General features: G+C 60.0%; 56 protein-coding genes (2 of these 56 only partly in view). 28 read left to right on the forward strand and 28 right to left on the reverse strand.

Annotation, left to right across the window (positions count from 1 at the left end):
- The 7 genes from K5Y35_RS21145 to K5Y35_RS21175 form a co-directional block, all read left to right on the forward strand.
- A protein-coding gene (locus K5Y35_RS21145) for a polyamine ABC transporter substrate-binding protein (RefSeq protein WP_222832837.1) crosses the window boundary here: on the forward strand, positions 1-181 show its final stretch. 911 nt of this gene lie to the left of the window's left edge; 181 of the gene's 1092 nt are visible here — the last part of the coding sequence; its start codon lies off the left edge, out of view; the stop codon is at positions 179-181.
- A gap of 18 nt (positions 182-199) precedes the next feature.
- Complete coding sequence (speB, locus tag K5Y35_RS21150; protein WP_222832838.1) at positions 200-1159, forward strand: agmatinase; 960 nt, start codon at positions 200-202, stop codon at positions 1157-1159.
- A 176-nt stretch (positions 1160-1335) separates the two neighbouring features.
- The gene (locus K5Y35_RS21155; RefSeq protein ID WP_123469197.1) at positions 1336-2052 is read left to right on the forward strand and encodes a helix-turn-helix transcriptional regulator; all 717 of its coding nucleotides are present in this window, start codon (positions 1336-1338) and stop codon (positions 2050-2052) included.
- A gap of 53 nt (positions 2053-2105) precedes the next feature.
- Positions 2106-2447 (forward strand): nuclear transport factor 2 family protein, encoded by a 342-nt coding sequence (locus tag K5Y35_RS21160; RefSeq protein ID WP_222832839.1) that lies wholly within the window; start codon positions 2106-2108, stop codon positions 2445-2447.
- A 22-nt stretch (positions 2448-2469) separates the two neighbouring features.
- Positions 2470-3588: a cell division protein ZapE gene (gene zapE, locus K5Y35_RS21165; RefSeq protein WP_222832840.1), complete on the forward strand. Its 1119-nt coding sequence runs from the start codon at positions 2470-2472 to the stop codon at positions 3586-3588.
- A gap of 18 nt (positions 3589-3606) precedes the next feature.
- Positions 3607-4188, forward strand: coding sequence for a DinB family protein (locus K5Y35_RS21170; RefSeq protein WP_222832841.1), 582 nt, complete (start codon positions 3607-3609; stop codon positions 4186-4188).
- Positions 4189-4369: 181 nt separating this feature from the next.
- A complete protein-coding gene (locus K5Y35_RS21175) occupies positions 4370-4867 on the forward strand; it encodes a GNAT family N-acetyltransferase (RefSeq protein WP_222832842.1) in 498 nt (165 codons plus the stop codon).
- Between the two features lie 85 nt (positions 4868-4952).
- Here K5Y35_RS21175 and K5Y35_RS21180 read toward each other — a convergent pair whose 3' ends face one another.
- From K5Y35_RS21180 to K5Y35_RS21190, 3 genes are all read right to left on the reverse strand, one after another.
- Positions 4953-5162 carry a hypothetical protein gene (locus tag K5Y35_RS21180; RefSeq protein WP_123468981.1) on the reverse strand — a complete coding sequence of 70 codons (210 nt, stop codon included), beginning with the start codon at positions 5160-5162 and terminating at the stop codon, positions 4953-4955.
- A gap of 174 nt (positions 5163-5336) precedes the next feature.
- Positions 5337-7085, reverse strand: a complete 1749-nt coding sequence (locus K5Y35_RS21185; RefSeq protein ID WP_222832843.1) for a phosphoethanolamine transferase CptA — start codon at positions 7083-7085, stop codon at positions 5337-5339.
- 195 nt (positions 7086-7280) lie between these two features.
- A complete protein-coding gene (locus tag K5Y35_RS21190; protein ID WP_123468977.1) occupies positions 7281-7460 on the reverse strand; it encodes a DUF6026 family protein in 180 nt (59 codons plus the stop codon).
- Positions 7461-7734: 274 nt separating this feature from the next.
- Between K5Y35_RS21190 and gnd the strand changes: the two genes are divergently transcribed.
- The 3 genes from gnd to K5Y35_RS21205 are packed head-to-tail and all read left to right on the forward strand — an operon-like array spanning position 7735 to position 11041.
- The gene (gnd, locus tag K5Y35_RS21195) at positions 7735-8715 is read left to right on the forward strand and encodes a phosphogluconate dehydrogenase (NAD(+)-dependent, decarboxylating) (RefSeq protein WP_222832844.1); all 981 of its coding nucleotides are present in this window, start codon (positions 7735-7737) and stop codon (positions 8713-8715) included.
- The gene (gene zwf, locus K5Y35_RS21200) at positions 8712-10235 is read left to right on the forward strand and encodes a glucose-6-phosphate dehydrogenase (protein ID WP_222832845.1); all 1524 of its coding nucleotides are present in this window, start codon (positions 8712-8714) and stop codon (positions 10233-10235) included. Before gnd ends, zwf begins: the two co-directional genes overlap by 4 nt.
- The gene (locus K5Y35_RS21205) at positions 10232-11041 is read left to right on the forward strand and encodes an HAD family hydrolase (RefSeq protein ID WP_222832846.1); all 810 of its coding nucleotides are present in this window, start codon (positions 10232-10234) and stop codon (positions 11039-11041) included. The genes zwf and K5Y35_RS21205 overlap by 4 nt, the downstream gene beginning before the upstream one ends.
- Positions 11042-11101: 60 nt before the next feature.
- Here K5Y35_RS21205 and nhaB read toward each other — a convergent pair whose 3' ends face one another.
- From nhaB to K5Y35_RS21220, 3 genes are all read right to left on the reverse strand, one after another.
- A complete protein-coding gene (nhaB, locus tag K5Y35_RS21210) occupies positions 11102-12604 on the reverse strand; it encodes a sodium/proton antiporter NhaB (protein ID WP_123468969.1) in 1503 nt (500 codons plus the stop codon).
- A 111-nt stretch (positions 12605-12715) separates the two neighbouring features.
- Positions 12716-14005, reverse strand: coding sequence for a hypothetical protein (locus K5Y35_RS21215; RefSeq protein WP_186746908.1), 1290 nt, complete (start codon positions 14003-14005; stop codon positions 12716-12718).
- Positions 14006-14286: 281 nt separating this feature from the next.
- On the reverse strand, positions 14287-14553 hold the full coding sequence (locus tag K5Y35_RS21220; protein ID WP_123468967.1) for a hypothetical protein: 267 nt from the start codon (positions 14551-14553) through the stop codon (positions 14287-14289).
- A gap of 355 nt (positions 14554-14908) precedes the next feature.
- Here K5Y35_RS21220 and K5Y35_RS21225 point away from each other — a divergent pair, with 355 nt between their 5' ends.
- Positions 14909-16234 carry a sigma-54 dependent transcriptional regulator gene (locus K5Y35_RS21225; protein WP_016983762.1) on the forward strand — a complete coding sequence of 442 codons (1326 nt, stop codon included), beginning with the start codon at positions 14909-14911 and terminating at the stop codon, positions 16232-16234.
- Between the two features lie 99 nt (positions 16235-16333).
- Here K5Y35_RS21225 and K5Y35_RS21230 read toward each other — a convergent pair whose 3' ends face one another.
- The 9 genes from K5Y35_RS21230 to K5Y35_RS21270 form a co-directional block, all read right to left on the reverse strand.
- Complete coding sequence (locus K5Y35_RS21230; RefSeq protein WP_123468965.1) at positions 16334-17641, reverse strand: transporter; 1308 nt, start codon at positions 17639-17641, stop codon at positions 16334-16336.
- Positions 17642-17686: 45 nt separating this feature from the next.
- Positions 17687-18433, reverse strand: a complete 747-nt coding sequence (locus K5Y35_RS21235; RefSeq protein ID WP_222832847.1) for a hypothetical protein — start codon at positions 18431-18433, stop codon at positions 17687-17689.
- A gap of 44 nt (positions 18434-18477) precedes the next feature.
- Complete coding sequence (locus tag K5Y35_RS21240; protein WP_222832848.1) at positions 18478-19158, reverse strand: C39 family peptidase; 681 nt, start codon at positions 19156-19158, stop codon at positions 18478-18480.
- Positions 19159-19221: 63 nt separating this feature from the next.
- Positions 19222-20214 carry a heme utilization protein gene (locus tag K5Y35_RS21245; protein WP_123468959.1) on the reverse strand — a complete coding sequence of 331 codons (993 nt, stop codon included), beginning with the start codon at positions 20212-20214 and terminating at the stop codon, positions 19222-19224.
- A gap of 73 nt (positions 20215-20287) precedes the next feature.
- Entirely contained in the window at positions 20288-20863 is a 576-nt protein-coding gene (locus K5Y35_RS21250) for an adhesin (RefSeq protein ID WP_123468957.1), read from the reverse strand.
- Position 20864: 1 nt separating this feature from the next.
- The gene (locus K5Y35_RS21255; protein ID WP_123468955.1) at positions 20865-21314 is read right to left on the reverse strand and encodes a hypothetical protein; all 450 of its coding nucleotides are present in this window, start codon (positions 21312-21314) and stop codon (positions 20865-20867) included.
- A 359-nt stretch (positions 21315-21673) separates the two neighbouring features.
- A complete protein-coding gene (locus K5Y35_RS21260) occupies positions 21674-22198 on the reverse strand; it encodes an AAA family ATPase (protein ID WP_222834485.1) in 525 nt (174 codons plus the stop codon).
- A complete protein-coding gene (pnuC, locus tag K5Y35_RS21265) occupies positions 22195-22758 on the reverse strand; it encodes a nicotinamide riboside transporter PnuC (protein ID WP_123468951.1) in 564 nt (187 codons plus the stop codon). The genes K5Y35_RS21260 and pnuC overlap by 4 nt, the downstream gene beginning before the upstream one ends.
- A gap of 189 nt (positions 22759-22947) precedes the next feature.
- On the reverse strand, positions 22948-24582 hold the full coding sequence (locus tag K5Y35_RS21270; RefSeq protein WP_222832849.1) for a methyl-accepting chemotaxis protein: 1635 nt from the start codon (positions 24580-24582) through the stop codon (positions 22948-22950).
- A gap of 305 nt (positions 24583-24887) precedes the next feature.
- On the opposite strand from K5Y35_RS21270, the gene K5Y35_RS21275 reads away from it, so the two are divergent.
- On the forward strand, positions 24888-25718 hold the full coding sequence (locus K5Y35_RS21275; protein ID WP_123468947.1) for an undecaprenyl-diphosphate phosphatase: 831 nt from the start codon (positions 24888-24890) through the stop codon (positions 25716-25718).
- A complete protein-coding gene (locus tag K5Y35_RS21280; protein WP_123468945.1) occupies positions 25715-26143 on the forward strand; it encodes a DUF1294 domain-containing protein in 429 nt (142 codons plus the stop codon). The genes K5Y35_RS21275 and K5Y35_RS21280 overlap by 4 nt, the downstream gene beginning before the upstream one ends.
- Before the next feature lie 30 nt (positions 26144-26173).
- On the opposite strand, the gene K5Y35_RS21285 is transcribed toward K5Y35_RS21280, so the two are convergent.
- Together K5Y35_RS21285 and K5Y35_RS21290 are read right to left on the reverse strand one after the other, a co-directional pair.
- Entirely contained in the window at positions 26174-26533 is a 360-nt protein-coding gene (locus K5Y35_RS21285) for an MmcQ/YjbR family DNA-binding protein (RefSeq protein WP_123468943.1), read from the reverse strand.
- Positions 26530-27438, reverse strand: coding sequence for a LysR substrate-binding domain-containing protein (locus K5Y35_RS21290; RefSeq protein WP_123468941.1), 909 nt, complete (start codon positions 27436-27438; stop codon positions 26530-26532). The genes K5Y35_RS21285 and K5Y35_RS21290 overlap by 4 nt, the downstream gene beginning before the upstream one ends.
- 127 nt (positions 27439-27565) lie before the next feature.
- Between K5Y35_RS21290 and K5Y35_RS21295 the strand changes: the two genes are divergently transcribed.
- Together K5Y35_RS21295 and K5Y35_RS21300 are read left to right on the forward strand one after the other, a co-directional pair.
- Entirely contained in the window at positions 27566-28177 is a 612-nt protein-coding gene (locus K5Y35_RS21295; RefSeq protein WP_123468939.1) for an FMN-dependent NADH-azoreductase, read from the forward strand.
- 237 nt (positions 28178-28414) lie between these two features.
- The gene (locus K5Y35_RS21300; RefSeq protein WP_222832850.1) at positions 28415-29452 is read left to right on the forward strand and encodes an alpha/beta hydrolase family protein; all 1038 of its coding nucleotides are present in this window, start codon (positions 28415-28417) and stop codon (positions 29450-29452) included.
- A gap of 41 nt (positions 29453-29493) precedes the next feature.
- Here the strand turns inward: K5Y35_RS21300 and K5Y35_RS21305 are convergent, their stop codons facing one another.
- Both K5Y35_RS21305 and K5Y35_RS21310 read right to left on the reverse strand, forming a co-directional pair.
- On the reverse strand, positions 29494-30681 hold the full coding sequence (locus K5Y35_RS21305) for an MFS transporter (RefSeq protein ID WP_222832851.1): 1188 nt from the start codon (positions 30679-30681) through the stop codon (positions 29494-29496).
- Between the two features lie 223 nt (positions 30682-30904).
- Positions 30905-32491 carry an ABC-F family ATPase gene (locus K5Y35_RS21310; RefSeq protein ID WP_123468932.1) on the reverse strand — a complete coding sequence of 529 codons (1587 nt, stop codon included), beginning with the start codon at positions 32489-32491 and terminating at the stop codon, positions 30905-30907.
- A gap of 379 nt (positions 32492-32870) precedes the next feature.
- On the opposite strand from K5Y35_RS21310, the gene lpxO reads away from it, so the two are divergent.
- On the forward strand, positions 32871-33770 hold the full coding sequence (gene lpxO, locus K5Y35_RS21315; protein ID WP_123469190.1) for a lipid A hydroxylase LpxO: 900 nt from the start codon (positions 32871-32873) through the stop codon (positions 33768-33770).
- 142 nt (positions 33771-33912) lie between these two features.
- Here the strand turns inward: lpxO and K5Y35_RS21320 are convergent, their stop codons facing one another.
- The gene (locus tag K5Y35_RS21320) at positions 33913-34779 is read right to left on the reverse strand and encodes a Ku protein (RefSeq protein ID WP_222832852.1); all 867 of its coding nucleotides are present in this window, start codon (positions 34777-34779) and stop codon (positions 33913-33915) included.
- 199 nt (positions 34780-34978) lie between these two features.
- On the opposite strand from K5Y35_RS21320, the gene K5Y35_RS21325 reads away from it, so the two are divergent.
- Entirely contained in the window at positions 34979-35320 is a 342-nt protein-coding gene (locus K5Y35_RS21325; protein WP_186746932.1) for a hypothetical protein, read from the forward strand.
- 50 nt (positions 35321-35370) lie between these two features.
- Complete coding sequence (locus tag K5Y35_RS21330) at positions 35371-36516, forward strand: PQQ-dependent sugar dehydrogenase (protein ID WP_123468926.1); 1146 nt, start codon at positions 35371-35373, stop codon at positions 36514-36516.
- A gap of 140 nt (positions 36517-36656) precedes the next feature.
- Here the strand turns inward: K5Y35_RS21330 and K5Y35_RS21335 are convergent, their stop codons facing one another.
- Positions 36657-37757, reverse strand: coding sequence for a GNAT family N-acetyltransferase/peptidase C39 family protein (locus K5Y35_RS21335; protein ID WP_222832853.1), 1101 nt, complete (start codon positions 37755-37757; stop codon positions 36657-36659).
- 92 nt (positions 37758-37849) lie between these two features.
- On the opposite strand from K5Y35_RS21335, the gene K5Y35_RS21340 reads away from it, so the two are divergent.
- From K5Y35_RS21340 to nudC, 4 genes are all read left to right on the forward strand, one after another.
- Positions 37850-39424, forward strand: coding sequence for a RimK family protein (locus K5Y35_RS21340; protein WP_123468922.1), 1575 nt, complete (start codon positions 37850-37852; stop codon positions 39422-39424).
- 7 nt (positions 39425-39431) lie between these two features.
- Positions 39432-40355 (forward strand): magnesium transporter CorA family protein, encoded by a 924-nt coding sequence (locus K5Y35_RS21345; RefSeq protein WP_123468920.1) that lies wholly within the window; start codon positions 39432-39434, stop codon positions 40353-40355.
- 620 nt (positions 40356-40975) lie between these two features.
- Positions 40976-41788 carry a crotonase/enoyl-CoA hydratase family protein gene (locus K5Y35_RS21350; RefSeq protein ID WP_222832854.1) on the forward strand — a complete coding sequence of 271 codons (813 nt, stop codon included), beginning with the start codon at positions 40976-40978 and terminating at the stop codon, positions 41786-41788.
- A gap of 6 nt (positions 41789-41794) precedes the next feature.
- Positions 41795-42625 (forward strand): NAD(+) diphosphatase, encoded by an 831-nt coding sequence (gene nudC / locus K5Y35_RS21355; protein ID WP_123468914.1) that lies wholly within the window; start codon positions 41795-41797, stop codon positions 42623-42625.
- Here nudC and K5Y35_RS21360 read toward each other — a convergent pair.
- Complete coding sequence (locus K5Y35_RS21360; RefSeq protein ID WP_123468912.1) at positions 42593-43372, reverse strand: TSUP family transporter; 780 nt, start codon at positions 43370-43372, stop codon at positions 42593-42595. The genes nudC and K5Y35_RS21360 overlap by 33 nt on opposite strands.
- 355 nt (positions 43373-43727) lie before the next feature.
- Between K5Y35_RS21360 and sfnG the strand changes: the two genes are divergently transcribed.
- Positions 43728-44810 carry a dimethylsulfone monooxygenase SfnG gene (sfnG, locus tag K5Y35_RS21365; protein ID WP_222832855.1) on the forward strand — a complete coding sequence of 361 codons (1083 nt, stop codon included), beginning with the start codon at positions 43728-43730 and terminating at the stop codon, positions 44808-44810.
- A 122-nt stretch (positions 44811-44932) separates the two neighbouring features.
- On the opposite strand, the gene K5Y35_RS21370 is transcribed toward sfnG, so the two are convergent.
- A complete protein-coding gene (locus K5Y35_RS21370; protein WP_123468908.1) occupies positions 44933-45412 on the reverse strand; it encodes a DUF1348 family protein in 480 nt (159 codons plus the stop codon).
- 56 nt (positions 45413-45468) lie between these two features.
- Positions 45469-46032: a TetR/AcrR family transcriptional regulator gene (locus tag K5Y35_RS21375; protein WP_128614592.1), complete on the reverse strand. Its 564-nt coding sequence runs from the start codon at positions 46030-46032 to the stop codon at positions 45469-45471.
- Between the two features lie 205 nt (positions 46033-46237).
- On the opposite strand from K5Y35_RS21375, the gene pssA reads away from it, so the two are divergent.
- The gene (gene pssA, locus K5Y35_RS21380) at positions 46238-47581 is read left to right on the forward strand and encodes a CDP-diacylglycerol--serine O-phosphatidyltransferase (RefSeq protein ID WP_123468905.1); all 1344 of its coding nucleotides are present in this window, start codon (positions 46238-46240) and stop codon (positions 47579-47581) included.
- 121 nt (positions 47582-47702) lie between these two features.
- Here pssA and efeO (K5Y35_RS21385) read toward each other — a convergent pair whose 3' ends face one another.
- The 4 genes from efeO (K5Y35_RS21385) to efeU are packed head-to-tail and all read right to left on the reverse strand — an operon-like array spanning position 47703 to position 51928.
- Positions 47703-48527 carry an iron uptake system protein EfeO gene (efeO, locus tag K5Y35_RS21385; protein ID WP_222832856.1) on the reverse strand — a complete coding sequence of 275 codons (825 nt, stop codon included), beginning with the start codon at positions 48525-48527 and terminating at the stop codon, positions 47703-47705.
- Positions 48528-48552: 25 nt separating this feature from the next.
- Complete coding sequence (efeB, locus tag K5Y35_RS21390; protein ID WP_123468902.1) at positions 48553-49851, reverse strand: iron uptake transporter deferrochelatase/peroxidase subunit; 1299 nt, start codon at positions 49849-49851, stop codon at positions 48553-48555.
- Between the two features lie 17 nt (positions 49852-49868).
- Positions 49869-51068: an iron uptake system protein EfeO gene (gene efeO, locus K5Y35_RS21395; protein WP_222832857.1), complete on the reverse strand. Its 1200-nt coding sequence runs from the start codon at positions 51066-51068 to the stop codon at positions 49869-49871.
- 8 nt (positions 51069-51076) lie between these two features.
- Positions 51077-51928: an iron uptake transporter permease EfeU gene (gene efeU, locus K5Y35_RS21400; protein ID WP_222832858.1), complete on the reverse strand. Its 852-nt coding sequence runs from the start codon at positions 51926-51928 to the stop codon at positions 51077-51079.
- Positions 51929-52211: 283 nt separating this feature from the next.
- Here efeU and K5Y35_RS21405 point away from each other — a divergent pair, with 283 nt between their 5' ends.
- The 4 genes from K5Y35_RS21405 to K5Y35_RS21420 form a co-directional block, all read left to right on the forward strand.
- Positions 52212-53228, forward strand: coding sequence for an AraC family transcriptional regulator (locus K5Y35_RS21405; RefSeq protein ID WP_222832859.1), 1017 nt, complete (start codon positions 52212-52214; stop codon positions 53226-53228).
- Between the two features lie 181 nt (positions 53229-53409).
- Positions 53410-55074, forward strand: a complete 1665-nt coding sequence (locus tag K5Y35_RS21410) for an AMP-binding protein (protein ID WP_222832860.1) — start codon at positions 53410-53412, stop codon at positions 55072-55074.
- Between the two features lie 15 nt (positions 55075-55089).
- Positions 55090-55851 (forward strand): SDR family NAD(P)-dependent oxidoreductase, encoded by a 762-nt coding sequence (locus K5Y35_RS21415; protein ID WP_108562077.1) that lies wholly within the window; start codon positions 55090-55092, stop codon positions 55849-55851.
- A gap of 12 nt (positions 55852-55863) precedes the next feature.
- Positions 55864-56280: the start of an acetyl-CoA C-acyltransferase gene (locus tag K5Y35_RS21420; protein ID WP_123468894.1), read on the forward strand. It continues 777 nt past the right edge of the window; the window shows 417 of its 1194 coding nt (coding positions 1-417); its start codon is at positions 55864-55866; the stop codon falls past the right edge of the window.

Genomic DNA, 56280 nt, shown 5'->3' on the forward strand with positions numbered 1-56280 from the left:
GCTGTTCTTCGCCACCGCCAACCAGGCTGCGACGCCGCTGGTGGATGAAGCCGTGCGCAGCGACCCCGACATCTACCCGCCGGCCGCCGTGCGCGAACGGCTGTACGCCGACCGCAGCATGAGCCTCAAGGACATGCGTCAGCGCACCCGTTTGTGGACCACTTTCCGCAGCCATCAATAACAACAGGAGTAAACCGAGATGGACGTGCCCATGCAAAACGATCAGGCCATCACGCGCGACAGCCTCTACGGCACTGCCGCCGAAAGCACCTACGCCGGGATCACCAGTTTCATGCGCCGACGCTACAGCCGCGACCTGCGCGGTGTTGACGTGGCGGTCAGCGGTGTGCCGTTCGACACCGCCACCAGCAACCGCCCCGGCGCGCGTTTCGGCCCGCGCGGGATTCGCGCGGCGTCCACCGGGATTGCCTGGGAGCGCCACTGGCCGTGGACGTTCGATCCGTTCGATCATCTGGCGGTGATCGACTATGGCGACTGCGACTTCGATTACGGTTCGCCGCACAGCATTCCAGAAAGCATCGAAGCCCATGCCGAACACATCCTCAATGCCGGCAGCGCGATGCTGACCTTCGGAGGCGATCATTTCATCAGCTATCCATTGCTCAAGGCGCATGCACGCAAGCATGGCACGCTGTCGTTGATCCACTTCGATGCACACAGCGACACCTGGCCGGACGAGGCGGGCAAACGGGTCGATCACGGCACCATGTTCTGGCACGCGGCGCGGGAAGGGCTGGTCGATCCGGCGCGCTCGGTGCAGATCGGGTTGCGCACGACCAACGACGATCATATGGGATTTCAGGTGCTCGATGCGCGGCAGGTGCATCGGCGTGGCTGCGAGGCGATTGTCGAGGCCATCCGCGCCCGGGTGGGCGATAACCCGGTGTACCTGACGTTCGACATCGACTGCCTCGATCCGGCCTTTGCGCCAGGCACCGGTACGCCGGTGTGCGGCGGCTTGAGTACGGTGCAGGTGCTGGAGATTCTGGGCGGTTTGCGCGGGATCAATCTGGTCGGCATGGACGTGGTGGAAGTGGCCCCGGCCTACGATCATGCCGACCTGACCTCCCTCGCCGCAGCGACCCTGGCGATGGAAATGCTCTGCCTCTATGCGGCCCGACACAAAGTCGACGTCTGACACCCTGTAGAGACGGCTACATCCTTTACACCTGTTAAACGTAAAGGATGTAGCCGGTCTTTATCCCCACTGCCTGCTCCCACCACTGAATGCCGTTGTTCATCCAGGCTCCTGCCATTTCCTGACACCAGCCTCTGCTAAGCTGCGCGCACCTTTCCGTGCAGAGCCTGAACATCGTGTCGCGTACCACTCGTCTTTTGACTTTGCTGCAGGTTTTGCGCGGCAAGAAACGTGCGGTGACCGCCGCGAGTCTGGCGGCCGAGCTGGAAGTCTCCGAGCGCACGCTCTATCGCGACATCGCCGAGCTCACCGCGCTCGGTGCGCCGATTCATGGCGAGGCGGGCATTGGTTATGTGTTGCGCAGTGGTCTGTTTCTGCCACCGCTGATGCTCAATGCCGACGAGACCGAGGCCATCGTGCTGGGGCTGCGTTATGTCGATCAGCGTGGCGACGAGGTCTTGGGCAAAGCCGCCGCAGACGCCTTGGCCAAGATTGCCGCAGTGCTCGATCCGCAGGCCCAAGAGGCGCTGCGCAATCCGACGGTGATGCCAGGACCGCCGGGTTACGGGTTTCCGCAGAATGCCGTGGCGTTGAATGTGTTTCGTCACGCGATCCGCGATCAGGCCAAGTTGCATATCGACTATGCCGACGCCCGCCAGATGCCTAGCCAGCGACTGATCTGGCCATTAGCGCTGGGGTTTCTCAATGAGGTGCGGATCATCGTCGCCTGGTGTGAGTTGCGCAGCGCCTACCGTACGTTCCGAACCGACCGCATCAGCGCTGCCAGTGCGCAGGGCGAGCGCTATCCGGGCCGACGCAGCGACTTGCTGCGCACTTGGCGCGAGCAAATGAAACTGGATGAAAGCGGACGCTTCACTGCTGACAAAAACTGACGCAGGGCTGCTTTAGGATGGCGCCAGAACCCGACAAAAAAGGAGCTGCAATCATGTCCCATCCCGTCTCTACCCTGGCCCCGGCCATCGCGGCGTATCTCGACGCGGCCAACGCGCGTGACTCCAGCCGCGTCGCGAGTTTCTTTGCCGAGGATGCCAACGTGTTCGATGAGGGTCAGCATCAGGTCGGTCCACGCGCCATCGCGCAATGGATGCAGGACACTGCGCAACGCTATCAGCCACGGGTCGAGGTGCTGGACGTCCAGCAGCGCACCGGCAAGGTGCTGGTACACGGCCTGATCAGCGGAACGTTTCCTGGCAGTCCGGCGCAATTGCGCTACACGTTCCGTCTCAACGAACAGGGCAAAATCGCGCGGCTGGATATTTCCCTGTAGCCATCGTGGCATACTGCCGCGCATGACTTTTGACTCTCCGCTCAGCGCCTGGCAGCACGCCATCGAACACAAGGGCTTCATCCAGGATGAGGCGCAGGAACATGCCGTGTTCGCCCTGCAAAAATGCCATGAAGCCCTGCACGCCGGTGCCCGTTCGGTCACCGGCGTTTATCTGTGGGGGCCGGTCGGGCGCGGCAAGACCTGGCTGATGGACCAGTTCTATCAGAGCCTGCGGGTGCCAGCGCGGCGTCAGCATTTTCATCACTTCATGGGCTGGGTGCATCAGCGCTCGTTCCAGTTGACCGGGATCGCCGATCCGCTGCGGGCACTGGCCAGGGAACTGGCAGCGGAAGTTCGTGTGCTGTGCTTCGATGAGCTGTTCGTCAATGACATTGGCGATGCGATCATTCTCGGCCGCCTGTTTCAAGTGATGTTCGATGAAGGCGTGGTGGTGGTTTGCACCTCCAATCTACCGCCGGACGAGCTGTACGCCGATGGCTTCAATCGCGACCGGTTTGTCCCGGCGATTGCGGCGATCAAGGCGCATATGCAAGTGGTTGCGGTCAACGGTGCCGAGGATCATCGCCTGCACCCGGGGGCGATCGAGCAACGCTACTTTGTCGCCACGCCTGGCTCGGCCAGCGCCTTGGGCGACGTCTTTCAAGCCCTGACGGCCGGGCAAACGGCCCATCCGGAACCGGTGGCGGTTGGGCATCGTGTTCTGAACGTGGTGCAGGCCAGCGAGAACGTGCTCTGGTGCCGCTACGCCGACCTCTGCGAGCAGCCTTTTGCCGCGATGGATTTCATCGCGCTGTGCGACAACTATCGGGCTATTCTGTTGGGCGACGTGCCGAACCTCAGCGCTCGCAAACGCGAGGGGCGCATCGCCCGCGGTACCGAGGACGGAGCCGAGCGGGTCGTGGCGGGCGACCGTGAGCTGCCGCAATTGTCGGTTCATGACGACGGCGTGCGGCGCTTCATCGCGCTGGTCGACGAGTGCTACGACCGCAAGGTGCCGCTGTTTGTCGAGGCACAGGTGCCCATGGACGCGTTGTATACCGAGGGTTATCTGGAGTTTCCGTTCCGCCGCACCCTCAGTCGTTTGCAGGAGATGCAGTTGCAACGCTTCGCCGAAGCCTGAAGTGAGGAGGGCGCAATCATGGCGCAACCGCTGTCCCACCATCTGCTGACCCAGGCCTATCAGAATGCCTGGGCCAATCACCGCCTGGCCAAGGCCTGGTCGCAACTGCCCGACACCGAGCTGGCAGCGCCGCGAGTGAGCTTCTTCCCGAGCATTCGCCTGACCCTCAATCACATCCTCACCTGCGACTGGTTTTACGTCGATGCGCTGGAACGTGAGCTACGAGGCGCCGAGCCGCATCCCGATTGCTACGTGTTTTTCAATCAGGACGAGCCCTTCACCGATGCCGCAGCACTGCGTGAGGAGCAGACCCACGTTGACCGGCGCCTGATCGCCTATTGCGAGCAACTGCGCGATGCCGATCTCGGCCGGATCGTCACCATCGCCCGCGACACGCCGCAGCACGACAGCCGCTTGCGCCTGCTGTCGCATCTGTACGAACACCAGATTCATCATCGCGGCCAGGTGCATGCGATGCTCAGTGGTACATCGGTCAAGCCGCCGCAGCTGGACGAGTTTTTCTGCGCCGGTGAGGCCCGATTGCGGGCGCAGGACTTTGCCGAACTGGGGTGGACGGAAGAGCTGATCTGGGGCCATTGAATGGCACGGCACAAAGCCCAAGATCGGCGCATGCGGCCGCGCCTGCAGGTCACTCGGTGCAAGCGCTGCCGAATCTTTGGTTTTTTATAATTGCCGCCCTGCACACGTCCGCGTTAAGGTCGAGACAGCCTTTCAGCCCGCCCTTTGCGTGCCGGGGCTCATCATGTGTTTGGGGATGGAAATGGATTCCGCAGAAATTCTTGTACTTCAGGCCAGTTACAGCAATCCACTGCACGCCGAAGCCATCGGCATTGTGCTCAATCATTACGCCGAAGACCCAATGGGTGGCGGTCAGCCACTTGATCCCGACTTGCTGCGTCGATTGCCCGAAGAACTTGCCCGCCGTCCGCACGCCTTCAGCGTACTGGCGTTCGTGGGCGGTGAGCCGGCCGGGTTGGTGAACTGCTTCGAAGGGTTTTCCACGTTCGCCTGCAAGCCACTGGTCAACGTGCATGACGTGGCAGTGGTGAGTCAGTTTCGCGGTCTGGGGCTGAGCCAGAAAATGCTGCGCAAGGTCGAGGAAATCGCCCGCCAGCGTGGCTGCTGCAAGATCACCCTGGAAGTGCTGGAAGGCAACGCCGTGGCCCAGAATGCCTACAGCAAGTTCGGTTTTACGCCGGGCAGGTTCAACCCCGATCACGGGCGCATGCTGTTCTGGATCAAGACTCTGCAGGCATAAAAAAAGGCGCCCGCCATGGGCGCCCAACTGTCTTCTCCCGGGCCAGAGCGGAGCCACGGGAGGTCCATCGGTTGCTCGGTAAACCTCAGTTGCGATAAGACTCGGTGACTTGCGCCGTCTGATCGGCGGGAACGCGAATCTCTCTGGCGTCGGCGTCGTTCGCCTGCGCGCTTTGCGTGGTGTGGACCGGGAAGTGATCGAAGTAGTGACGCATGCGCTCGGCGCCGCCTTCGGCAAAGGCGCTGGCTGATCCGAGGGCAAGCAGCCCGGCAAGTAATACGGTGGTGGTTTTCATGGTGCCTCCTACTGAACAAGTCGGAGCCGTTCATCCATGAAGCAGAACTCGGGACTGAGTCTGTGGGCGGTTGATTAACTCGGGGTTAACACCGTTGACGGGAGGGGTAAGGCGCAGGAGAGGGTGGTTTCTGCGAGCATGAAAAAGGGGCCGGTTTCGGCCCCTTTTGTCAGGTTACTTCTGGACGATATTCGCCGGGGCGGGATCGGTTTTTTTCGGCTTCATCAGGCTGAAGTCGATCAGCGAGCGCTGTTCCGTCTGATACGGATCGCCGATCAGCAAAGGGCGAGCCTTGAAACTGTCACTGACCAGGCTCTTGCTGCGGTCCAGCTCATCGAAGCTCAGCCCGGCCATGTCGGCCCAGGTGTGGATCAGATGCGAGCTACTGTAAGGACGATCCAGGTCCGCCGCGAAGTTCCAGTCATGGTTCTCGCGCCATTTCGGCGAAGCCCAGGCCATGAACGGAATGGTATACATCGGTGCGGTCGGCTTGTTTTCGTTACGCCCCAGGGTGTTGTGGCCGGCCGAGTCGAACACGTCTTCACCGTGGTCCGACAGGTACAGCAGGAAGCCGTTTGGATCGGATTTTGCGTAATCCTTGATCAGACTCGACACGACAAAGTCGTTGTACAACACGGCGTTATCGTAGCTGTTGTAGGTCGGGACCTGGTCGTCACGCACACCGGCCGGTACACCGTTGCGATCCTGGAACTTGTCGAAGCTCGGCGGATAGCGGTACTGGTAGCTCATGTGAGTGCCGAGCAGGTGCACGACGATCAATTTGCGCTGCGCCGGATCGTTCAGGGCCTTGTTGAAAGGCTCGATCACGTCGCCGTCGTACTGGGCGGCGTTCTGGTTGCGGTTGTTGTTCAGGTACACCTGCTCGTCGGCCTGTTCGGAGAAGGTCGTGAGCATGGTGTTGCGCTTGGTCATGGTCTGCTGGTTGGTGATCCAGAAGGTCTTGTAACCGGCCTGTTTCATCATGCTGACCAGCGACGGCGTCGTCAGGTACAGATCCGGGTGTTCTTCGTCAGCGAAGGTCAGCACCTGCTGCAACGCCTCGATGGTATAGGGGCGCGGGGTGACGACGTTATCGAATACCGCCAGCTGATCCTTGAGCTTGTCCAGTTCCGGCGTGGTATTACGCGGATAGCCGTAAAGGCTCATGCGCTGACGGTTGGTCGATTCGCCGATGACCAGCACCAGGGTCTTCGGCTGATCGGCCGAGGCATCCTTGAGGTTTTTCAGCGGCGGGATCTTGCTCACGTTGTGCAGCATGCCCTGCATGTCGGCGAGGGTATCCAGATAACGGTGATAGGCCACGGCCATCTGCCATGGCACGGCTGGCTCGATGCGGGTTTCGAATTTCTCGAAGCCTTGTGCGAAGGAGCCCATGCGTATCGTCTGTTTGACCAGCGGGTAGCCGACCACGGCGACGACGATGGCGACGGCCGCCACCAGAGCGCGACCACGGGGCATGTACACCGGACGCAAGCGAGTCCACAGGAAATAGGCGAACGCGGTATGGGCGAGGAACGCGACCACCATCCACCAGGCAAAATACTGAGTCATGTATTCGCCGGCTTCGGACACGTTCGACTCGAACATGATGAAGATGACGCTCTGGGAGAATTCCTGCTGATAGATGAAGAAGTAACCCAGACTGGCCATCGAACAGGCCCACAGCACCAGGCCGATCAAGGCGGCCAGCAGTTTTGTGCGCTTGGGGAACAGCAGCATCGGTGCCAGCCAAAGCGCGCTGGTGAAGAACGCTTGGCGGAATCCGCTGAAGCCGGAGGTGCCGGTCAGCTGGATCAGCAGTTGGGTGATGCCGGAAAAATACCAGAAGAATACAAACAGCCAGATAAAACCGGCCCAGTCGAAACCTGTCGCAGTCGTTTTGCTGCGTTTGAACAATGCCATTCGGCGCTCCAGCTGACTCGTTTACAACCACCGCCGGGACATTCATGAAGCCGACGAACGAAGGCCATACGCGAAGGTACGGCCAGAATGGAGGCGGAGTATTACGAAGAGAATGTGAAAGTTTTGTGAGTTGCCGAAAGCGGCCGGGGGGTAGAGCGTAGGGAACCGCGGTGGCGGTTCCCGAGAAAAGAGGGATCAGGCGTGTGGGTGACGCTGAACGACTGGCACCGGTTTCGACTGCAGGCCGTGGGCCATCTGCAGTTGGGCCAGTTCCTGCTTCAACTGGTCGCGCTCGTCTTTCAACTGGCGCAATTCATCGCGACGGATTGTCACGTACAGGGTTTGTGGCGGCATTGCTGTGTGTACTGTGCCCATTGCTCACCTCGCAAATGGCGTGTCTCAACTGTAAGTAGCCCCCGGTTTCGAGGTGCTCACTTACTATCGGCGCCGATTTTGATTTCTTTTGCCTGTGAATGGAACTTTTTTATTTTTCATGGTCGGTGTGTCTTCGGCAGGATTCGGGGCGTTATCAGTCTGGATCGGGCACAATGCCCGGAAACTTCATCGCAACGCTCTGGACTAACCTCCATCAGTCGCGTTGGGCTATAACCAATGACACACATTTATTTGTAGTAAGGAGCATCAGCACATGCAACTCGGGATTATTGGACTGGGCCGCATGGGCGGCAATATTGCGCGGCGTCTGATGCTCAACGGTCACACCACCGTTGTTTACGACCGCAATACCGCTTTCATCGACAACCTGGTCGCCGAGGGCTCCACCGGCGTCGCCGACTTGCCGGCACTGGTTGCTGGCCTGGCCAAACCGCGCGCGGTCTGGGTCATGCTGCCGGCCGGCGCGCCGACCGAAGACACCATCAACACCCTGAGCACTTTGCTCGAAGCCGGCGACACCATCATCGACGGCGGCAACACCAACTATAAAGATGACATTCGCCGCGCCAAGGCCTTGGCCGAGAAGGGCCTGCACTACATTGACGTCGGCACCTCCGGCGGCGTCTGGGGCCTGGAACGCGGTTACTGCATGATGATCGGCGGCGACGCCGAAACCGTGCAGCGTCTCGATCCGCTGTTCGCCGCACTGGCGCCGGGCATGGGCGACATTCCGCGCACCAAGGACCGCAAGTCCGAGGATAACCGCGCCGAGCACGGCTATATCCACGCCGGTCCTGCCGGTGCCGGGCATTTCGTGAAGATGATCCACAACGGTATCGAGTACGGCATGATGGCGGCCTTCGCCGAAGGCTTCGACATCCTCAAGACCAAGTCCAGCGAACGTCTGCCGGAAGATCAGCGTTTCGATCTGAACGTGGCCGACATCGCCGAAGTCTGGCGCCGTGGCAGCGTGGTTTCATCGTGGTTGCTCGACCTGACCGCTGATGCGCTGGCGAGCGATCCTAAGCTTGACGGCTTCTCCGGCTCGGTAGCGGACAGCGGCGAAGGCCAATGGACCATCGAGGCTGCCATGGAACAAGCGGTGCCGGTCCCGGTGCTGTCCAACTCGCTGTTCTCGCGCTACCGCTCACGCGGCCAGGGCACTTTTGGCGACAAAATTCTTTCGGCCCAGCGCTTCGGCTTCGGCGGCCACGTGGAGATACCGAAGAAATGACCCATACGATCCGCAGAAAATCCAAGGCAGAACCCGCACCACCGACCACGCTGTTTCTGTTCGGTGCCCACGGCGACCTGGTCAAGCGCTTGCTGATGCCGGCGCTGTACAACCTCAGTCGCGACGGCTTGCTTGACGAAAACCTGCGGATCGTCGGCGTTGATCACAACGCCATTACCGATGAAGCCTTCGCGCAAAAGCTCGAAGACTTCATCCGTACCGAAGTGGCGGCGAAGGTCGGCAAGGGCGATCAGATGCTGGATCCGGCCTTGTGGGCCGAGCTCGCCAAAGGTATCAGCTACGTCCAGGGTGATTTCCTGGACGACAGCACTTATTCCGCGCTGGCGGCGAAAATTGCCGACAGCGGCACCGGCAATGCGGTGTTCTACCTGGCCACCGCGCCGCGTTTCTTCAGTGAAGTGGTGCGCCGACTGGGCAGCGCCGGTTTGCTTGAAGAAACTCCCGAAGCGTTCAGAAGGGTGGTGATCGAGAAGCCGTTCGGCTCCGACCTGCAAACCGCCGAAGCGCTGAACGCCTGTTTGCTCAAGGTAATGTCCGAGAAGCAGATCTACCGGATCGACCATTATCTGGGCAAGGAAACCGTGCAGAACATTCTGGTCAGCCGGTTCTCCAACAGCTTGTTCGAAGCGTTCTGGAACAACCATTACATTGACCACGTTCAGATCACCGCCGCCGAAACCGTCGGCGTTGAAACCCGTGGCAGTTTTTACGAGCACACCGGCGCACTGCGCGACATGGTGCCCAATCACCTGTTCCAGTTGCTGGCGATGGTTGCCATGGAGCCGCCGGCCGCGTTCGGTGCCGATGCGGTGCGTGGCGAGAAGGCCAAAGTGGTCGGGGCGATTCGCCCGTGGACCGTCGACGAGGCGCGAGCCAATTCGGTGCGAGGCCAGTACAGCGCCGGCGAAATCGACGGCAAGGCGTTGAACGGTTATCGCCAGGAAGCCAATGTTGCTCCGGACAGCACCACGGAAACCTATGTCGCGCTCAAAGTCATGATCGACAACTGGCGCTGGGTCGGCGTGCCGTTTTACCTGCGCACCGGCAAGCGCATGAGCGTGCGCGACACTGAGATCGTCATTTGCTTCAAACCGGCGCCGTACGCGCAGTTCCGTGACACCGAGGTCGACGAACTGCAGCCGACCTACCTGCGTATCCAGATCCAGCCCAACGAAGGGATGTGGTTCGACCTGTTGGCCAAACGCCCGGGACCCGCGCTGAACATGGCTAATATCGAACTGGGCTTCGCCTACAAGGATTTCTTCGAGATGCAGCCGTCGACCGGTTACGAGACGCTGATCTACGACTGCCTGACCGGCGACCAGACCCTGTTCCAGCGTGCCGACAACATCGAGAATGGCTGGCGCGCCGTGCAACCGTTCCTCGACGCCTGGCAGCAGGACGCGAGCGTGCAGACCTACGCCGCCGGTGAAGATGGCCCGCAAGCCGCCAATGATCTGCTGACTCGCGATGGTCGCGTCTGGCATGGTCTGGGATGAGTCAGTCGATCCGCTTTTTGCTCAGCGACATGGATGGCACGCTGTTGCTGCCTGATCACAGCCTGAGCCAGCGCACCATTGACGCCGTGCGCTCGTTGCGCGAGGCCGGCGTGTTGTTCAGCCTGGCGACCGGGCGCCCGCCGAAGGCCATGTTGCAGCAGATCGAGGCCTTGGGCGTCGATCTGCCGACCGCGGCGTTTAATGGCGGCACCCTCGTCAATCCGGATGGCAGCTTGCTGGTGGCGCATTACCTGCCAGCGCCGACGGCGTTGATTGCCCTGGCAACGTTCGCCGATCAGCCGGAGGTCGAAATCTGGGTGTTCAGCGGTGGCGACTGGCTGCTCAAGGACCCTCACGGCCCAATGGTGCCGCGCGAACAACACGGCCTCGGCTATCCGCCGGTGGTGGTCGAGAGTTTCGAGCCGTACCTGGAGCGCATCGACAAGATTGTCGCCACCAGCCACAACACGGATCTTCTGATCGAGCTTGAGGCGCGCCTGCAGGAGCAGGTTAACGGCATGGCGCAGGTCTCCCGTTCGCAACCGGTGTATCTGGACGTGACCGCGCTGGAAGCCAACAAGGGCAGCGCGCTGGCGACCATTGCCGCGCATCTTGGTATTGCGCTGGAACACACTGCTGCGATTGGTGATGGCGGTAACGACCCGGCGATGTTCCAGTGTGCCGGGCTGTCGATTGCCATGGGGCAGGCGGAAGAAGCGGTGAAGCGGCAGGCCGATGTGATTACCGGGCCAAACACTGAAGATGGCGTGGCGCAGGCCATCGAGAGATACATCCTCCCGCGCTGAACAAACGCAAAAACAACTGTAGGAGCGAGCAGGCTCGCTCCTACAGATTATTCGCTGTGATTACAGCCAGTAGCTCACGGCATACCAGCCCAGCAACCCCATCACAAAGGTGTACGGCAACGCCATCCACACCATCCGCCCGTAGGACAGGCGCACCAGCGGTGCAATCGCCGACGTCAGCAGGAACAGGAACGCGGCTTGGCCATTGGGCGTCGCCACGCTCGGCAAGTTGGTGCCGGTGTTGATCGCAATCGCCAGCGTCTCGAAATGCTCGCGGCTCATGTGGCCGGCGAGGAATGCCTGCTTCACTTCGGTGATGTAGATGGTGGCGACAAACACGTTGTCACTGATCGCCGACAACAGGCCGTTGGCAATGAACAGCATGCCGGGTTGCTGATCGGCCGGCAGCGCCAGCACCCACTCAATCAGCGGTGCGAACAGTTGTTGGTCGTGAATCACCGCCACCACCGCAAAAAACACCACCAGCAACGCGGTAAACGGCATCGCGTCCTTGAATGCACTGCCTAGACGATGCTCGTCGGTGATCCCGGTAAACGCGGTGATCAGCACGATCACCATCAAGCCGATCAGACCGACTTCCGCCACGTGAAACGCCAGACAACCGATCAGAATCAGCGCCGCGGCACCTTGCACCAACAGTGCAGCGCGTTGGCGCGCCGTGCGCTCGGCGTTGTCTTCGGCGGCGTAGTTGGCCAGGACGGCGCGCACGTTGTCAGGCAGCAGCGTGCCGTAACCGAACCAGCGCAGCTTCTCCAGCAACACACAGGTCACCAGACCCGCCGCCAGCACCGGCAGCGACACCGGCGCGACTTTCTGGAAGAACTCGCCGAAGTGCCAGCCCATCTCATGGCCGATCAACAGGTTCTGCGGCTCACCGACCAGCGTGCACACGCCGCCCAGCGCGGTGCCGACCGCGCCGTGCATCAACAGGCTGCGCAGAAACGCACGAAACTGTTCCAGATCTTCGTGATGCAGCTTCGGCAGGTTCTGGTCGTCGCCAAACTCACTGTCCTGACGCGGGTCATTGCCTGAGGCGACGCGGTGATACACCGAATAAAAGCCCACTGCGGCGCTGATGATCACCGCCGTCACGGTCAAGGCATCGAGAAACGCCGACAGAAACGCCGACAAAAAGCAGAACATCAGCGCGAGGATCGCTTTCGAACGCACGCCGAGCAACAGTCGCGAGAACAGGAACAGCAACAGATCCTTCATGAAGTAGATGCCCGCCACCATGAACATCAGCAGCAGGATTACCGGAAAGTTGTGCACCAGTTCATCGTAAAGCGCCTGCGCGGTGGTCATCTTCAGCAACAGCGCTTCGATCAGCAACAGGCCGCCGGGCATCAGCGGATAGCACTTGAGCGCCATGGCGAGGGTGAAGATGAACTCGATCACCAGCAACCAGCCTGCGGCGACCGGACCCACCGTGAACAGCACGAGGGCGTTGAGAATCAGGAATCCGACGATGGTCGCCTTATACCAGCGTGGCGAGTGCCCGAGAAAATTATGCGCGAACGCCTGGGCCATTGAACCGGACATCGGTTGCTCCTTGTATTTAGAAGCGAGCAAGTTGCCGGATGTGTCTGACAAGTTCAAGTCGTGAATGGCGAAACACGTTCCTCAATACCGTAGGCGCTGCCGAAGGGGGCATTACTGATTGAGGTATCGCGCAACCATTGCCCGGTAGTTGCCATCCAGCGAATAACCGCCGACGAGGAGAGCGCCATCCGCCTGCACGGCCAGTGAATTGGCGGTGTCCAGGCTGCGGCCCAGGCGCGTGCGCAACCAGCCGCGACCTTCACCGAAACTCGGATCGAGATGACCGTCAGGGCAGTAGCGGGCGACGATAAAATCAGCCTCGAACCCGCCGATGGTCGCGCCGACCGCAATCAGACGGCCGTCGGCCATGCGCTGCGCCGCGCTCCACTGACAACCGCTGGAGCCGATTTCCAGTAGCTGTGGCAGGCCGGCGTTGTGGTGCTGGTCGGGGCGTCCGTTGGTGTGCAGGCTGAGCGCCAGGCAACGGATCGGATCGCGGCTGCTGCCGAAACAATGCAGCGCTTCGGCGGATTCCAGCACCTGACTGACCAGTGCACTTTTGCCGTGGGCCTTGAATGCAAGGAAGCCGTCCACTGCGAAACGCTCGTCCAGACGACCATCGGGCAGGTAACGCGCCAGCAGGCCTTCCTGAGGAAAGTCGATGGAGCCGGCGACCACGATACGTCCGTCGTCCTGCAGCAGCAGGCTACTGAGCCAGGTATTGAGCAAGAGATGCCGGATCATGACAAAGCCTCGACCGTTGAACGACTGGTCCAGGCGCCCGTCGGGCTTGAGGCGGATCAATATGCCGGCATGGTCGGCGAGTTCGAAGTGATGATTGGCGATCAGCAGGATATGCCCGTCTGGCTGGACCGCGAAGTCGCAGGCCTCGGCGCCCGGTACGCCCGGTGGCAGCCAGCTGTCGCGGGTGCCCATGGACAACTCGCCTGGCAGACGGACGATTTGCCGGCCGTTATCGCCGAAGGACTGCTGCAGATGACCGTGGGTATCGAACAAGGCGAGGGCGGGCAAGGTGCGATGGCTGTTTTCATAATGCAGGCCGGCCAACAGGATGCGCCCGTCAGGCAGCGTCTGCACTTTGCTGGCGGAGGCTTCGAAGCCTGAGGCAAACGCGTCGATCACGCTGCCCTGATGACCGAAGGTCAGATCGGCGGAGCCATCGGCGAGCAATCGTGCCAGGCCGAAGCGGCTGCCTTCGGCGATGCCGACTTTCGCCGCCACAAGGATTCGGCCTTGGGCATCCAGTGCGACACCCTGTGTCAGGCTGGACAGGCTGCCGGCAAAGTACACCTGAGCGACACCGCTGCCAGCGAATGTCTTGTCGAGTTGACCGGCATTATTCGATAACGTCGGGAGGGCATAGGCGTTCAGGCTGGACATGCACGCTTCTCCTTGCGAGTTGACCAACGCCGCGAGCCGGCCGGCAAACTGCATGAGCGGAACATTCAATCCCTGAACAGCAGGAAGTACAACTGTAAGAACTAACAGGTGGAGGGTCACACTGTGCCAGAACAGTGTCTTTTTGAACCAATAGCAAGCCTGCCAAGCAGTTACGCTTGAAGCCGTTGCAAAAGTTGTACAGGTGTACGCGAAATTAAATCGCTATGGCAACTAACAGGAAGCGGGCGGATAACTGAAAAGTTATCCGCATCATCCCGCTATCAATGTGGCATAGACCAGGATTGCAGCATGTAACCTTCTTCGCTCAGTTCGGCGCGAGCCTGTTGCAGCAGTTGCTCGAGTTGGGCCGGGTCGGAGTAGGCGCTGCTCGGAATCTGTTTGCGGCCGATGTGCGAGTTGGTGCGGTCGATAACGGTCAGGCTCAGTTCGCCATTGCCGTCTTGTGGAGCCCAGGCCACGCATTGAAAAGGTTTAAAGGCGTGGTTGGCAATCAAAAGAGCTTCGTTGATACGGAGCGGGGCGGTCATGGGGTCTTCTCTCTGTAGTGCCCAATCAAGTGATATGCCGTCGGTTGGGCTTACCGTTCGGCTGGTTACTTGTACTGATGCACGCAACCCTCTGACAGGTCACACATGTCACAAAGAAATTTCAACTTTCTTTCATATCGCTGGTTTTATGAGTGCTTTTGTAAGCTGGATGAAAGCTTCATGGCCCAAATCAGTCGATAGCTAACTAACAAAGCCGCTGCTTATAACTAGTTCGCCTGTACGCCTATAAGCAAACGATACAAGGTCCTGTCAAATTCTTGCTAATGTTACAGCCAGGTCTGCCAAATGACTGTTTTTAAAACCTTTTCCTAAAATTTGGCGCCAAGGAACAGTCATGAGCGAAGCGCCTGCGTTACGACGTTTACTGGTGGTCGATCCTTGCGACGACTGTCACCGATTATTGCCCGGTTTACGCGCGGTAGGGTGGGATGTCGATAGCTGTACCCTGGAAAATGCTGCCGACCGCAGTTGTGATGTCGGCTTGCTGCGCTTGCAGCCTTTTCACCTCGAGCGACCCGAAGCCGTCAAGGAACTGATCAGTCGCAGTGGCACCGAATGGATTGCCGTGCTGAATCAGGAAGTTTTGCGGCTGCAGAACGTCGGCGACTTCGTTTGTGAATGGTTCTTCGATTTCCACACCTTGCCGTTCGATGTGTCGCGGGTCCAGGTCACTCTTGGCCGCGCCTTCGGCATGGCGCGCTTGCGCGGGCAGGGGACGATTCATGTCGACCAGCCCGAACACGAATTGCTGGGTGACAGCAAACCGATCCGCGAGCTGCGCAAGTTGCTCAGCAAACTGGCACCGACCGAATCGCCGGTCTTGATTCGCGGCGAAAGCGGTACCGGTAAAGAACTGGTCGCGCGCACCTTGCACCGTCAGTCTCAGCGTCACAGCAAACCGTTTGTGGCCATCAACTGCGGGGCGATACCCGAGCACTTGATTCAGTCCGAGCTGTTCGGTCACGAGAAAGGCGCCTTCACCGGCGCGCATCAGCGCAAGGTCGGGCGCATCGAAGCGGCCAACGGTGGCACGCTGTTTCTCGATGAAATCGGTGACCTGCCGCTGGAGTTGCAAGCCAATCTGCTGCGCTTTCTACAGGAAAAACACATCGAACGGGTGGGCGGCAGTCAGCCGATCCCGGTCGACGTCCGGGTGTTGGCGGCGACCCACGTTGATCTCGAAGCCGCTATCGAGAAGAAACGCTTTCGCGAGGACCTGTATTACCGCCTCAACGTGCTGCAAGTGGTCACGGCGCCGTTGCGCGAACGCCACGGCGACCTGTCGATGCTGGCCAACCACTTTTCCCACTTCTACAGCCACGAAACCGGCCGACGCCCGCGCAGTTTCAGCGAAGACGCATTGATTGCGATGGGCAAGCATGACTGGCCAGGCAATGTGCGGGAACTGGCCAACCGCGTGCGTCGCGGTCTGGTGCTCGCTGAAGGCCGGCAGATTGAAGCCCGCGATCTGGGACTGATCAGCCAGCACTCGATCGCCACGCCGATGGGCACCCTGGAAGATTACAAGACTCGCGCCGAACGCCAGGCGCTGTGCGATGTGTTGAACCGGCATAGCGATAATCTGAGCGTTGCGGCCAAGGTACTGGGGGTTTCACGGCCGACGTTTTATCGCCTGCTGCATAAACACCAGATTCGCTAGACGCCGAAGATCAAAAGATCGTGGCCTGCGGCAACTCTTGCCGGGATTACAAAATCCCGATGCAGGAGCTGCCGCAGACCGCGATCTTTTGCTGTGGCTTTAGAAGTAGTACGGGAATTTCAGGCTAAAGGAAAAGTCCGGGGCATCGTCGGTCAGACCGATCGACAGGTTTGGAACAATGGTCAGGTTGTCGGTGGCCGCAATGGTCATGCCGACGTTGAAGTAACCGGCGTTGGCGTCGCTGGACACCACCGATTGCCAATCCCCGCCATCCTGTTTCAGCTTGCTCTTGCGCTGCACCAGGTCAGACACCGAGAACGACATACTCATCTTCTCGTTCAGCGCAAACGCAATACCGGCGCCGATCTGGAAGCTGTCGCCGATCTTCACTTTGCCCGGGTTTTTCTGGTTGACGGTGGAGCTGATGTCGTCAAACGATTCCTCCAGGTTGTGGGTGTAGGACAAGCTGCCGAACAGCACGGCCGGATCGAACGTCTTGACCAGCGAGATCCCCGGGGTGATCGACCAGACGCCGTTGCCCGTCGGCAAGGTATCCGGCACGAACAGGTTGGAGTTGGCGTCGGTCTGGCGCAGTTTGATCCCGAACGGATCCTTGCCGGTAGGCGCCTTGACGCGCAAGGTGACTACGGCATCCGGCGTGTTGACCGACTCGTCGAGGAACTTGTAGGCGATGCCGAAGTTGACGTCGCCGATGGTTGGATCGCGATCAACGTCCTGTTCGGTGGTGACGTTGGATGCGCCGCCATTGCCGCCGCCGGACTGATAAGTCGAACTGCGGTAGACCACCGGCACGTTCAGGTCGAACTGCCAGCGGTTGTCGAAGTTGTAGCGACCCGTAAGGTCGAGGGTCCAGGTGTCGGCCTTGATCCGGTCCAGGTTGATGTTGCCGAGAAAGATCGAGTCCAGTGCCAGGAAGCCGTTGAGGATCAACTGACGGGTGTCGTAGCGCGAATAGGTGATGCCGGTTTCAACGCTGAATTTGCCCCCGCCGAAGAAGCCGCTGGCCTCGTCGTACAGGTTGGACACACTCTGTGCCGGTTGCGAATCGTCGGCCAGCGATTGCCCGTAAGAAGCACCACTGCCCCCAGCCGCGCCCCCCGACGCTGCGGCGGCACCGGTACCGGTAGCCACTTTGGGATTGCCTTTCATGTCAGACGGCGACTTGGCCAGACGTTTCGGTTGCGGTGCCGCCGGCTGGTCTTCGACCTGGCGGACCCGCTGTTCGAGCACCGCCAGGGCCTTTTGTTGTACTTCGTAGCGTTGCTTCAGCTCCAGAAGCTCTTGTTTCAGGGCCTCTACGTCGGCGTCCGGTGCCGCTTGCAGCATTGCTGCAGGTAGAAGAGTGCTCAAACATACAGCGGCACGCAGTGATACTGATCGATACATGAATAAGCCGTCCCTTTAAGCCCAATGATCGAGACTCAGCGTAGTTCAATATCCGATAGTGCGTAGTGCCCTGAGTTGAGTCAGGTTGCAGTCCAGCGCACCGGCGCTCATACCGTTATTGTTCAGGACGACGTTGAGTTGAGTCATGTTGTTGACCACGTTGGCACTGCCCAGCAAGCGCGTGTTCTGCAGCAGGCCACCCTGAGCGACTTGTTGCAGCGCCGTGCCCTGGTTTCCCGAGGCCTGGATCGCCATCTGCACGCCACTGCCGGAGGCCGAAACGGCGACGCTGCCGGCGGCGTTGCTGGCACCGATGGTCTGCCCGGCCATCAGGGCCTGGCCTTGTGCGGGCGCCAGTGGTGGAGGGGTGCTGGCTTCTTTTACATTGATGGCGACATTGTTGTTGGCAGTGTTGCCGTCGCCGGCGGCGCGTACGCTCTGGGTCACGCCCTGGCTGCTGTTGAGGCCGGCGCCACCGGAGATCGTGCCGGTACCCGTCGCGAGGGTGCTGCCGTTGCCGTGCTCCTTGATCGTTTGCACATAGAATTCAGGTTTTACCGTTGCAGCTTGAAGTTGCATCGAGGTCGAAGCCCCGATCAGATCGCCACTGGCGTTGCGCCAGGTACTGCTCATGACAATGCCGAAGCTGATAATCCGCCCCGGCATGACGTAACGACCACGTAATTCGGACAGCTCTTTGTCCTGTATCTCGATAGGTTTGAATCCTGCATTGGCATAGCCTGACGCGCTCGCTGCCAGGCAGGCGGCGGCCAGCCAGTATGAGGTTTTCATTTGCTGCTCCCGGGACATCCAGCCCCATTCTTTATAATCGGCGATTAAAAGAAGTCGCTCTGTATGAACCCGAAGTCCATCAATTCAGCATCTTTGACCGGGTTGAAGCCATCCAGCTTGTTCTTGGCCGTCAGCGGTACAGGAGGGCTACGCAAGGCGTTGGCCTTGTCATATCCGGGACCGACGATGGCGAAAACGATGCCGTTCCACCCTTTGACAAAGTCATCATGTTTGTAGCGTTTATGGCCGAGAACCGGGTCTCCGATGTAAACCCAATCCTTGTCCGAGCGCTGCAGTACGACGAAATGCTTGTAGCCGCGAATTTCCAACAGTACCACCACCGGGATGGTTACCGCTTCAAGCTTCTCCGGTGGGATCTTGTAGCCCCTGGCGCGCATGCCGATGCTTTCTATGTAGCGCTTCATGTCGAGCATGGAAAACCCTTGAGTACGAACAAGGTCCTGGTCTGCGTTGACCAGCATGCCTTTGATGATGTGCTCCTCATCGACGTCGAGCCAATAGGCCTGGCGTAACACCGTTGCCAGTGCGGCAGCGCCGCAGCTGAAATCGGTTTTCTGTTCGACAATGTCGGCAAACTTGCGCTCACGAATGCTTTGCACGTCCTTGTAGATCAGCGTGCCACCCGGCAGGGCAGCCACGGGAATCTGACCGGCCTGAGTCAGGCCACAGACACAAAGCAGAGCGAAAAGGGCAGTTTTACGCATGATCGATACGCCTTTGCGGACTGAGGAAAAGCCCCGTTTCCGGGGCTTTCGTTTCGATCGCGATTACATGCAGGCTTTGCAACCTGCAGCGATGGACAGCGAGTTGCTTTGTTGGTTGCCCACACCTGCCGAGACGTTGGCTCCGCCGTTGCCGGAGAAGTTGTTCATCGAACCGGTCATGGTTGCGGTGTTGGTCACAGGGTTTTTCCAGCCATCTTTGGTCAGCACTTGCTGAGTAGTGACGCCAGCGAGGCCAAAGGTGCCCACAGCTTCGAACTTGGCTTTCTGGTCATCGTTGCCGCCGTGGCCGCCGCCACGGTTTCCATAACCACCGTGGTTGTCATCGTCTTCGATGGTCGCAGTGCCTTTGGCCTTGAACACGCCAGCGGCTGCGAAAGTACCGGTAAGGGTGTCTTTTTTGTAGGTCTGCACGCCTTTGTTGTCTACGACCAGGCCAGTGGAGGACTGGTTGGCAGCAGCAGCGGCAGTAGCTACACGACCACCCGATACGGCGATTGCCAGGTTGTTTTTCTGTTGGTTGAAGTTGCCGGAAGTCACGTTGATGCCGATGTTCCCGGAACCGTTGTTGCCAGCGTTGTTAAGTGTAGCGGTGTTGATGGTCGACGAGTTTTTCACATAGTTGTTGTTGTTGACTTGAGTGGCACTCGAGGCAGCAACAGCAGTACCGAAGATGAAGCTTTCGTCGGCGGTGGCCAGGGCAGCGGCGTTGTCTTGTTGGTTGCCATCGCCGGCTGCAACGTTGGCGCCCATGTTGCCGTTGGAGTTGTTCAGCGAGTTGTCAGCACTCGCGTCGTTTTCAGTGCCCTGGTTTTTCACCACGTTGCCATCGCTGTTTTGTGCATCGAGCACTGCAGCGCCGGCACCGGCGGTGATTTGCAGAAGTTGTTCCAGGGTAGGGCCTTTTGGTTCATGGTTGCCATGACCATTGCCGTGCCCGTTACCATGATCGTCATTACGACCGCCTGCCTGTGCTGCGATTGCCATCACTGCTGCAAGTGCGAAAACCAGTGGTTTGAGAGCCATTGTAGGTTTCATGGTGTTTCTCCATCGTGCTTATTAGTTGGTTAAGTGTTGGTACTTTCTAATTGCACTGCTTTTGTTGTTTGGGTCAGTCTGCGACCCGGATGCTCAGGGTGTTAGCCATTCGGTTCCCCACCCCGGCACTCTGGTTCACCTGGATTACCCCTCGGCTGCCGGTGAAGGCCTGATCACTTGTCGTGACCTGGCGACTGCCGGATGAGGTGCCAGTTGCTCCTGAGCTCGGTAAAAGCGCCACGTTCTGTTGTGAAAGGGCACTGTCGTCAACGCTCTGCGGGGCAGCACTGATGCTGACGCGTGTCACGTTGGCCATCTGGTTGTTGGCACCGGCACCCTGGTTCACACCCAGGATCCCGTTACCATTGCTGAAAGAGTTGCCGCCAATGGTGGTGCTGGCGTTCATCGACGGGTTGGCAGGTGTATCGAGTGTTTGTCTGATGATGGTCGTAGCGCTGGCATTAGTGCCGATGGCGATCGCCTTGGTGTTGGTCTGTTGCATCTGGTCGCCGGCGGCCTGGTTAACGTTGAAGTTGCCGCGGTACTGGATACCGGTGTCCTGAATGTCGGCGTTGTTCACTGAAGCGGGATCAGCGGCCATTGCACCGGCACAGCTGAAAAGGGCAAGCAGCAGAAGGGAACGATTCATCTCATTGGCCTCCAGCCATGCGGGTCAGTGGTGCCAGACCGCTGCTCAACGAGCGATTGATCGTGTTGGAAATCGCGCCGCCGCCACCGCCGCCGTGTCCGGCACTCATGCCTGGCAGGCCGTTGGGGTTGGTCAGTACGTTCATGCCGGGCATGTTCGAGTTCGGCGTGATCACGTTGCTGCGAATCGAACTGCCGCTGGCGACACCGGCAAAGTCACCGTCATTGAGTTCGGTGCTGGTCATCGCCTGATTGATTCGACTGGAAGGGTTGGCATTGACCGTGGTTGGATAGGGGTCTTTGCCGCCGCTGCGCCCGATGGGAATGGGCTGGACGTCGCGGTTGAGAACGATCACGCCATTGCCTTCGGCCTGAACGTTGAAACTGATGAATGTGCTGGCTGCCGATCCAATCAGCAGAAGGCAGGTCAGGCCTTTATTGAAGTTCCCCACGGCGGCAATTCCTTCTTCAGTGGGCTGGCTCTTGTCAGCGTTGGGAAGGAGAGAGCGAAAGCTGTGCCGCTTTTGAATTATTGTTTAAATTCAACGGTTTGTGAGAAAGGTGTGCGCTAATGACACATAACCTGTTTCAACGCTGATACAGCCACCCGGCTGTGAGGTCGTCTGTTGGCGCCATAAAGCTCTGGAACAAGGGTTTGCGCGGAGGTGTTTCACTGGTGTAACAACTCGTGTGACAAAGCGAAGAATGCCGCTGAAACGGCCACTTTGCACTCGGGCGAGTGTTTCAGGAACGGACACTTTGCCCTCAAAACAGGGAGAACCAGCAGGGGAAAGACCAGCGTTAAGCCGGGTCAGGCAGCCAGTAGATCCGCCACCGCAGCAAAGGCCTGGGCCTGACGCCCGGCCCAATCGCCTTGAATCACCTGATAGCGCTGATGATGGGTTTTCAGCCAGTTGTGCGTGGCCTGGTAAAACGCCAGGCGCTGCCGCAGATCCGGCTGACAGCGCTGGCCGTCATCGGTCCAGTCGATGTGTTCCGGGGACAACAACAGGTGCAGATCGTAATGCCGGGCCAGCAGCTCCGGTTCCAGCCAGTCCGGGCAATCGCCGAACAACGTCTGGCTCCAGAGGATATTGCTCAGCAGGTGGGTGTCGAGAATCAGCAGCGAGGGGCGTTGCGCCCGCGCCTGATCTTCCCATTGCAACTGGCCCCGAGCGATCTGGGGAATATCGCTCAAGCGGGTGTCACGCGGATTCTGCTCGATGAACCAGCGTACATATTCGTCCACCCGCACGCCGCCGAACTGTTGTTGAAGGCCCGCTGCCAGCCAGCTCTTGCCGGTGGATTCGGGGCCGGTCAGCACCACCACTTTCATGGGCGCAACGCCGGGTCGGCGCGCCATTCGCGAAAGCCCTGAACCGCAATCAGCGTGAACAACCCGTAGAGGGCCGCCGTGAGGTACAGGCCTTTATAAAGAAAGAGGCCGACGAAAATCACGTCGAGCACAAACCACAACACCCAGCATTGCAGACGTTTCTGCGCCATCCACAGTTGCGCCACCAGGCTGAAACCGGTGAGCGCTGCGTCGAGCCACGGCTGTGCAGCGTCGGTCCAGTGGGCCATGGCGGCGCCAAGCAGCCCGCTGCCGACGGCGCCGATGCTCAGGCCGATCAGCAGCGAACGTCGATCAAGACGTGTCACTTCGCGGCCATCGTGCATCGTTCCGGCCCGGGTCCATTGCCACCAGCCGTAGACTTGCAGCGCGGCGTAGATCACTTGCAGCAACATGTCCGAGTACAGCTTCACGTCATAGAAGATCCAGCTGTACAGCAGCACCATGACCAACCCGATCGGCCAGCACCATGGATTCTGTTTGACCGTCAGCCAGACGGCGATCACGCCGAGGGCGGCGGCAAACAGTTCAAGCCCGGACATGTGGGTTCCTTGGAGGAATTGAGGAGGGGGCGGATTGTACCCAAAAACGCTGTTGGCGGATTAAACGTCGCCCCACGAAGATCTGTGTGAACCAAGCTGCTGGCGATGGCGATGGTGGTCTGTCAGACACTGAATGGGTGTCTGACAGAGCTGATGGCTAACAGGCTGACGCCCTCATTGTGATTGAGGTCAGACGCGGAACTGGCGCAGCAACTGGTTCAGTTGTTCACTCAACTGCCCCAGCCTCACACTGGCCACGCTCGACTGTTCCGCCGCCAGCGCCGTGCTGTGGGATAACCCGGCCGCCTGAGTCACGTTCTGATTGATGTCCTCGACCACGTGCGCCTGTTGCAGGGTGGCGCTGGCGATCGAGGCATTCAGGCCATTGAGATTGCGCAAGGCCTGGCCGATGGCATTCAGACTTGCCCCGGCCAGTCCGGCCTGCTCAATGGTCAGCTGCGACGCCTTGCTGCTGTCGCCGATGACCTTGACCGCTGCCTCGGAATGATTCTGCAAGCGCTCGATCATCGACTGGATCTCTGCGGTCGACTTCTGCGTGCGCTGAGCCAGCAGGCGCACTTCATCGGCCACCACGGCAAAGCCGCGACCTTGCTCGCCGGCCCGCGCCGCTTCGATGGCGGCGTTGAGGGCGAGGAGGTTGGTCTGTTCGGCAATCGAGCGAATCACCTCCAGCACGCTACCGATTTGCGTACTCTCGGCGGCGAGGGTGCGAATCACCTCCACGGCCTGGTCGATGGTGCCGGATAGCCGGTCGATCTGCTGCAAACTGCCGTCGATGTTGATCTGGCCCTGTTGCGCCTGTGCTTCGGCGTCACGCATTTCGGCAGCGGCATGCTCGGCGTTTTTCGCCACATCCTGCACGCCGTAGGTCACTTCGTTGATCGCGGTGGCTACCAGTTCCATCTGCTGCGACTGCTGCTGGCTACGTTGCTGCGCCTGCGTGGCATCGTTGCCCAGCTCGCTGGACGACTGGCCAAGGGCACTGGCCGACACCTGCAAGTCGCCGATCACTCGGCGCAGTTTGGCGGTGAACGCGTTGAAGTGATGCGCCAGCTCAGTGACTTCATCCTTGCCGTGAGTATCGAGGCTACGGGTCAGATCGCTTTCGCCACTGGCGATGTTGGCCATGGCGTTCACGGTTTCCTGCAGCGGACGAACGATGCTGCGCGCGATAAGGATCACCAGCAGCGCCATGATCACGGCGATCACCAGGCCGATGACCGTAGCTTTGATCACCTGACCCTGGAATTCCGCCTGAACGTCGTCAACGTAAACCCCGGAGCCGAGCACCCAACCCCACGGTTCGAACAGTTTGACGTAGGAGGTCTTGGCCACCGGCTCGCTCGCACCGGGTTTCGGCCAGCGGTAATTGACCATGCCGGCGCCTTTGGATCGGGCGATGGCGACCATCTCGTTGAACACCGCAAAGCCGTCCGGATCGCGGATCGCCGAGAGGTTCTGGCCTTCGAGTTTCGGGTTGGTCGGGTGCATGACCATCACGGGCGTGAGGTCGTTAATCCAGAAGTAATCGCTCTGGTCGTAGCGCAAGCCACGGATGGCGGTGAGCGCCTGCTTCTGCGCGGCCTCTTTGCTCAGGGTGCCGGCCGTTTCAAGGTCATGGTAATAGCTCAGCAGGCCACTGGCGGTCTGCACCACGTGTTGGGTTTTCAGGGCTTTGGCGTGATACAGGTCGTCGTGGATCTGCTTGAGCATCAACACGCCCAAGGTCAGCAACATGACCACCGCCACAATCAAGATGAGCCACAAGCGTCGGCTGATCGACACACTGCGCAAGCTGTTCATAACGCTGTCACTCCGGGTTCTTTTTCTTGTAATAAACGACCGCCAGCATCCAACCACGATTTTGTGAGCGGGCATACGCGACCCAAGTCGTATAACGCGGCAGCGCTATTAAGGCTTGTCTGTTAGGATTTCGGCCCCGCGCGTGAAAACCTGAATCCAAATTGATATTTCACGGAATTTTGACCGTTTCGTGTGGATCCTGTGCGTGCGGAATCGGTACAGCCATTTGCAGCTACGCTGATCGCAGTGAACGCTAGAAAAATACTATCGGAGCATGCCCACGTGCATCGCTCTTTGGGGGATTGATGGATCTTTGGACGGCCTTGCAGGCACTGATACTAGGCGTTGTAGAAGGGCTTACGGAGTTTTTGCCCATTTCCAGTACCGGACACCAGATCATTGTTGCCGACTTGCTCGAGTTCGGCGGCGAACGGGCCATGGCGTTCAACATCATTATCCAGCTCGGTGCGATTCTCGCGGTGGTCTGGGAGTTCCGGCGCAAGATTGCCGACGTGGTCATCGGTTTGCCGACCCAACCGAGTGCACGGCGCTTTACCGCCAATCTGCTGATCGCCTTCCTGCCGGCCGTCGTGCTCGGGGTGGTGTTTGCCGACCTGATCCACGAATACCTGTTTAACCCGATCACCGTTGCGACGGCGCTGGTGATCGGTGGCCTCATCATGTTGTGGGCGGAAAAGCGTCAACATGAAGTGCATGCCGAAACGGTCGACGAAATTACCTGGAAAGACGCGTTGAAAGTCGGCTTCGCCCAGTGCCTGGCAATGATTCCCGGTACGTCGCGTTCTGGCTCGACCATCATTGGCGGGCTGTTGTTCGGCCTGTCGCGCAAGACCGCGACCGAGTTTTCGTTCTTTCTGGCCATGCCGACCATGGTCGGTGCCGCCGTTTACTCGGGCTACAAGTACCGTCATCTGTTTGTGCCGGCGGACGTTCCGGTGTTCGCCATCGGCTTCGTCACGGCGTTTGTTTTCGCCATGATCGCCGTGCGCGGCTTGCTCAAATTCATCGCCAGCCACAGCTATGCGGCGTTTGCCTGGTACCGGATTGTCTTCGGTCTGGTGATTCTGGCGACCTGGCAGTTCGGCTGGGTGGACTGGTCGGCCGCCAAACCATGAGTGACTCTCGCGCACGTCGCCCGGAGGGTCGTCCGTCAGGCGGCAGTATTCAGAACCTGAAGCTGAAACTGCTGGTTTTGGCGATCGTCTGCGCGTTGCCGCTGTTCGGTTCGCTGTCGATGTGGCTGCGCGGGATCTCGCTGGTGCCACTGACCGCCTATGGTGTGGTCAGTGTGCTGGCGTTCTTCATGTATTGGGCGGACAAGCGCAAGGCACGCGCCGATGCATGGCGCACGCCGGAAAACATTCTCCACGCCGTGGAACTGGCCGGCGGCTGGCCGGGCGCGTTGATTGCCCAGCAAGTGTTCCGGCACAAGACGCGCAAAGTGTCGTTTCAGATTCTGTTCTGGGTGATTGTGGCATTGCACCAGGTGTTCTGGATCGACCAGTTGTTCCTCGGCGCGAACCTGCTTTCATTGTTCTGAGAATTCAGCCAATCCTCTACAGGACTGGCGTCAAAGCAATAATCCGATTCGGGTTTTCTTGGGCAACTTACTCACCACCAGTTGATGTGAACGCATCAGCAATCCCTGCAGTTCCTCCGCACCCAGCGGGTAGGGCGGGTGCATGATGATCCACTGCGCCCGCGCCAGATACGGCGCCGGGTGAATGCCCGGGCGGTCGCAATGGCCGAGGAACAGATCCTTGTCGACCTTGAATGCCAGCGAATCGCCGCGCAAACCCTGCAAGGCGAACATCTTGTTACCGGCAATCGAGAACACCCGCACGCCGCCCCATTTGTAATCCTCTCGAGCGCCCGGCAACGCCAGGCAGAACGCTGCCACGTCGGCTTCGCTCATCTTTCCCTTGCTCATAACAACCGCTCCCCACAGGCATTGAACGATTCGACCAGGTGGTCGATCCACGCGCGCACCGCCGGCATCACCCCGCGCCGATGCGGGTACACCGCTTGCAGCCAGCCGCCGGGCAACGACCATTCGGGCAGCAGTTGCACCAGCGAGCCGTTCTGCAGTTCCTCTTCGCAGTACATCATCGGCAGTAGGGTGAAACCCTGGCCGGCCAGCACGCAGGCCTTGCGCACTATAAAGTCGTCGATACCCAGCCGTGCCTCCATATTCAACTCGAAACTTTTGCCGTGCTGGTCGAGCAGGCGCACATGGACCAGGCGATCGGCTTCCAGTGCGCCGAGCACCGGCAGGTTCTTCAAATCCTGCGGATGGCTGATCGACTGCCGCTCGGCGAACGCCGGGCTCGCCACCACGACTGTCTGCGCCTGGCGCAGGCGCCGGGTGACCAGCAGCGGGTCTTCGTCACCCGATTCGCGTACTCGTAGCGCGACATCGAAGCCCTCGGCCACGAGGTCCACCCGCCGGTTCAGCAGGACCACTTCCAGCTGCACCTGGGGAAATTTGCCAAGAAAATCGCTGATCACCCACGGCAACATTTCCCGCGCCAGACCGGTCGGGCAGGACACCCGCAGGCGCCCACGCGGTTCGCTGGACATGCTGGCGACGGCTTCATCGGCCATTTCCGCTTCCAGTAACATGGCCTGGCAGTGGCGCAGATAGCGTTCGCCAACCGCGGTGAGGTTCAACTGGCGCGTGGTGCGTTGCAGCAAACGTGCGCCGAGGCGTTCTTCCAGTTCGGCAATGCGTCGCGACAGGCGCGACTTGGGAATGCCCAACAAACGGCCGGCCGCCGCAAAGCCACCGGCTTCGACCACCTTGGCGAAATAGTAGAGATCGTTGAGATCTTGCATGGTGATATCCAACTGTTCTATCAGTGGGACGAACTATCGCATTACCGGCGGCTAATCATCTATTGGTTTCTTCCGTAGGATTGTCTCCATTCCGTCGCCACCGGCGATTCATTCCAGGAGATTCCACATGAAACTGCTGCATATCGATTCGAGCATTCTGGGCGACAACTCGGCTTCCCGTCAGTTGAGCAGCCAAGTCGTCAAAGCCTGGCAAGCCGCCGAGCCAACTGCTGTGGTGACTTACCGTGACCTCGCCGCTGACGCCATCAGCCACTTCTCGTCGACCACCCTGGTTGCCGCCGGGACGACAGCAGAACTGCGCAACGCCGCACAACAGCACGAAGCCGAACTGAGCGCCTCGACCCTGGCCGAGTTCATCGCCGCTGACGCCGTAGTGATCGCGGCACCGATGTACAACTTCACCGTGCCGACCCAGCTCAAGGCCTGGATCGACCGCGTTGCCGTCGCCGGCCAGACCTTCCGTTACACCGAAGCCGGCCCTGAAGGCCTGTGCGGTGGCAAGAAAGTGGTGATCGTTTCCACCTCCGGCGGCATTCATGCTGGCCAGGCCAGTGGCATCGCCCACGAAGAGTATCTGAAGCTGGTGCTGGGCTTCCTCGGCATCACCGATATCGAAATCGTCCGCGCCGAAGGCCTGGCGTATGGTGAGGAAGTGCGCAACAACGCCATGACCGCCGCTCAAGCGAAGATCAGCGAGCAACTGTTTGCCGCCGCGTAAGGCTTGCGTAAAGAACAGCTGATGTTCAGGCAAGGCCCAAAAAACTCTGTATTCTGGTTCCGCAAGGGCTAGGTACAGAGTTTTTTGTTTCTGACTGTTGCATAATCTGGCCCGGGTTATGCAATCAAACGATCAACGTCTGCGTGCAACGCCGCGCCGGATCACCGAGCCTCAGGGTTTCGGGCGTGTCGGAACATAAAGGATCTTTCGCTTGAGTAACACAGGGTGGGCCATCCCATGATGCGTCTTTGTGCAACGTTACTGATTTGCCTGCTTGGCAGCCTCGGTTCAGTGCATGCCGCGCCCGGGCGACACCCCGTGTGGAGTGTCGGTTACCACGCGATGACATTCCTCGATCCGCTGGACCTGCAACCGATGCGCGCCATCGCTTTCTATCCTTCCAGCGATCGTGAGCACACCAGCCTGCTTGAAGGCTACAAGGTCGAGGCTGGCGAAGACACCAAGGTCGCCATTGGCCGCTTCCCGATGTTGATGCTGTCCCACGGCAACACCGGCACCCCCATCGCGCTGCATGACCTGGCCACCTCGCTGGCTCGCAAGGGTTTTGTCGTGGTCGCGGTGATTCATCCCGGCGACAACTCCAAAGACCACAGCCGACTCGGCACGTTGAGCAATCTCTACGGGCGGCCGATCCAGATTTCCGAAGCGATCACCGCCACCCTCGGCGACCCGATGCTTTCGCCATTTGTGAATGCCGATCAGGTCGGCGTGATTGGTTATTCGGCCGGCGGCGAGACCGCGTTGATCCTCTCTGGCGCGCAACCGGATCTCGATCGTCTGCGCCGTTACTGCCTGGAACGCCCCGACGACCGCGATGCCTGCAACACTCAGGGCGAGCTGATCGTCGATCGCGATGACTTGCAGCCAGTGGCCGATTCGCGCGTGCATGCGCTGCTGCTGATGGCGCCACTGAGTCTGAAGTTCGGTCGCCACACCCTGGCGGACGTACATGTGCCGGTGCTGCTGTATAGCGGTGATGGCGACAAACTGGTGGCTTTCGACAAAAACGCCGCCGCCCTGGCACGCAAACTGCCGACCGCCCCGGACTTCAAACTGCTCGCGGGGGCAGGGCACTTCGTGTTCATGGCGCCGTGCAACGAAGAGCAGATCCGCGCCATGCCGGCGCTGTGCACCGACGCCGACGGCGTGGATCGCGAAGACATTCACCGCAATCTGATCTCCGAAGCCGGGCAATTCTTCTCGCGCACGCTGGGCAAGCCGAGCCGGGCGGGGATGCAAACGGCGGATCAATGATCCTGGTCCTTTGCAGGCTCATTCCTGCAGGGGCTGTCCAGTCAAGACATCGCCCGGCGCTTGAGCAGCAAGGTCAACCCCAGCCCGGTCACCGACAGTAGCGCTGCACTGAAGAAAATCCACGAATACCCCAAATTCAGCGCCACCGCGCCCATCAGCGGCCCGGCAATCGCCAGCGCCAGATCGAAGAACACCGCGTACGCGCCCAACCCCGAACCCCGGCTGGAGTTGGGCACTTGCTTGATCGCCTCAACACCCAGTGCCGGGTACACCAGCGACAAGCCAAAACCCGCCAGGCCCGCCCCGATCAGCGCGAACGCGGTGGACGGGGCCAGCCACAACAGCACCAGGCCAACGGTTTCGATGGTCATGCAGGCAATCGCCGAATTGAATCCGCCAAAACGGCTGATTGCCGAAATAAACAGCAGCCGCGACACGATGAAACATACGCCAAACACCGTCAGGCAATACGCCGCGCCGCTCCAGCCCCGATTGAGGTAATACAGAGTGATGAAGGTAGTCAGCGTGCCGTAACCGATAGACGCCAGACTCAAACTGGCGCCAAACGGTGCAATGCGCCCGAACACCGCCCAAAAAGGCAGCCGTTCGCCGCGCACCACCGGCACTGAGGGTTTATTGCGGATCAGCACCAGAGCGCCCGCGGCCAGTACTGACAGCGCGATGCCGAGGCTGGAAAAACCGTAATCGGCGACCATGACCACGCCCAGCGGCGCGCCAATCGCAATCGCGCCGTAGGAGGCAATGCCGTTCCAGCCGATAGACCTTGCGGTGTGCTCGGCACCGAGCTGGCCCATGCACCAACTGATGGTGCCGACCCCGATCAAGCCCTGCGCGACCCCGAGCAATAGGCGTCCGACAATCAAAATCAGCAGGCTCGGCAGCGGATAGTCTTGCAGCAACGACGAGATCAGCGTCAACAAGCCACTGAGCGCAATCCCCGACAAGCCATAAACAATCGCGCGTTTGGTGCCGATGGTGTCAGACATGCGTCCGGCCATTGGCCGGCTGAGCAGGGTGGCCAGGTACTGTGAGCCGATCACCAGTCCCGCAACAATGGCGCTGAACCCCAACTGTTCATGGACGTAACCGGGCAACACCGCGATCGGCAGGCCGATGCAGAGGAAAGCGATAAAGGTATAGAACACGATGGAGACGATCTGCAGGGTGATCGCCATGGTGCTCTGCGGGGGCAGTTGCTGCGCAGACATGAGGACTCGTTCGCGGGCGGCGGTGGGATAGTCGGCATGATGGCTTGGCGCTGGAACAAAAGGAAGCAGGCTAACTATTTTTCCTGGCTATCCCGATTGTTGCTGATAGCCTGCTCGCGATTGTGTCGGTACTCGCATAACTACTGGCTCTGGAATGCAAAAAGCCCCGTCACATGGACAGGGCTTTTGCTTGAGGCTCGCGGCTTAACGCTGGCAGCTGCTCTTAGAGCACCACACCCTGACTACGCAGGTAGTCATCGTAAGTGCCGCTGAAGTCAGTCACGCCATTCGGGCTCAGCTCGATGATGCGCGTGGCCAGGGACGATACGAACTCACGGTCGTGGCTGACGAAGATCAGCGTGCCCGGGTAGTTTTCCAGCGCCAGGTTCAGCGCCTCGATCGATTCCATGTCCAGGTGGTTGGTCGGTTCGTCCATGATCAGCACGTTCGGCTTTTGCAGGATCAGCTTGCCGAAGAGCATGCGACCTTGCTCACCACCGGAAATCACCTTGACCGATTTGAGGATCTCGTCGTTGGAGAACAGCATGCGGCCCAAAGTACCGCGAATCATCTGCTCGCCCTGAGTCCACTGACCCATCCAGTCGAACAGGGTCACGTCGTCTTCGAAGTCGTGCGCGTGGTCCTGAGCGTAGTAGCCCAGTTCCGCGGCGTCGGTCCACTTGACGCTACCGGCATCCGGGGTCAGTTCATTGACCAGGGTGCGCAGCAGGGTGGTCTTGCCGATACCGTTCGGACCGATGATCGCTACGCGCTCGCCGGCTTCAACCTGGAAGCTGAAGTCCTTGAACAGTGGCTTGCCGTCGAAACCTTTGGCCATCTTTTCGACCATGACCGCTTGGCGGTGCAGCTTTTTGTTCTGCTCGAAACGGATGAACGGGCTCACGCGGCTGGAAGGCTTGACCTCGGCCAGTTGGATCTTGTCGATCGCCTTGGCGCGGGAAGTGGCCTGTTTGGCTTTCGAGGCGTTGGCCGAGAAGCGGCTGACGAACGATTGCAGCTCGGAAATCTGTGCTTTCTTCTTGGCGTTGTCCGACAGCAGTTGCTCGCGGGACTGGGTCGCCACGGTCATGTACTCGTCGTAGTTGCCCGGGAACAGGCGCAGCTCGCCGTAATCCAGGTCAGCCATGTGCGTGCACACGCTGTTCAGGAAGTGACGGTCGTGAGAGATGATGATCATCAGGCTGTTACGCTGGGTCAGGATGTTTTCCAGCCAGCGAATGGTGTTGATGTCCAGGTGGTTGGTCGGTTCGTCGAGCAACAGCACTTCGGGATCGGAGAACAGGGCCTGAGCCAGCAATACACGCAGTTTCCAGCCTGGCGAGACTTCGCTCATCGGGCCGAAATGCTGTTCCAGTGGAATGCCCAGACCCAGCAGCAGCTCGCCAGCACGGGATTCGGCGGTGTAGCCGTCCATTTCGGCGAACTCGGTTTCCAGCTCGGCCACGGCCATACCGTCTTCTTCAGACATTTCCGCCAGCGAGTAGATACGGTCGCGTTCTGCCTTGACCTTCCACAGCTCTTCGTGACCCATGATCACGGTGTCGATCACGGTGAATTCTTCGTACGCGAACTGGTCCTGGCGCAACTTACCCAGACGCACGTTCGGCTCGAGCATGACCTGGCCGCCGGACGGATCAAGGTCGCCGCCGAGGATTTTCATGAAGGTCGACTTGCCGCAACCGTTGGCGCCGATCAGGCCGTAGCGGTTGCCCGCGCCAAATTTGACCGAAACGTTTTCGAAGAGCGGCTTGGCGCCGAACTGCATCGTGATGTTAGCTGTAGAAATCAAGAGTTTTTCCTGCGAAGCATTCTTAAATTGCGAGGGTGCGGCCGGAGCGCTGGGCCCGAGTCGAAGTGCGCTGAAGCGGGACAGTCCCGTCATCAACCAAGGGGGGCGCGTAAAGTTTGGCGGCGATTGTACTGGTCTGGCTCTTTAAACGATAGGGCGATGATGCCGCGGCTGCTGTTTGGCTGATTCAGCGGACAGTTTTTCACAGATGAGGTTCACCATCGGTTACAAAGTATGGCTAAAATGCCGTCCATTCGCCCGGCGCCCACTCCGGCGTCGGCTCAAGGACGTGCCATCTGTTTCCAGACCACTGCATAAGACGCCCGGCCCCGAGCCGCCAGGTGCGCAGTTTGTTCACTTCTGACGTGTGACGATTTCCGTGAAACTCATCATTGCTGCTATTTATGTCATTTCCATTGCATACGTTCACCTGCGGGGGCGTGTGCGTCACAAACTGGGTCGGCAACTGAGCGATCACTCGACCTTCCTCGCACCGATCAACTGCTTCCTTTATTTGTTCTCGAAGATCCCCAGCAAGCCTTACCTGAATCCGGCGGAGTTTCCTGATCTCAGCCCGTTGCAGGCGCATTGGCAGGAGATCCGCGAAGAAGGCCAGAATCTGTTGCGTGCCGGCGAGATCAAGCGCTCCAACCAGTACGATGACGTCGGTTTCAACTCGTTCTTCAAAAGCGGCTGGAAGCGTTTCTACCTGAAGTGGTACGGCGAAAGTCATCCATCGGCGATGAAGCTGTGCCCGCGCACCACGGAACTGGTGCAAAGCATCGGCTCGATCAAGGCGGCGATGTTCGCCGAACTGCCGCCGGGGTCGAAACTGGTACGGCACCGCGACCCCTATGCCGGTTCTTACCGCTATCACCTGGGCCTTGATACGCCCAATGACGCCGGTTGCTACATCAACGTTGACGGTGAGAACTACCACTGGCGCGACGGTGAGGCGGTGGTGTTCGATGAGACGTTCATCCATTACGCCGAAAACGCCACGGACAAGAACCGCATCATCCTGTTCTGCGACATCGAGCGCCCGATGAAGTACCGCTGGGCGGCGGCGTTCAACCGGTGGTTCAGCCGCACGGTAATGTCGGCGGCGGGCGCCCCGAATGATGCCGGCGACAAAACCGGCGGCATCAACCGCCTGTTTACCAGAATCTACAAGATTCGCCTGCGCGGCAAAGAGCTGAAAAAACGCAACCGCATGCGGTATTACCTGGAGAAATGGGCGATTTTCGCTGGCTTGCTGGCGATCTTCATCCTGATCTGAAGACCGCGGCGCCTGTGGAGCCGCCTTCGCGGGCAAGCCCGCTTCGACAGTGGCTGGTGTGATGCACAGAACTCATTCACACCGCCAGAACCTGTGGGAGCGGGCCTGCCCGCGAAGGAGCCCTGACCGTTGGCGCAAGTGATCAAGAAGCCTTCTTGGTCTTTTTCGCCTGGGCCGCCTTGGCCGGCTTCGCTGATTTTTCCTTGGGTTTTGCCGTTGTTTTCCCACCCAGACTGCGTTTGAGCAGCTCGGTCAAGTCGATAACATCCGCCGTTTTGCGCTCCTCTTCGCCACCCACAGTCTCGACATCCTCGATCTTGCCTTCATGGGCTTTCTTCTCGACCAGCGCCATGATCTTGGCTTCGAATTCGTCCTTGTAGTCTTCGGGTTTCCAGTCTGCGCTCATGTCTTCAACCAGGCGCCTGGCCATGTCCAGTTCGCCCTTGGCCAGTTGCGGCTTGGTCACTTCGCTGCCCAGATCCAGCTCGTCGAGCCCGCGGACTTCCTGCGGCCAGCGTAACTTCACCAACACCAGTGCCGACTCCAGCGGCATCAGCGCGGCCAGATACTGGCGCGTATGCAGCACCACCCGAGCGAGGGCGACTTTGTTGGTCTTGCTCAGGGTTTCACGCAGCAGCGCGTAGACCTTGCCGCCCCGTTTGTCCGGTGCCAGGTAGTAGGGCGTATCGATGTTTTGCAGGGGAATCTGATCAGCCTCGACAAACGAGAAAATATCAATGGTCTGGGTGGACACCGGGTGCGCCGAGCGAATTTCCTCCTCGCTGAGCACCACATACCGACCTTTTTCGTAAGCCACGCCCTTGACGATATGGTCTTTGGTGACCTCTTTGCCGGTCACCTTGTTCACCCGTTTATAGCCCACCGGGTCCATGCTGCGGCTGTCGAGCCAGTCAAAGTCGACGCCTTGCGAGGCGGTCGCCGACACCAGCGCGACCGGGATGTGAACCAGACCGAAACTGATCGCGCCTTTCCAGATTGCCCGAGCCATGGTGTGTTCTCCAAGTGATGATCAGGTGACCTTAAGCGCGCCACGAAAGTTTCCGCTGACTGCGCTTCAGCAGGCGCAGCAGTCAAGTCGTGTTACATGTTGTTTAAAGCGGACGGGTTAACAAATCCGAACCCTGAGCGTAGCGTGGACTCGAACGCTGCAACCCCAGCCCATTCCCTGCGCATCGAGAGGCTGCTTCATGAACCGCTTTCTGCTTGGCATCGTTGCCTTGGCTCTCAGTGCCGGCCTGGCCCACGCTGAAGCCCCGAGGCCATCCGCGCCGTTGCTGCTTGCGCAAAGTCCTGCCGGCAACAGCAACAATCCCTATAACAGCCCGATTCGCCGGGCCAACCCCAACAGCATGCAGGGCACCCAGCCCAGCACGCCGCCCGTGCGCGGGCCGAACACCGTACCGACACCGCGTCAGCCCACCGTAGAGAACCGCGGTATCGGCAACGGCCAACCGATTCGCTCAGTGCCGGCCACGCCACCCACGTTCATTCCCAACCCGCCCTCGCGGGATACCGGCAGCAACCGTTGAACGGCAGGACCGCGTTCTGTCAGCCTTTCAAATGACAAAAGGAATCGTGCATGTTGCGTAAAACCCTTTTAGCCAGCCTGTGCGCCGGCGCGCTGATCAGCGTCCCGGTACATGCCGCCGCCCCCAAGGCGCTGCAAAGCGAACAGGGCAGTCTTGAAGTCACCACTCTGGCCCAAGGGCTGGAGCATCCCTGGGCGCTGGCCTTTTTGCCTGATCGGCAAGGCGTGCTGGTGACTGAGCGGCCGGGCAACCTGCGGGTCGTCGCGGCCGACGGCAAGCTGTCCGCGCCGATCGACGGGGTCCCGGAAGTCTGGGCCAAGGGGCAGGGCGGTTTGCTCGATGTCGTGTTGTCGCCGGACTTCAAGGCCGACCGGCTTGTGTATCTGTCCTACGCCGAGGGCGGTGCTGAAGGGGGCAAGGCCGGGACGGCGGTCGGGCGCGGGCGCTTGTCGGAGGACCTGAAGAGCCTCAAGGACTTCAAGGTGATCTTTCGTCAGGAGCCGAAGTTGTCGGTGGGCAATCATTTCGGCTCGCGTCTGGTGTTCGATCGCGACGGTTATCTGTTTATCACCCTGGGCGAGAACAACGATCGGCCGACCGCACAGGACCTCGACAAATTGCAGGGCAAGATCGTACGTCTCTATCCCGACGGCAGAGTGCCGGACGACAATCCATTCGTGGGGCAGTCCGGCGTGCGCCCGGAGATCTGGGCCTATGGCATTCGTAACCCGCAGGGCGCGGCACTCAACCCATGGACGGGTACCCTGTGGGAAAACGAGCACGGGCCTCGGGGTGGCGATGAGGTGAATATCATCGAACGCGGGAAAAACTACGGTTGGCCGTTGGCGACCCACGGCATCAACTACTCGATGCAACCGATTCCCGAAGCGCAGGGTGAAACCGCTGAAGGCACGGTCGCGCCGCATCATGTCTGGGAAAAGTCGCCGGGCGTCAGCGGCATGACGTTCTATGACGGTGACCGCTTCAAACCGTGGCAACACAACGCGTTTATCGGCGCGCTGGCGACTCAGGAGCTGATTCGCCTGCAGTTCGATGGCGACAAGGTGGTGCATGAGGAGCGGTTGCTGGGCGAGCTGAAACAGCGGATTCGCGATGTGCGCCAAGGGCCGGATGGTTACTTGTATGTGCTGACGGATGAAGAGAATGGATCGCTCTACAAACTCGGCCTGAAGTAACACCTCCCAAGAAGGCAATCCACCTAACTGTGGCCAGGGGATTTATCCCCGTTGGACTGCGCAGCAGTCACCTGCTTCTCACAGGGGGCCGCTACGCGACCCAACGAGGATAAATCCCCTCGCCACAAAAGCAATCCTGCTCATTGCTCGCGGGTATACAACACCACCGCCGCCCGCAACTTGCCCCGGCCAAACCGGCACATCTTCTCGAACTCGCCATGACTGACCGGTACATGCTGGCAGTCCATGGGCTGCCGATGCTGGCTGTGATCGACATCGGGGTCATGCAGGTAAACGAAATCCTCGTCGCAGTCGGTCACCACCACCCAGTGCGGCGACTTGGAGCGGGTCAGCCGGTAACTGCTGATCAACACCAGAGGCTGCCCGCCCGTATCCAGCAAGCGGGGTAGATCCAGCGGTGTACCGATCAGACACTCGACATCGGTCTCGGCCAGCTGCGCGGTGAATTCCTCATGGACCAGGCGCATGACGTCTTTTTTATGCGCATCGCGCACGCCGTCGAGAAACAGGGGACCTGCCAGGCTGACTTGCAAGCGCACGCGAAAGCCGCGGCTCCACGCGGCCAGCGCCAGACCTTGCGGGCTGCAGCCACCGTGCCCGGAGGTCATGAACACTGTGGTTGCTTCACGCCAGAGCTGCAATTCTTCGCGTCGCTCCAGCAAGCGCTGCGATTGCAACGCGCCCATGGCCATCAACAGGCAGGCCGGGCCGCAGGTGAATTCAGTGGTTTGCGGGTAGTAGGGCACCTTTATGTTGCGTGAGTCGCGATGCTGAAGAATGCGTTTTTCCAGGCGCAAGGCGTCGGCATGGTCTTCGTAGTAATCGTGTATCAGGGCAAAGCGCCGGTAGCCGTTACGTTCGTACAGGGCAATGGCGGCGGGGTTGTCGATCCGCACCTCAAGACGCAGGTAGGCGCAATCGTGTTCCAGGGCGATGGCTTCGATGCGTTGCAGCAGTTGCTTGCCCCATCCGCCGCCGCGCGCCTCGCTGGCGATCGCGATGGAGTACAACCGCGCCAGCGACGTGCCGCGATGAAACAGGACCAAGGCGTAACCGAGCAATTGGCCTTCGCGCTCCGCCACGAGCAACTGGCCATGGGCGCGAGTAATCATCCACTGAAAACTGCGCGCCGTGAGCCGGTCCGTGGTGAAACATTGCATTTCCAATGCCAGCAGCGCCGGCAAATCTTCAACTACCGCCAGACGAAAAACAGCACTCATATGACCACCGTAAAAGTTGCGTAACGAAACGGGACTTTCGAAAAACTTCGTGCTTAATAGAAATGGTCTTGTTCTCCAACGGATCAATCTCTATGTCAGCGGTACAGGGTCATTGGCGCGAAGTATCCGAGCAAAGTTTGCCGGCGGCAACTTATTTAAATTCAACGGCGAGAACTTCCAGTCAAGTGCTGATCATTGTCGAACGCAAGGAAGACTGGGCCTCGTATTTTCCCAGCGAAGGCATCGTCACCGCCCAGGAATATCTGGAACAGACCCGCGAAGCCGAACCGGGCAAGCGGGTGCAGGTGATCAATCTGTGCCGCAGTTACAAGTACCTGGGCCACGGCTATTACTGCTCGCTGTTGGCCGAAGCCCGTGGGCACAAGGTGATTCCGTCAGTACGCACGATCAGTGAACTGACCCGAAAATCGCTGTACGGGCTGGCACTGGACGACCTGGATAAAACCCTCGAAAAAGCCCTCAGTCATCATCTCTACAGCGATACCGAAGGCTTTACCCTGACCCTGTATTTCGGCCGGACGCATATCGAGCCGCTGCAGGATTTGGCCCGGCAGTTGTTTGAAGTGTTTCCGTGTCCGATCCTGTTAGTGGAGTTCGGTCGAACTAACGGCTGGCACATCGAAGGTATAAAGTCCGGCGCGCTGCATAAGTTGCGTGATGATCAGGAAGATCAGTTCGCCAATGCGCTGGATGGCTTCAGCCGTAAAATCTGGCGTGTTCCGCGTTCTCCGCAAGTGGCGCGGTATGACCTGGCGATCTTGCACGATCCGCAAGAAGCCTTGCCGCCTTCCAACGCCAAAGCGCTGGAGAATTTCGTCCGGGTCGGCAAGACCATGGGCATTGATGTCGAACTGATCGAGCGCAAGGACTATGCGCGCCTAGCCGAGTACGACGGTTTGCTGATCCGCGAAACCACCAGCGTCGACAACCACACTTACCGCTTCGCGAAAAAGGCTGAAAGCGAAGGGCTGGTGGTGATGGATGACCCGACGTCGATTCTGCGCTGCACCAACAAGGTCTACCTGACCGACTTGCTCAACAGCCATCAACTGGGCATGCCCGCCACCGAAATTCTCTACAAGGAGCGACCCGAAGACTTCGAGCGGGTGGGCGAGCGCCTCGGGTTTCCCTTGGTGCTGAAGATTCCCGATGGTTGTTTTTCCCGCGGTGTAATCAAGGTCGAGAGCCAGCAGGCCTTGCTCGAAGCCACCGCCGAACTGTTCGAGCACTCGGTGCTGTTGCTGGCCCAGGAGTTTTTTTACACCGAGTACGACTGGCGTATCGGCGTGCTCAACCGCAAACCGATCTTCGCCTGCCAGTACTTTATGTCCAAGGGCCACTGGCAGATCTATAACCACAAGGCCAAGGGCCAGGACGTCAACGGCGAGTGCCGGACGCTGGCGGTGCACGAGGCGCCCCGGGCAGTGGTCGAGCTGGCGGTGAAGACGGCCAACCTGATTGGCGACGGTCTCTACGGCGTCGATCTGAAACAGGCCGGCGACAAGGTGGTGGTGATCGAAGTCAACGACAACCCCAACCTCGACGCCGGCATCGAAGACGCGTATTTGCAGGACGATCTGTATTCACTGGTACTGGAAGAGTTCGTGCGACGGCTGGAACTGAAGCGTCGCGGCCAGGCCTGGTGACCTGCCGATGATCAACAGTTTTGCGTTGAGCCACGGCGCTTTGCAGCGGGTTGAACGATTGGACGCCGAGGTGATGCTGTTCAGCAACCCGGACGCCGCCGAACGTGACTTGCTGCACAGCCATTTCAAGGTCGACGAGCACGCGCTGGCCTCGGCGCTGGATCCGGACGAGGTATCGCGGATCGAGTTTCACCCCGATCATCTGTTCCTGATCTGGAAGCGGCCGGAGAACTATTCTGGCGGTGGCAGCCTGGCGTTTGAGGTGTCTTCATGCGGTCTGCTGTTTGCGCCCGGGCAATTGCTGGTGATTGCCACTGACGACACACCCTTGCATGGCCTCGGTTCCCGGCAGCCGTTGAACACCCCGCTGGATGTGTTGCTTGATCTGCTGTTCAACAATATTCATCACTACTTGGGGCACTTGAAGGTGATCAAACTGGTCGCTCGCGAGTTGCAGCAGAAATTCAATGCTTCGATGCAGAACCAGCATCTGATTCAGATGTTCAATCTCAGTGAGAGCCTGATTTATTACATCAACGCCTTGCACAGTAATGGCGCGGTGCTGACGCGGTTGCGCAATCATGCCGAGAAGCAGCATTTCGGCAGTGAGGCGATCGGGTTGATCGATGATCTGATCATCGAGAACAACCAGTGCTACAAGCAGGCGGAAATCTACTCGACGGTGTTTTCCGGGCTGATTGATGCGCGGGGCAATTTGATGAACAACAGCATGAATAATCTGTTGCGCAAGCTGACGTTGATCAATGTGGTGTTTTTGCCGTTGAATCTGGTTGCGAGCATTGGCGGGATGTCGGAGTTCAGCATGATGACGGCGGGGACGCCCTGGTGGGTTTCTTATCCTTTGTTTCTTGGGGTGATGGTGTTGGGGGCGGGGGGGATGTTGCTTGGGCTTCGGCGGTTGGCCCGGTGATCTTGGCGGCCTTTGGGCCGACCATGCTCTGGTCGGAGGTGTGTGAATATCCGTTGCTTCGGGTGTGGCGGTTGGCGGTTTCGCCCTTACGGCGAATCACTTTTTTGACAAACGCCTCAAAAAAGTAAGCAAAAAAGGGCTTGCCCCGGCGTTCGGCCCGCTCGCTTGGGCTCGGGGTTCCTTCGCTCCGGGATCCATCCGGGCGCATCGCCTCCGGTTTGCTTCGCTGCACCTCCTCTCGATGTGTTTGGCTTCGCCAAACGGCGCTGCGCGCCTGCCCCCGGATGAATCCCTCCACTCAGCCTGCCGAAGGGGCCTGAAGATCAAGATCAAGATCAAGAGCAGGCGAGCTGACACTCGGCCTAGTGGCTGGTTCGGTCATTGTGGGAGACCGGCTGCTGGCAGCCGACCAGGCTCGGTGGGTGTGCTTGTTTCCTTTAGGTGTGCCGTGGGTTGCGATCTTTTGATTTTGTTTTTCAGAGGCAAGGCTAAAAGGATGCAGTCTTGCGCAGTGCCTGCTTCGCCCCGTGGTTTCCACAGTCCCGCATTTGGCCGAACCGCCACGGTGATGCCTTGTTATAGTTCGGACCTCTCTTTCTGTCCGGTAAAGGATCACTGCCATGTCTCAATACTCCGCCTTCAGCGTCGAACTGGCCGACAATATCGCTCATGTGCAGATCAATCGTCCGGAGAAGATCAATTCGATGAACGCGGCGTTCTGGAGTGAGATCGTCGAGATTTTTCAGTGGGTCGATGACACCGATGAAGTGCGCGTGGTGGTGCTCAGTGGCAACGGTAAACATTTTTCCTCCGGTATCGACCTGATGATGCTCGCCGGCGTCGCCAATGAACTGGGCAAGGACGTCGGCCGTAATGCGCGCCTGCTACGCCGCAAGATTCTCGCCTTGCAAGCTTCGTTCAACGCGGTCGACAACTGCCGTAAACCGGTGCTGGCGGCGATTCAGGGCTATTGCCTTGGCGGGGCGATCGACCTGATCGCTGCCTGTGACATGCGTTACGCTGCCGAAGACGCGCAGTTCTCGATCAAGGAAATCGATATCGGCATGGCCGCCGATGTTGGCACGTTGCAACGGTTGCCGCGGATCATCGGAGACGGCATGCTGCGTGAACTGGCTTACACCGGTCGCACCTTTGGTGCTGATGAGGCGCGCAACATAGGGTTGGTCAATCGTGTCTATGGCGACAAGGACGCGTTGCTCGAGGGTGTGTTCGACATCGCTCGCGAGATTGCAGCCAAGTCGCCGATTGCCGTCACAGGCACCAAGGAAATGATCAGCTACATGCGCGACCATCGCATCGACGATGGCCTTGAATACGTTGCCACCTGGAACGCCGCCATGTTGCAATCCACCGACTTGCGCGTGGCCATGGCCGCCCATATGAGCAAACAGAAACCCGAATTTCTGGATTGAGAAACCATGACATCTCGCTGGACCACTGCAGTACTGGACACCGATCATCCCGGCGGCTGGGCCGTGGCGCGCAGCCCTGAAGGGTTTTTGTTCGATGACAACGGCGCGCTGTTCCCGCGGGAATGGCTCAAGCGTCAGGACTTGTCGATCCTCGCCGAACACGGCATTGGCCATCTCGATGGCGAGCCGGTGTACCTGCTGGAGTTGCACAGTGTCAGCGAGGTGCCGGGGTGCAACTGGAAAGGTCTGCGGGCGTTCATGCTCGATGGCGATCACACGGTCTACAAGGTCTTGGGTTATGCCGCACAGATCGGCACCTGGGCGCGGGAGCATCGTTTTTGCGGCAATTGCGGGCAGGCCATGACGCAGGTGCCGCGGGAGCGGGCGATGCATTGCCAGCCGTGCGAACTGCGCAATTACCCGCGCATTTCGCCGAGCATGATCGTGCTGGTCACCCGGGGCGACGAGGTCCTGCTGGCGCGCTCACCGCGTTTCGTCACTGGGGTCTACAGTACGCTGGCCGGGTTTGCCGAGCCGGGGGAGTCGGCCGAGGATTGCCTGATTCGTGAAGTGCGCGAAGAAGTGCAGATCGAGGTCAAGAACATTCAGTACATGGGCAGCCAGTGCTGGCCGTTTCCGCATTCGATGATGCTCGGCTTCCATGCCGAGTACGCCGGTGGCGAGATTGTCTGCCAGGAAGACGAGATCGAAGACGCCCAGTGGTTCAACGTGCACGATTTGCCGCCATTGCCGGCGTCCAAATCGATTGCCCGTTACCTGATCGACGTCTACGTGGCGCGGCGCTTAGGCCACGCTGAACCAGTGCTGCCAGGCTAGGCGCACGGTCAGACCCAACACCACGGTGATGAACACCGGACGGATGAATTTGGCGCCACCGCTGATTGCGGTGCGCGCGCCGAAGAACGCGCCGACCATCACCGACAGGCCCATGCTCAGGCCGATGATCCAGTCCACTTGCCCGGAAAACACGAACACCGACAGCGCCGCAATATTGCTGACGAAGTTCATGCTGCGCGCCACGCCGCTGGCCTTGACCAGGTCGATCGGGTAGAGCAACAGGCTGCTGACCGTCCAGAATGCACCTGTGCCCGGACCGGCCACGCCGTCATAGAAGCCGAGGCTGAAACCCTGGCTTGATTGCCATTTCTTTTTGATCGGTGCGTCGCTGTCCAGCGGCGCTTTCGGTGTGCCGCCGAACAACAGGTACAGGCCGCAGGCAAACACGATCACCGGGAGCATTTTGTTCAGCCATTCCGCCGGCAGGTAATGGGCGACGATCGCACCGGTCAGCGCACCGACCAGTGTGCCGACGATGGCGTGCGTCCACTGCCGAGGGTGGAATAGCTTGCGCCGGTAGAAAGTGAAACTGGCGGTGGCCGAACCGAAGGTCGAGCTCAGCTTGTTGGTGCCCAGCACCAGGTGCGGCGGCAGGCCGGCAGTCAGCAGCGCTGGTGTGGTCAGCAGGCCGCCACCGCCGGCAATGGCGTCGATGAAACCGGCAATGAATGCGACGAGGGCAAGAATGGCGAGGGTGGTGAGGTCAACGCTGAGTTCGAAAGGCATGGAATCGGCTTATTCGGCAGGGCGCAGACGGGCTGCGGGAAGGGCTGACATGTTACTCATTTCCAGTTGTTGCGGCGACCCATAAGGCCCGATCGCTGGCAAGCCAGCTCCGTCAGGTTTCGGCATGTCCGCCATATGTGTGTGCGCTAGAGATCCCTGTGGGAGCTGGCGTGCCAGCGATGAGGGCTGAACAGCCACAGGCTATTGAACTGTTGCCCAACCAACACCGCGACAACAAATCACCCTCCAACCATGCAACTCCATCAGTCTCAAACCCAATAAGAACGGGCATTTGCACGCTGGCACGCTTGCTGCTCTGACACCTTGACCTTCCCAATGTCCCGAGGACACGCCAATGAGCAAGCACGCGGTGAAATTCGCCTACTGGGTACCGAACGTCAGTGGCGGGCTGGTGGTCAGCAAGATCGAGCAGCGTACCGACTGGGGCATCGACTACAACCGCAAACTGGCGCAACTCGCCGAGGCGGCAGGTTTTGAATATGCGCTGACACAGATTCGCTTCACCGCCGGCTATGGCGCTGAGTTCCAGCATGAATCGGTGGCGTTCAGTCACGCGCTGCTGGCCGCCACCCACACACTCAAGGTGATCGCGGCCATTCTGCCGGGGCCGTGGCAACCGGCCCTGGCGGCGAAACAGCTGGCGACTATCGACCAGCTCACCAATGGCCGTATTGCCGTGAACATCGTCAGTGGCTGGTTCAAGGGCGAGTTTCAGGCGATTGGCGAGCACTGGCTGGAACACGACGAGCGCTATCGGCGTTCCGAGGAATTTATCCGTTCGCTGCGCGGGATCTGGAGTGAGGACAACTTTACCTTCCGTGGCGATTTCTACCGGTTTGACCATTACAGCCTCAAACCGAAACCGCTGGGGCGTCCGGAGATCTTCCAGGGCGGCAGTTCACGGGCAGCGCGCGACATGGCGGCGCGGGTGTCGGACTGGTATTTCACCAACGGCAACAGTGTCGAAGGGATCAAGGCCCAGGTCGATGACATTCGCGGCAAAGCCGCGGCGAATAATCACTCGGTGAAGATCGGCGTCAATGCCTTCGTCATTGCACGTGACACCGAAGCAGAGGCGCGGGCCGTGCTGGCGCAGATCATTGATCAGGCCGATCCGGAAGCGGTGAATGCCTTTGGTGACGCCGCAAAGCAGGCAGGCAGGGCCTCGCCGGAAGGTGAGGGCAACTGGGCGAAGTCGACCTTCGAGGACCTGGTGCAATACAACGACGGCTTCAAGACCAACCTGATCGGCACGCCGTTGCAGATTGCCGAGCGGATTGTGGCGTTGAAAGCTGTGGGCGTGGATCTGGTGCTGGCGGGGTTTCTGCACTTTCAGGAGGAGGTGGAGTATTTCGGCCGGCGGGTGTTGCCGCTAGTGCGCGAGCTTGAAGCCGAAAAGACGGCCGCCATCGCCTGAATCCAACAAATCTCCTGCAGGCGTGAGCCTGCTCGCGATGGCGGCGTGTCAGTCAACATTCAGGTTGAGTGTTCAGACGCTGTCGCGAGCAGGCTCACTCCTGCAATTGGATCTGCGTGAACTTACAGACCGAGGTCCGACAGCCCCGGATGATCATCCGGACGTCGGCCCAGCGGCCAGTGGAACTTGCGTTCGCTTTCCTTGATCGGCATGTCGTTGATGCAGGCATAGCGCTGGAACATCAGGCCATGCTCATCGAACTCCCAGTTTTCATTGCCATAAGAGCGGAACCAGTTGCCGGAGTCGTCATGCCATTCGTAGGCGTAGCGCACGGCGATGCGGGTGTCCGAGTAGGCCCAGAGTTCCTTGATCAGGCGATAGTCCAGTTCCTTGGCCCATTTGCGGGTCAGGAAGGCTTTGGCTTCTTCGCGGTTATTGGCGAATTCGGCGCGGTTGCGCCATTTTGTGTCGAGGGTGTAGGCCAGCGACACTCTTTCCGGGTCGCGGGAGTTCCAGCCATCCTCGGCCAGGCGAACTTTTTCAATCGCCGATTCACGGTTGAAGGGGGGTAATGGCGGACGTACCTGGGCTGCAGTAGACATGTTCAGTCTCCCGATCTCATTAATAGTTAAACAACGTGTCCGGCTTATTTAAGGCGTTACAGGTCCAATAACTTACGCGCCATGCATTGCGCATTATCAGCGGCACTGTGATCACCCATCACAAGCGCTACGGTAATGGCACCGTCAATCAGGATCAGCAGTTGTCTGGCCAGCAATTGCGGATCTTCGGCGCCATGTTCGGTACACAGCTCGCACAGGTAGTCGAGCAGCTTCTGTTTGTGGTCTTTGGCGACCTGGCGCACCGGGTCCTGAGGATCACCGGTCTCGCCACTGGTGTTGATAAAGGCACAGCCACGGAAGCCTTCCGAGGCGAACCAGCCCTTGAGTACGGTAAACAGGTTGATCAGGCGCTTGGCCGGGGTTTCGGCCTGATCGACAGCATTTCGGTACCAATGCATCCAGCGCACATCGCGGCGTTGCAAAGCGGCGACGGTCAGCTCCTCCTTGTTGGCGAAGTAGCGGTAGATGCTTTTTCTGGAGACGCCGGCGGTTTTCACCAGCAGATCCATCCCGGTGGCAGCGATGCCACTCTTGTAGATCAGCTTTTCGGTGACATCCAGAATGATGTCGCGGGTCGAGGTGTCTGTGATTTCGTTCATGCGGCTAACAGTAGAACGATCGTTCTCCTTTGTCAAGTGTTGTTTTTTGATCGCTTTCGCGAACAGGCTCGCTCCCACAGGGGATTGCATTTCAAATGCAGGAGCGAGCTCGCTCGCGAAGGCTTCATTACAGACACTTACGAGACCCGAACCGAGTGATGGTGTAAGCTCTCGGGTTCTTCGGATTCGACCCATTGCGAGCCCTATGCCGTTGCTTTTCAAACGTTCTCTGCTGCCCAAACTGCGCAGCTTCCCGCTGACCGCCGAGGCCGTGACCATTCTGTCCGGCGCCGCCGAGTTTCGTCGTAGCCTGCTGGAGAAAATCGCCACGGCGACCCGGCGCATCTACATCGTCGCGTTGTATCTGCAACAGGACGAGGCCGGTCAGGAAATTCTCGATGCCTTGCACGCCGCCAAACTCAAGCGTCCAGAGCTTGAAATTGCCGTGGTGGTCGACTGGCTGCGGGCTCAGCGTGGCCTGATCGGCGCGGGCAAACAGCCGGGGAATTCGGCGTGGTATCAGGACATGACCCGCACGCACCAGAGCGAAGTGCCGGTGTACGGCGTGCCGGTGCAAACCCGCGAGCTGTTCGGCGTCCTGCATCTGAAGGGCTTTGTCATCGACGATTGCGTGGTCTACAGCGGCGCGAGCCTGAACAACGTCTACCTGCACAAGTTCGAAAAGTACCGATTCGACCGTTACCATGTGCTGCACAGCCGCGAACTGGCGGACTCGATGCATCACCTGGTCAAACACGGGCTGATCGAATCCAAGGCTGTGCATCGCCTCGACCTGCCGAACCTGCCGACCACCCGCAGCCTGCGCAACGACATCGGCGACCTGCGCAGCCGGCTCAAATACGCGACTTACGACACTGCAGCCGGCAGTACGGCGCACACCGGTCTGTCGGTCAGTCCGTTACTCGGCGTGGGCAAGAACAACCCGCTGAACCGGGCGATCCTCGAGTTGATCGCCAGCGCGCAACAGCAACTGACGATCTGTACGCCGTACTTCAACCTGCCGCTGGGAGTGATTCGCGAGATCAACCGTGCGTTGGCCCGTGGCGTGAAGATCGACATTGTGGTCGGCGACAAAACCGCCAATGACTTCTACATCCCGCCAAGCGAACCGTTCAAGGTGATCGCGGCGCTGCCGTATCTGTACGAGATCAGCTTGCGCCGCTTTGCCAAGCGGCATCAGCGCAACATCGACAGCGGCCAGTTGAACCTGCACCTGTGGCGGGATGGCGACAATACCTATCACCTCAAGGGCATGTGGATCGATCAGCGTTATACCTTGCTGACCGGCAACAACCTCAATCCACGGGCGTTCCGTCTCGACCTGGAAAATGCGCTGCTGATTGATGACCCGCAAGGCGAATGGCTGGCACCACGGGCGAAGGAACTGGAGGAGATTTTCCGCAACACCACGCGAATTGCCAGCTTCCAGAACCTGGAGACCTTGCCGGAGTACCCGGCGGCGGTGGCGAAGTTTTTGAAGCGGGTGAGCAGGGTGCGGATTGAGCGGTTGCTCTACCGGATTTTGTAAACCTTCAGGTTATTCAGGGCGGTTGAAACCGCTATCGCGAGCAGGCTCACTTCTACAGTGGAATGCATTCCAACTGGAGGAGTGAGCCTGCTCGCGAGGGGCCCTGAAGCCTCTACATCAATCAGTTCAGACCGAGCTTGCCACGCAACGTGGAAAGGTCTTCCGCCAAGGTATTGACCGGGCCAACCAGCGCCTTGCGGTCGTTGTCTTTGACTTTGTCATACGTCTCGAAACCACCGTCCCTGGTCTTGTACTTGGCGAGGATCTTGTCCACGGTGGCAAAGTTCTTGTCGACTTTGGCGACAAACGCCTTGTCCTGTTTCTCGATCTGCGGACGGAACAGGTCGACGATTTTCTTCGCACCGTCGATGTTGCCCTGGAAGTCGTACAGGTCGGTGTGGCTGTAGCGGTCTTCCTCACCGGAGATTTTGGTCGCGGCGACTTCTTCGAGCAGCGCGGCGGCACCACCGACGACTTTTTCCGGCGGGAAGGTCAGGCCGGCGACGCGGGTTTGCAGGTCTTTCACATCACTGTCCAGTTTGTCCGCCAGGGCGCTCAGACCTTCGGTGCTCTTCTCCGAGAACAGCGAGTATTCGAGGCGATGGAAACCGGTGAAGTCTTCGGCCTTTACGCCTTTTTCGTGGTCGTCGACCCGGGAGTCGATGGACGCATCGAGGTCGCTGAACAGCTCGGCAATCGGTTCGATCGACTCGTAGTAGACGCGGGTCGGCGCGTAGAGCTTTTGCGCGGTGGCCAGATCGCCTTTCTTCACCGCATCGGTGAATTGTCTGGTGTGGCTGCCCAGCTCATCCAGCTGCTCGGTGACGTAGATCTTGTAGTCCGACACCGGGCCGACCAGATCCAGCGGCGCGGTCGCGGCGAACGCCGACAGTGGGGTGTTGAGCAAACCGAGGGTCAGCAGTAACGCGAGTGGCGACTTTTTCATGGAGCGGCTCCGAGGTTTTTTATGGTTAGGCAGCTGTTTTGGGTTGGGTGGCGTTGAGCAGCGAGCGACCAATGAAGTCCTTGTCGCCGGTGACACCCGGCAGGGTGAAGAAGTAACCGCCGCCGACCGGTTTGAGGTATTCCTCCAGCGGTTCGCCGTTGAGCCGGGTCTGTACGGTGATGAAGCCTTTTTCCAGGTCGGCCTGGTAGCAGATGAACAGCAGGCCCATGTCGAGCTGGCCGTTCTTGTTCACGCCGTTGGAGTAGTTGAACGGCCGGCGCAGGATCAGGTTGGCCTGGCTCGCGGCGGTGCGCGGGTTGGCCAGGCGAATGTGCGCGTCGAGCTTGGTCAGCTTGCCTTCCGGGTCTTTGCTGTAATCCGGGACCTCGGTTTCGTGGCGGGCGCCCATCGGTGCGCCCGTGGTCTTGACCCGGCCGATGATGCTTTCCTGTTCTTGCAGCGGCGTGCGGTCCCAGCGTTCGACGAAGTTGCGGATGATCCGCACCGCTTGATAGCTGCCATGCGCCGCCCAGGCGGGTTCATCGCTGCCCGGTTGCACCCAGACAATCGTGTCCATCGCCTTGGCGTCGTTGGAATCGGGGTTGGCCGAGCCGTCGCGAAAACCGAGGAAGTTGCGCGCCGATTGGGCCGGCACTCCCGGTTTGGCCGGGGCTTGCGGCGGCACGCTGCCTTCCTGCTTCCAGCGCACCAGCAACAGATCCGGCAGGTTCTTGACGATGTCGCGCAGCGCGTGAATGTTGGTGTCGGCGGTGTTCGAGCAGAACTGCAGGCCCAAGTCGCCGTGGCAGCAATCGGCCTCCAGCGCATCGTTGGGGAAACCGACCATGCGTTGCAGGCGCTTGGGTTTGGCGGCGGCCAGACCAAAGCGCTCATCGAACAGCGAGTCACCTACCGACACGGTGATGGTCAGGTTGTCCGGGGTCACGACCGGGCCGAGGATGCCGGAATCCGGCGGCGGCAGTTTCGGGTCGATCTGCGCCACCGGGCCGCCCGTCATCAGGAACGCGATGCGTTCGTTGAGGGTGCGGAACAGCCGCTCGAGGTCTTCGCGATCGCTGGCCAGTACGTCAAAGGAAACGAACATACCGGACGCCGGACGCGGGGTGACGATGCCGGTCTGGTGCACGCCATGGAAATCGTGGCGGTCTTCGGTCTTGTCGCTGCTCGGCGCTTCGGTGACTTGCGCCGGCGCCGCAGCCATGGCGGGGCAACTCAGGGCCGAACCGGCCAGTGCGACACCGGCGACACCCATGCCCATCAGGAGGCGGCGACGTTGCAGATCGAGGTTTTGCAAATCTTTCATCGGTATTCGTCTTCTGCTTACAGGCCGGAGAGGCCGAGGGCGGGATCAATGCCATCCAGGGCGTGGGCAAGTGCCCTGGCCTTGTCGGCGATCTGTTTACGTTGTTCGCCGCTGACGGTGTCGTAAGTGGCGTAGCCGTCCTTGACCTTGAAGCTGTTCAATACGGTGTCGAAATCGCTCAGCGCGGCATCAATTTTCGGCAGCAGATCCGGCGCCGATTTCGTCAGCATCGGCCGCAGCAGCTCGGCCACTTTGTGTGCGGTTTCCAGGTTGCTGGCGAAGCCGTTGAGATCGCCGTGGCTGTAGCGTTCCTCTTCACCGCTGGCGGCGCGCACGTCAGCCAAGGTGTTGAGGTTGCGCACCACGATGTTGACCAACTGCTCCGGCAGCAGTGACTGGGCCAGCAGTTGTTGCTTGAGGGTGCTGACGTCGCCCAGCAGACGCTCGGCCACCGGGTTCAATCCGTCGAGGCTGCGTTGCTGGAACAGCGCGTATTCCACGCGGTGGAAGCCGACGAAGGCCGGGTCCTGCTCGCGTTTTTCGAAATAATCGGCGCGGGCGTTGATGCTGTTGTCCAGTTCGGCCAGGCGTTGCGCCGCCGGTGCCAGACGCTGATAGGCGGCACGGGCCGGCAGGTACAACGCCTGCGCCTGACTCAGGTCGCCGCTGGCGATCGCCTGATTCAGCGCCGTGACGGCTTTGATCAGCGCACTGCTTTGGCTGGCCAGATACACGCGAAACTCCGACAGCGGCCCCACGAAAGCCACCATCGACGGTCTGGCTTTGGCGGCGGCATCCGATGCGGCGGTTGGCGTTACGTGCAGCACGCCGCGTGGGTTGCTCAACAGCCCGCAAGTGATCGCGTAGTCGCCGGGTTGCAGGTTGGCGTTGATTACCTGGCTCAGGCCCGGAGCGATGTTCTCGCGCTCTTCGATCACCAGCACGCCGTCGAGGATTTCCCATTCCACCGCCCGGTCGGAGCGGTTGACGATGCGGAAACTGGCACGGCCGGCCGGTACGCTCAGCTCGTTCGGATCGCAGCTGTGGGCGTTGATGTTGACCACCACTTCGTCGTGGTTGTGCTGACGCTTGGCCGCGGCCATTTTCGAGGCGTAGTAGAACAGGCCTCCGGCAGCGATCATCACGACCACCGAACCGGCCACCGCCCAGCGCAAGGCGCGAGGAGGCGAGGCCTGAGGAGTATTAGGCTTTGACATGGGTGCCCTTATTGGCTGGAAACGGAAGACGATTTGCCGGCTGACTGGGTGCCGGAGGGCGCGGCGGGCAGGAAAAACATCACCAGCGCCACCAGCAAATAGATCAGGTACGCGCCGAGGGTGCTGACGGTCGGCGCATCCTGATAACCGAACATGCCGGCCAGCACCGAGCCCAGCGGGCCATCCATCGGCAGCGTCGCGCTGAAGTTGAAGAGCACGGTCTGCAGGTGGTTCCATACGCCCGCTTCATGCAGCGCTTGCACCGAGTTGGCGAGGATGCCGGCGGCGACCACGAGGATGAACAGCCCGGTCCACTTGAAGAACGCCGACAGGTTCAGGCGCATGCTGCCGCTGTAGATCAGGAAACCGACGACGATGGCCAGGATCAACCCGAGCAGGGCGCCGATCGGCGCGCCCGGGCCTTCGCTCTGCTGGAACACGGCGAGCAGGAAAAACACGGTTTCCAGGCCTTCACGGGCCACGGCAAAGAACACCATGGCGATCAGTGCGATCACCTGGTGCCTTGAAGACGTCAGCGCCTGGTCCAGCGAGGCTTGCAGCGAATGCTTGATTGAGCGCGCGACCTTGCGCATCCAGAACACCATCGAACTGAGAATGCCCACGGCCACCAGCCCGACTACGCCTTCGAACAGTTCCTGCTGCTTTTGCGGGAACTCGGCACTGACCAGTTCCAGACCACCGCCCACCAGCAGGGCGAGTGCGGCGGCGAGGAATACGCCGATCCATACGGCGGGCATCCACTGGCCACGACCGGTTTGTTGCAGGTAGCTGGCGATGATGCCAACGATCAGCGCGGCTTCGATGCCTTCACGCAGCATGATCAGAAAGGGAACGAGCATTCGGTGTCCACTAAGTCATTCGAAGAGGTTACAAGTTGTAACATAATGACAACCATTCTCACATGACAATGATTGACATAAACCTGAACGCAAGCTGAACAACCTGTTTTTTGCCACGCACAAATCCTTGTGGGAGCGGGCTTGCTCGCGAAGGCGGCTGACCGGTCGACATCTCTGTGACTCACCCAACGCTTTCGCGAGCAAGCTCGCTGCCACAGGGGATCTGAGTCGTGTTTGGGTTAAGATGCCCGTCCCTCGAAAACAACAAGGCTTGCCTCGCTCCATGTCGGAAAAAGACACCATCGCCGTGCAACTGGTGCGTGAAGCGCTGCTGCAAAGTTGTGCCCCGGGCGTGGCCACGGAAGATGTCTTGAACAAGGTCGGTATCGACTCGGCCGTGCTGCAAAGCGCAGAAGGCCGGGTACCCGCTGCGCAATACGCAAAACTCTGGCGCTTGCTGGCCCGGCGTGGCGATGACGAGTTCTTCGGCATGGACCCGCGCCCGCTCAAATCCGGCAGCCTCGAGTTTCTGTGCCGCAGCGCCATGGCCCAACCGACCCTGGCCGCCGGCCTGGGCATGGGTCTGAGTTTTCTCTCGTTGATGCTGGAAAAAATGCCGGCGCAACTTATGCATCAGCAAAGCCTGGCGGAAGTCGTGCTGCTCGAAGACGACCCCGAACCGCGCCGCGCCTTCACCTATTTCACCTACTGGATGATCGTCCACGGCGTGGCCTGCTGGCTGGCCGGGCGACGGATTCCGATTCTGGCGATCGAACTGCGTTGCGCCGAACCGGACTTTTGCGATGACTACCGAGTGATGTTCTCGGAAAACCTGCGGTTCGAGCGGCCGCGCACGCGGATGATCTTCGCCGCCGATTGCCTCGACCTGCCGATCAAGCGTACAGCCGAGGAACTGAAACGCTTTCTGGCCCATGCGCCGGCAAACATCCTGGTGAAGTATCGCGACCCGGAGAGCCTTGCCAGCCGGATCAAGCACAATCTGCGGCAGGTGCCCGCCGAACACTGGCCGGAAACCGAGGCCCTGGCGCAGCAACTGTGCATGTCTGCCTCGACCCTGCGCCGACGCTTGTCGGAAGAAGGCCAGACTTATCAGGGCCTGAAGGACAGCGTGCGCAAGGAACTGGCGATCACCTGGCTGGCGGAGCCGTCGATCAGTTTTGTCGAGATCGCCACGCGGCTGGGATTTGCCGATGCGAGTTCGTTCTACAAGGCGTTTCGCAAGTGGTCGGGGTCGAATCCGGGGCATTACCGCACCTTGATCCTGAACGAAGCGCTCTGATCCTGCACAGGCATTGATCGCTCTGACCTCATCGCTGGCAAGGCAACACATACTTTGATCCTTGGCCAAACCAGTCAGCCAACTTGATGGCTTTGACCATTGCCGCGTCCGCGCCGCAGCGCGACTATCCCTGTGTTGTTTACGGTTCCCAACCTAATAAAAACACCGAGGGATTCTGGCAATGCGCGATTACTTGTCTGCCACCGAAGAGTTCAACTATCAGCACACCGTGGACGCCGCACTCAGCGGTTCGCTGGAGGCGCTTAACGCCTGCGTCGAATGCTGCGACCGTCACGCCTTGCCGGGGCGCATCGCGTTGTTCTGGGAGGGCCGCGACGGCGCCAGTGCGACCTACACCTTCAGTGACCTGCAGGACAAAGCCGCACGTTTTGCCAATTTCCTTCTGGCCCAGGGCGTGCAGAAGGGCGACAAGGTTGCCGGCCTGCTGCCGCGCAATATCGAACTGCTGATCACCGTGTTCGCCACCTGGCGTATCGGTGCGGTGTATCAGCCGCTGTTCACCGCGTTCGGCCCCAAGGCCATCGAACATCGCCTGAACAGCTCCGGCGCCAAAGTGGTGGTCACCGATGCGACCAACCGGCCGAAACTCGCCGAAGTCGGCGATTGCCCGACCGTGGTCACCGTTGGCGGCGCCAAGGGCCAGGGCATTGTCCGTGGCGATTTCAGTTTCTGGGCCGAACTGGCCAACTATTCCAACGTCTGTGAGCCGGTATTGCTGACGGGCGAGGAGCCGTTCCTGCTGATGTTCACCTCGGGCACTACCGGCCCGTCGAAAGCCCTATCGGTGCCGCTCAAGGCGATCGTCGCGTTCCAGAGCTACACCCGCGACGCGGTGGATCTGCGTCCTGAAGACTCATTCTGGAATGTCGCCGATCCGGGCTGGGCCTATGGCATCTATTTCGGCGTCACCGGCCCGATGGCCATGGGGCATCCGATCACCTTCTATGATGGCCCGTTCACCCTCGAAAGCACCTGCCGGGTGATCAACAAGTACAACATCACCAACCTCACCGGTTCGCCGACGGCCTATCGTCTGCTGATCGCCGGCGGCAACGAATTCGCCAAGTCGATCAAGGGCAAGCTGCGCATCGTCAGCAGCGCCGGCGAGCCGCTGAACCCGGAAGTGATCCGCTGGTTCGCCGACAACCTCGGCGTAGTCATTCACGACCATTACGGCCAGACCGAACTGGGCATGGTCCTGTGCAACCACCACGGCCTGGAGCACCCGATCCACCTCGGCGCCGCCGGCTTCGCCTCGCCGGGCCATCGCATCGTGGTGCTCGACGAGCACTGCAACGAACTCGGCGTCGGCCAGCCGGGGATTCTTGCCATCGACCGCCCGCAATCGCCGATGTGCTGGTTCGCCGGCTATGAAGGCGTGCCGACCAAGGCCTTCGTCGGCAACTACTACCTCAGCGGCGACACTGTGGAGTGGAACCCGGACGGCAGCATCAGCTTCGTCGGCCGCAGCGATGACGTAATCACCACATCTGGTTATCGCGTCGGTCCGTTCGATGTCGAAAGCGCGCTGATCGAGCACCCGGCGGTGGTCGAAGCGGCGGTGGTCGGCAAGCCCGATCCGGAGCGCACCGAACTGGTCAAGGCCTTCGTCGTGCTCAACCCGCAATACCGCGCCGAACCGGCGCTGGCCGAGGAGTTGCGGCAACACGTGCGCAAGCGTCTGGCCGCGCATTCATACCCGCGTGAAATCGAATTTGTCAGCGAGTTGCCGAAAACCCCAAGCGGCAAATTGCAGCGCTTTATCTTGCGCAACCAGGAAATCGCCAAGGCTCAAGAGGCCGCGGCGCACAACGTTTCAGCTTGAATCAGGAAGTCAGTCATGCAGATCGAGAACAAGGTTTTTATCGTCACCGGCGGCGCGTCCGGCCTGGGTGCGGCCACCGCTGAATTGCTGGTCAACGCCGGCGCCAAAGTGATGCTGGTGGACATGAACGCCGAAGCCGTTGCCGCCCAGGCCCAGCGCCTCGGCGCGCAAAGCGTGGTCGCCGACATCAGCAACGAGGCCGCTGCCGAAGCAGCGGTGCAGGCGACGGTCAAAGCCTTTGGCAGTCTCAATGGTCTGGTCAACTGCGCCGGCATCGTCCGGGGCGAGAAGATCCTCGGCAAGAACGGCCCGCATGCGCTGTCCAGTTTTGCCCAGGTGATCAACGTCAACCTGATCGGCAGCTTCAACATGCTGCGTCTGGCCGCGGCGGCTATCGCCGAAAGCGACGCGAATGCCGACGGCGAACGCGGGGTGATCATCAACACCGCCTCGGTGGCCGCGTTCGACGGCCAGATCGGCCAGGCCGCGTATTCCGCCTCCAAAGGCGCGATTGCCAGCCTGACCCTGCCGGCCGCCCGTGAACTGGCGCGCTTCGGCATCCGCGTGATGACCATCGCCCCGGGCATTTTCGAGACACCGATGATGGCCGGCATGACCCCGGAAGTCCGCGACTCCCTCGCTGCCGGCGTGCCATTCCCGCCACGCCTGGGCAAACCGGCGGAGTACGCTGCGCTGGTTCGGCATATCATCGAAAACAGCATGCTCAACGGTGAGGTGATCCGTCTCGACGGCGCCTTGCGCATGGCCGCCAAGTAAGGAGGATTTGTCATGACTATTTCCAATGATCCGATTGTTATCGTCAGCGCCGTCCGCACGCCGATGGGCGGTTTCCAGGGCGAACTGAAAAGCCTCAGCGCCCCGCAACTCGGTGCTGCGGCGATCAAAGCCGCCGTTGAACGCGCCGGAGTTGCCAGCGACGCGGTCGACGAGGTGCTGTTCGGTTGCGTGTTGCCGGCTGGCCTCGGCCAGGCGCCGGCACGTCAGGCCGCACTAGGTGCCGGGCTGGACAAATCCACCCGCTGCACCACAGTCAACAAGATGTGCGGCTCCGGCATGGAAACCACCATTCTGGCTCACGACATGTTGCTGGCCGGCAGCGCTGACGTGGTGATCGCCGGCGGCATGGAAAGCATGTCCAACTCGCCATACCTGCTGGACCGCGCCCGCGCTGGTTACCGCATGGGC

Origin of the sequence: Pseudomonas sp. SC3(2021), assembly GCF_019856535.1 — a bacterium.
In the GTDB taxonomy this organism is placed as follows: Bacteria; Pseudomonadota; Gammaproteobacteria; order Pseudomonadales; family Pseudomonadaceae; genus Aquipseudomonas; species Aquipseudomonas monsensis.

Coding starts and splice junctions, on each gene's coding strand:
- speB (WP_222832838.1), top strand. CDS start 200: ATGGACGTGCCCATGCAAAACGATCAGGCCATCACGCGCGACAGCCTC.
- K5Y35_RS21160 (WP_222832839.1), top strand. CDS start 2,106: ATGTCCCATCCCGTCTCTACCCTGGCCCCGGCCATCGCGGCGTATCTC.
- zapE (WP_222832840.1), top strand. CDS start 2,470: ATGACTTTTGACTCTCCGCTCAGCGCCTGGCAGCACGCCATCGAACAC.
- K5Y35_RS21170 (WP_222832841.1), top strand. CDS start 3,607: ATGGCGCAACCGCTGTCCCACCATCTGCTGACCCAGGCCTATCAGAAT.
- K5Y35_RS21175 (WP_222832842.1), top strand. CDS start 4,370: ATGGATTCCGCAGAAATTCTTGTACTTCAGGCCAGTTACAGCAATCCA.
- K5Y35_RS21180 (WP_123468981.1), bottom strand. CDS start 5,162: ATGAAAACCACCACCGTATTACTTGCCGGGCTGCTTGCCCTCGGATCA.
- K5Y35_RS21185 (WP_222832843.1), bottom strand. CDS start 7,085: ATGGCATTGTTCAAACGCAGCAAAACGACTGCGACAGGTTTCGACTGG.
- K5Y35_RS21190 (WP_123468977.1), bottom strand. CDS start 7,460: ATGGGCACAGTACACACAGCAATGCCGCCACAAACCCTGTACGTGACA.
- gnd (WP_222832844.1), top strand. CDS start 7,735: ATGCAACTCGGGATTATTGGACTGGGCCGCATGGGCGGCAATATTGCG.
- zwf (WP_222832845.1), top strand. CDS start 8,712: ATGACCCATACGATCCGCAGAAAATCCAAGGCAGAACCCGCACCACCG.
- K5Y35_RS21205 (WP_222832846.1), top strand. CDS start 10,232: ATGAGTCAGTCGATCCGCTTTTTGCTCAGCGACATGGATGGCACGCTG.
- nhaB (WP_123468969.1), bottom strand. CDS start 12,604: ATGTCCGGTTCAATGGCCCAGGCGTTCGCGCATAATTTTCTCGGGCAC.
- K5Y35_RS21215 (WP_186746908.1), bottom strand. CDS start 14,005: ATGTCCAGCCTGAACGCCTATGCCCTCCCGACGTTATCGAATAATGCC.
- K5Y35_RS21220 (WP_123468967.1), bottom strand. CDS start 14,553: ATGACCGCCCCGCTCCGTATCAACGAAGCTCTTTTGATTGCCAACCAC.
- K5Y35_RS21225 (WP_016983762.1), top strand. CDS start 14,909: ATGAGCGAAGCGCCTGCGTTACGACGTTTACTGGTGGTCGATCCTTGC.
- K5Y35_RS21230 (WP_123468965.1), bottom strand. CDS start 17,641: ATGTATCGATCAGTATCACTGCGTGCCGCTGTATGTTTGAGCACTCTT.
- K5Y35_RS21235 (WP_222832847.1), bottom strand. CDS start 18,433: ATGAAAACCTCATACTGGCTGGCCGCCGCCTGCCTGGCAGCGAGCGCG.
- K5Y35_RS21240 (WP_222832848.1), bottom strand. CDS start 19,158: ATGCGTAAAACTGCCCTTTTCGCTCTGCTTTGTGTCTGTGGCCTGACT.
- K5Y35_RS21245 (WP_123468959.1), bottom strand. CDS start 20,214: ATGAAACCTACAATGGCTCTCAAACCACTGGTTTTCGCACTTGCAGCA.
- K5Y35_RS21250 (WP_123468957.1), bottom strand. CDS start 20,863: ATGAATCGTTCCCTTCTGCTGCTTGCCCTTTTCAGCTGTGCCGGTGCA.
- K5Y35_RS21260 (WP_222834485.1), bottom strand. CDS start 22,198: ATGAAAGTGGTGGTGCTGACCGGCCCCGAATCCACCGGCAAGAGCTGG.
- pnuC (WP_123468951.1), bottom strand. CDS start 22,758: ATGTCCGGGCTTGAACTGTTTGCCGCCGCCCTCGGCGTGATCGCCGTC.
- K5Y35_RS21270 (WP_222832849.1), bottom strand. CDS start 24,582: ATGAACAGCTTGCGCAGTGTGTCGATCAGCCGACGCTTGTGGCTCATC.
- K5Y35_RS21275 (WP_123468947.1), top strand. CDS start 24,888: ATGGATCTTTGGACGGCCTTGCAGGCACTGATACTAGGCGTTGTAGAA.
- K5Y35_RS21280 (WP_123468945.1), top strand. CDS start 25,715: ATGAGTGACTCTCGCGCACGTCGCCCGGAGGGTCGTCCGTCAGGCGGC.
- K5Y35_RS21285 (WP_123468943.1), bottom strand. CDS start 26,533: ATGAGCAAGGGAAAGATGAGCGAAGCCGACGTGGCAGCGTTCTGCCTG.
- K5Y35_RS21290 (WP_123468941.1), bottom strand. CDS start 27,438: ATGCAAGATCTCAACGATCTCTACTATTTCGCCAAGGTGGTCGAAGCC.
- K5Y35_RS21295 (WP_123468939.1), top strand. CDS start 27,566: ATGAAACTGCTGCATATCGATTCGAGCATTCTGGGCGACAACTCGGCT.
- K5Y35_RS21300 (WP_222832850.1), top strand. CDS start 28,415: ATGATGCGTCTTTGTGCAACGTTACTGATTTGCCTGCTTGGCAGCCTC.
- K5Y35_RS21305 (WP_222832851.1), bottom strand. CDS start 30,681: ATGTCTGCGCAGCAACTGCCCCCGCAGAGCACCATGGCGATCACCCTG.
- K5Y35_RS21320 (WP_222832852.1), bottom strand. CDS start 34,779: ATGGCTCGGGCAATCTGGAAAGGCGCGATCAGTTTCGGTCTGGTTCAC.
- K5Y35_RS21325 (WP_186746932.1), top strand. CDS start 34,979: ATGAACCGCTTTCTGCTTGGCATCGTTGCCTTGGCTCTCAGTGCCGGC.
- K5Y35_RS21330 (WP_123468926.1), top strand. CDS start 35,371: ATGTTGCGTAAAACCCTTTTAGCCAGCCTGTGCGCCGGCGCGCTGATC.
- K5Y35_RS21335 (WP_222832853.1), bottom strand. CDS start 37,757: ATGAGTGCTGTTTTTCGTCTGGCGGTAGTTGAAGATTTGCCGGCGCTG.
- K5Y35_RS21340 (WP_123468922.1), top strand. CDS start 37,850: ATGTCAGCGGTACAGGGTCATTGGCGCGAAGTATCCGAGCAAAGTTTG.
- K5Y35_RS21345 (WP_123468920.1), top strand. CDS start 39,432: ATGATCAACAGTTTTGCGTTGAGCCACGGCGCTTTGCAGCGGGTTGAA.
- K5Y35_RS21350 (WP_222832854.1), top strand. CDS start 40,976: ATGTCTCAATACTCCGCCTTCAGCGTCGAACTGGCCGACAATATCGCT.
- nudC (WP_123468914.1), top strand. CDS start 41,795: ATGACATCTCGCTGGACCACTGCAGTACTGGACACCGATCATCCCGGC.
- K5Y35_RS21360 (WP_123468912.1), bottom strand. CDS start 43,372: ATGCCTTTCGAACTCAGCGTTGACCTCACCACCCTCGCCATTCTTGCC.
- sfnG (WP_222832855.1), top strand. CDS start 43,728: ATGAGCAAGCACGCGGTGAAATTCGCCTACTGGGTACCGAACGTCAGT.
- K5Y35_RS21370 (WP_123468908.1), bottom strand. CDS start 45,412: ATGTCTACTGCAGCCCAGGTACGTCCGCCATTACCCCCCTTCAACCGT.
- K5Y35_RS21375 (WP_128614592.1), bottom strand. CDS start 46,032: ATGAACGAAATCACAGACACCTCGACCCGCGACATCATTCTGGATGTC.
- pssA (WP_123468905.1), top strand. CDS start 46,238: ATGCCGTTGCTTTTCAAACGTTCTCTGCTGCCCAAACTGCGCAGCTTC.
- efeO (WP_222832856.1), bottom strand. CDS start 48,527: ATGAAAAAGTCGCCACTCGCGTTACTGCTGACCCTCGGTTTGCTCAAC.
- efeB (WP_123468902.1), bottom strand. CDS start 49,851: ATGAAAGATTTGCAAAACCTCGATCTGCAACGTCGCCGCCTCCTGATG.
- efeO (WP_222832857.1), bottom strand. CDS start 51,068: ATGTCAAAGCCTAATACTCCTCAGGCCTCGCCTCCTCGCGCCTTGCGC.
- efeU (WP_222832858.1), bottom strand. CDS start 51,928: ATGCTCGTTCCCTTTCTGATCATGCTGCGTGAAGGCATCGAAGCCGCG.
- K5Y35_RS21405 (WP_222832859.1), top strand. CDS start 52,212: ATGTCGGAAAAAGACACCATCGCCGTGCAACTGGTGCGTGAAGCGCTG.
- K5Y35_RS21410 (WP_222832860.1), top strand. CDS start 53,410: ATGCGCGATTACTTGTCTGCCACCGAAGAGTTCAACTATCAGCACACC.
- K5Y35_RS21415 (WP_108562077.1), top strand. CDS start 55,090: ATGCAGATCGAGAACAAGGTTTTTATCGTCACCGGCGGCGCGTCCGGC.